The sequence below is a fragment of the Limnoraphis robusta BA-68 BA1 genome, from assembly GCF_034932365.1.
Classification (GTDB): Bacteria; Cyanobacteriota; Cyanobacteriia; order Cyanobacteriales; family Microcoleaceae; genus Capilliphycus; species Capilliphycus robustus.
The window spans coordinates 1-57,671 of the sequence record NZ_JAYGHR010000012.1 but is presented as its reverse complement, the minus strand read 5'-3'; the positions used below and the strand labels follow the sequence as shown (position 1 = coordinate 57,671).

Genomic DNA, 57,671 nt, shown 5'->3' with positions numbered 1-57,671 from the left:
CCGCCACAGAGTTCCGCACAGACGATCGCATAGGTTCCCACTTTCGTTGTAGTAAACCGGAGTTCGGTGTTCATACCTGGGATCGCATCTTGCTTGAGACGCAGTTCCGGTAGCCAGAAAGCGTGAATCACATCTTGGGCGGCGATGTTAAGCTGGACATCTTGACCCACAGGAACGTGCAGTTCACCCGCCATCACCCCGCTATCAGCGTAGTTGAATAACCAAGCATATTGAATGCCGGAAACATCAACGACAACATCGGCGGTTTGACCCATGTCATCGGGACGCGCCCCAATGCCTAAAGCAATTTGATTGGCTTGGGGGGTTGAATTTTCCTCTCCGGGTAGGGGAGCGGCGATCGCTGATCCGTGCATTCTAGCGTGAGCAGCCATCGAATGTTGACCGGATACCATTGGATCGAGTCCACCCATTGAGTTATAGATCTCGAAGCTGTAAATGCCGACGGCTAACACCGTAAAAGCAGGAATGGCAGTCCAGAGAATTTCTAACGACAGGTTGCCATGAATCGGCGGCCCATCGCTGTTATCGCCAGGACGACGACGAAATCTAAAAAATGCAATGACCAGAACCCCCTGTACCAGCAAGGTGAGGCCGAAAGATATCGTTAGCATGAGTTGAAATAAGCTATCGACATCTGTGGCTTCTGCGGATGCCGCTACAGGCATCAGACCGTTATTTTGACCGTACCAGAGGCTGAGGAGCGTTATGACGATCCCAAACAGCATGGTTAAAATTGAACCGGGAATGTTCACTTTGATACCTCCTGAGTTTCGCACTCCCAATGTTTGGTGAACCAGAGATCTGCGATGCAATTGTGCTGACTGTGAATAATGATTTTAGATGAGGGCGCGATCGGGGAAATCGGAATGACAAGAATGCAATCAATAGCAAAATCTGTTCAATTTTTAACCCTAAACCTCACTTCATAAGGTATCGCAGATAACCAAGACAAGCTGTCTTTTTAACGGATTCTTCGACTTTTCTTTAGGATTCCGCCTCACCTGAATCACGAGGCTCGGTGATAATACAAACCCAATTGGTTTTCTGAATTCAAATTAACATTTTCCTGAAAAACTTTTAGAGGACACTTCATATAACTTAACAAGCCAATGAAATCCGAAAACTTTGTAAAACTTTGTTCATCTGCCGATAGTGTCGCTATGGTAGATCAGTAGAATCGTGAATCAAGACTCGAGATTGGATTTGGATCGGTGAATCGATGGGGAACAAGAACAGAAAAATAGCAAAATCAATTCGTTAACCTAAAAAGTCCTCAGAGGAGTTTTGTCAGCAACAAAACCGATTTTGTTGCTCAACCCAAAACATTCATTGTTAATTCAAGCATAGACAGAATTCATGGCTAATACGGTCTTTCAGAACACAAGTATTTCGAGCGAAATTCAGCCCCCAGATCGAATCCGTCGTTTAGTATGGAAACTCAGTATTGCCACTTTAATTTTAATGGCAATTGGCAGTGCAACACGGGTAATGAACGCAGGGCTAGCTTGCCCGGACTGGCCCTTATGTTACGGTAAATTAGTGCCGACTGCTCAAATGAACCTGCAAGTGTTTCTAGAATGGTTTCATCGTCTAGATGCTGCATTAATTGGCTTCGGAGCGCTCGCCCTGAGTGGTTTATCCTGGTGGTATCGACGAGAACTCCCTAAATGGCTGCCGATCGCGGCAACCTTTGCTTTGGGCTTAATTGTCTTTCAAGGGATTTTGGGTGGCTTAACGGTTACTCAACTGTTGCGGTTTGATATTGTCACCGCTCACTTAGGAACCGCCCTGTTATTCTTCACCACTTTGTTAGTGATCGGCTGTTCGATGATGCCCTACAAAGGCACAGGCAATGTCGGAAAACTCCCTTGGGTTGGCTTAACCGCAGCAATATTAGTTTATCTTCAAAGTTTGATTGGCGGCTTAGTAGCATCTCAATGGGCATTACACCAATGTTTCGGCGGCGCCCAACTTTGTACGGTAATGAATAGCCATATTGCAGGCGTTGTTCCTCCCACTTTAGCAACAGTAATTTTGGTGATTTTAGCGTGGCGAACTTCCGCTTTGCATCCCATGCTACGAAACTTAGCGAACTGGGCTGGTATTTGTGTAATAGCTCAGATCGCTGTGGGAGTTGCAACCTTCCGCTTGCACTTGCAAGTTGAACCTTTAACAGTAACTCATCAAGCCATTGCAGCTACATTGCTGGGAATACTGATTGCTTTTACTGTTCTGGCATTTCGCGATCGCCATAGTCAAAAAACAACCCATACCCTAATCCCTTCTAGCAATTTGTAAATCTAAATTCCTAATTGTTACTCAGACCTCATTTCTCAATTCTGATGTACAGATGTTGTTGGCAACCTCTCTACAAATGATTGAGTGACTCCCCATCGAAAAACATTTCACCCGAGAAAATCAATGCAAGAAATTATCAGTAACAGTGCAACTCGACGCCATGAAAATTTCATACAGGTTGTTCAGAGTTACTATCAACTCACAAAGCCCAGAATCATTCTCTTACTTCTGATTACAACATCCGCCGGAATGTGGTTAGCCGCTAAAGGAGAAGTTGATCCCCTCTTACTCGTCATTACCCTCCTAAGCGGAGCCTTGGCTTCAGGTTCAGCAAACACGATTAACTGTATCTATGACAGCGACATCGACTATATCATGGAACGGACGCGCTGGCGGCCTATTCCCTCTGGACGAGTCAAACCCCGTCATGCTTTATTCTTTGCGATCGCTCTAGCGGTTATCTCTTTCTCCTTACTGACTGTATTTGCCAACCTATTGGCAGCCGTATTAGCAATGTTGGGTATTGCTTTCTATGTCGTCATCTACACCCATTGGTTAAAGCGCAATAGTGTTCAAAATATCGTCATTGGCGGTGCTGCGGGTGCTATTCCTCCTTTAGTCGGTTGGGCGGCTGTCACAGGCGATCTGAGTTGGGCGGCTTGGTTACTGTTTCTGATCATCTTTTTGTGGACTCCCCCTCACTTCTGGGCGTTGGCAATTATGATCCGGGATGAATACAAAGAAGTCGGCGTTCCCATGTTACCTGTCATTGCAGGAGATGAACCCACTGCCAAACAAATCTGGGTTTACAGTTTGATCATGGTTCCCTTTACCTTAATGCTCGTTTATCCCTTACACACCAGTGGCATCGTTTACGCGGCGATCGCAGTCGGTTTAGGAGCAATTTTCATTAAAAAAGCTTGGCAGTTGTTGCAGTCACCCGAAGATCAAAAAGTGGCTCGTTCCCTGTTTAAATATTCCATTCTGTACATGATGATGCTCTGTACAGGAATGGTAATTGATAGCTTACCTGTTACCCATCAGGTTGTTACAGCTTTGGGTGATAATCTACACAGTTTGATGAATAATGCTGTTGTGATTGTATCATCCATCTATAATGGGTAACGCTTAAAAACACAATTGGATACGGTTAGGTTCAGGTAGGCAGTTTGTCTACCTGTTTGTTTGAAAACTGATAGAGCAGTGATCGCTGGTATCTTGAGCAGGAGCAAGCCTAATTTAACCACAAAGAACACCAAGAACACCAAGAAAAAGAAGTTGTAAACACGCTCCCTGCTGATTGCTATAACTGAAAAAAACGGGTGAGTTGTCACGATCAACTGCTCACGCTAAACTGTAAAAACCCACCCCGACAAGACTGTTCCCTATTCCCGATTATCAAAAGTTGAGGACTTAACATGAAAGCTGTTATTTTCAATCAATATGGTTCGGCGAATGTTTTGGAATATCGAGAGATCGACACACCCAAAATTAAACCGGATGAATTATTAGTAAAAATCTCCGCCACCAGTATTAACCCCGTTGACTGGAAAATACGACAGGGAAGCGTACAACTGATTTCCGGTTACAATTTCCCCAAAAAAATTGGTGCTGACTTGTCAGGCGTTGTGGTAGAAGTCGGAGAAGGAGTAACCCGCTTTCAGCCAGGAGATGAAGTCTACACCTTTCTTAACCCTGTTTCTGGCGGTGCTTGCGCCCAATATGCAGCCGTTCCCGCTTCTTCCGCCGCCCTCAAACCTTCAACGATGACTCACGAAGAAGCCGCAGCCGTTCCCATTGCGGGTTTAACTGCGCTACAATCTTTATTTGATTTAGGTCAAATTAGACCCGGACAAAAAGTATTAATAAACGGCGCTTCGGGCGGTGTGGGAACCTACGCCGTACAAATAGCCAAAGCAATGGAAACGGAAGTCACGGGAGTCTGTAGCGCCGCCAATTTAGAACGAGTTAAAGAGTTAGGCGCCGATATTGTAATAGACTACACTCAAGTTGATTTTACCCAACAAAGTACCAAATACGACATTATTTTAGATGCTGTTGGAAAACAAATTTTTTCTAACTGTGAAAACGTTTTACAACCGGATGGAATTTATATTTCTACGCTTCCCACGCCTGAAAATATTCTCGCCTCCGTTCAAACTTGGTTATTTTCGGGTAAAAAATCCGCTAAATTAGTGTTAGCACAACCCAGTCGTCGAGATTTAGATGCGTTGCGAGATTGGATAGAAGCAGGTAAAATTCGGTCAGTGATTGATCGGGTTTATGCGCTGTCTGATATTATTGAAGCGCATAATTACAGCGAAACTGGACGAGCGGTTGGTAAGATTGTTTGTGTGGTTGAAAGCGATTAAAAATAAAAACCCGGTTTCTTGAAAGTTACCGGGTTTTTGGGTGGTAAAACCGAGAGATTAATTATCTGATGCACCCTACTATGGGTTAAATTTTAGGGAGTTGAAAAAAACCCGGTTTCGCAAGAGTTACCGGGTTTTTGAGTCTAATTCGGGTTAAATTTTAGGGAGTTGAAACCCTGTACAACCGTTAACCTGTAAATCTTGATTAATGCTATCAACAGCTTGATTATAAGTGCCAATATTGGCTTCTACTGCGTCTTTCTCCTTTTTAATTTTTATCAGTTTAGCGTGAGCATCCTTTTCTATGTTATGTTCTAGCAAAGCATGAGCATGGTGAAATTGAGCAATAATGACTCCAACTTGTTGATCTGCACCGGGTAAAAGATGAGAGTTAATGGTGTCATTGATAGTAGTCCGAAATCGGTGCATAATGGTGTGATGAACTTTTTTGCGAAAATCAATCTCCAAAAGTTGTCGAACAGCAGGTTCAGCAGTTAACATTCCTTGAAAATCTGTGCTTTGACAAGCTTCATATAGCGTTTGTCGGAGTTGAAAAGCTGGAACGGTTCCTTCTGCGTAAAATAAAGCAGTTTCTCGGATATAGGGTTCGCATTCGGTTCGAGCTTCGTTTGTAATTGCATGAATGACTTTTTCACGCAAATCTTTATCGAGATTTTGACGAATTCCCGCATCATTCCCCAACAATTTTTCTAGCTGTTTGTAATATTCAGCACTGGAGACATTGTGAGTTAATTGATTGAAGAAATTATTCACCAATTGTTGAGAAGATTCAGTTAACACTTTCTTCAGTCCATTGGTGACATAGTAAAACGCTTCTGACAAAATCGCCATCACCGGAACAACGACATTTTCTTCGTGGCTTCTCCTCGCCAATTGATGCGTTTCTTCAACAGAAAAGTTAGCGATCAAACGGTCAAGCTCATCCAGCATATTTCTCTGAATTTGACGATAATCTCGTTCTAAACGATTGTTATTGTTCGTCGCAAAAGCTTCATTGAGTTGTTCCCGAATATGTTCAGAAAAATCTAGACTAATTCGATATAAGTCTTGGCTGAGTTGTTCTAAAGCTTCCTTTTTAATTGTATCAACATCAACGGGTTTACCTGCTAACGCATTCTTCGAGTTAAAGTAATGTTTTATCAATTCATCACAGATGGGTTTAAGATCCTCTGCTAATGCTTGAAAGAGTTCGGGTTTACGTTTGTTAATCAAATAATCCTTGAGTTGCTTTTTAAACTCTTCAACTCCACTTTCTTGAATTAACTTATTCAGCAAATTATCACCATGATCATCGATAATTGCTTTAAACTTTTCGTCGTCAGTGTCAGCAGCAGCAATAGCTGGAGTTATGGGAAAATCAACGCGAGAAACCTTTAGAAAAAAGTATCGATTAAACTCGCTCTTAAATTCATCTGGTACTTGAAATTCAGATTTTTTTAGACGCAAAGAACCATAAAACCCTAACATTGCACTGGTTTTATAAACTCGTTCTTTGTGAAACTCGGAATGAATTACACTTTCTAGTAGTCGATGAAGTTCTGGGTTGTACCATGTCGCATCAATATGATTGAATACATAGAAAATGCGATCGCGTACTCCGGGACTATTGCGAATGTGTTCAATCAGTTTAATTTCCTCTCCTGTTAGCGTTCCATTGATAGCGGCTTTCAATACACAAACCACTGCGGAAGTATCGGGATGAGTGATTTTCTTCTTGGCAATTTCAGCATGAATTAATAGAGGCGAATCTATCCCCGGAGTGTCTACGATAACAATTCCATTTTCTAGTAAGGAATTGTGACAGTAATATTTGATTTGCTTGAAAACGGCTGCATTTTCAAATTTTACATGATGCTTTGCTTCTTCTAAAGTTATATGCTCGATAGGAGGATTACTTTGAATTTTATCTTTGTTCGCTACAAAGCCATCAAGCAACTGTAGAAGTAATTTTGCTTGTTGTTCTTGTTTTAAATCTTTATTGTCCTTTGCTTCTTTCAGTTTTTTTTCGGCTTTGTCTCGTAGGTTTTGAATGCTAGCGGGTTCATCCAAGTCTACACCGTCTGCTAATCCTAAAATCTTGCAAAGTTCGGAAATTTGTTGTCGAATTTCGGTTTTGCTAAAGAAGTGAAGAACTGCTTTTTCGTCATCTTGCTTTTTAGCATATTCAACGTAACATACAGTTCCGGTAGCAACTCCTGGAGAACTGTAGAGCAATTTCCGCTCTAACAACGTATTAATTAAGGTAGATTTACCCGCACTAAAGGTTCCTGCAAAAACGATTTCAAATCGGGGAGAAGTGGCTTTGTGTAGAGAACGTTGAACTGCTGCTGTATCTACAACGATATTTGCTTGAGAGATTAATTTTAGCAGAGCATCAACCTGATTTTCCAGAGTCATTGTGTAACCTGTTGGGGTAGAGTTTTGTTTGAATTTTTCTATAATCAAGCTACAGAATGCGTCGGGATTATTTCGGAAAATATTGAAATTTTTTTAGATAAAAAAGATTAGTATTGTTTAATATAATGAACCATATATTGATATTTATATTGCTCGGTACATGGTGTTAAAAAATGTAGGGGCGCTCTTGCTTGCGCCCAAAATAAACTTGCTTGCGCCCAAAATAAACCTGTTTTTGAAAAAAACCCGGTTTCTTTGAGAAACCGGGTTTTTAAGTGTTATCGTAAGTTTTGCGATCGCTAAATTCTCCCGAACTTGTGAAACGAGTTCACCCAATGAGGGGTCAATGCGGTACATTAGCATCATGGGAACCCCCGATGAGATTGAGGATATAGAACTCGTGGTAGCGAACAAGCCGACAACGGTTAGTGATCCATTAGAAAACGCGCTTTTGCTGAAGGTAAAACGACTCACATCAGCCAAAGGACAGCTCGTTTTACCCTGTGTACCGGCACTATTAGATGAGTATGTAGAACAGTTTCACCGCTTGCTGGTGGCGTTAGGGCAAAATTTCACACCTAGCGAAATACAGGCTTTGCGTCAGCTTGTACAGAAGAAACTCACAGAAGGATACAACGCTTCACCTCATGCTCGTCTAGTCTTTAAATATGAGCCACCAGAGCCAACGCATGGACTCACCCAAGGGCTAAAATTAACGGTAACAACAGAAATTCTAACGATTGAAAACAAATATCAACGTTGGCTGACGAGTCGTGAGGGGCCGTTGTTTGGTTCTCATCCCGATGCTAAACTGATGGCGATCGCTTCTCAATTGGGATCTGCGGCTCAGGCTCCAATTTTAGACGTAGGAGCAGGAGTAGGGCGTAATACTTTACCCTTGGCTCGACTGGGACATCCGGTTGATGCGGTGGAACTCACCCCCGAATTTGCTCAAATTATCGCCAATGGGGTAAAAGCTGAAAATCTACCTGTGCGGGTGGTTCAAAGCAATATTCTCAATCCGGCTCTGAGATTACCTCAAAAATATTATAAATTAGCAGTTGTAGCAGAAGTCATTTCCCATTTCCGCGCACTGGAAGAGGTACGAACCCTACTGAAATTGATGTGCGAAGCTATTCAACCTGGAGGGCTGCTACTATTTAGTACGTTTGTCGCGGCTGAGGGCTTTGAACCTGATGAAAAGGTGCGAGAAATGTCTCAAGTGCAATGGTCTTATCTGCTGACTCGCTCAGAGTTGAATTGGGGAATGCAGGGTTTGCCCCTAGAGATTTTATCGGATGAGTCGGTGTATGAATATGAACGAACTCATTTAAGTGCCGAAGCATGGCCGCCGACTCCCTGGTTTGAACATTGGGCGTTGGGACGTGATGTTTTTCCCATTCCTAACCCGCCGATGTCTTTACGATGGATACTCTGTCGAGTCAATTAATCCCGTTTAGGCTATTTTAGACGGTAAAAGTATTAAATTTTGCATGGCTGTACAGAAAACTGACGATAACGTTTTGACCCCAAATCTTTAATAAATCCTCACCTATTCCTGAACATTGACCCCAGAGCAAATTGTATTATGGTTAAGCAACGGATCACTCAATTCGCCCTACTTCTTGGTGCTGCGTCTGTCGCTTTGGCGATTGGCATCTTTTTTCCGATCACGCAGTTACAACGATTTCTACCGTCTCGTGAGGTGTCTGTTCAAGAGTCGAATGACTCTGAGCGGGTGATTATGTTAGCCTCTTTATCTGCGGAAAAACGCCAAGTTGAACTTAAAGAAATTGCTGCTAGTTCAAAGCCCTCAACTGAACGTAGTCGGGCGCGTTTTTTGCTGGCGAGTGATCTGATCCAACAAAAACAAGCCGAAGAAGCGATCGCGCTTTTAGCAGGACTTGAACAAGATTATCCCCTTTTGGGCGCTCAGATCGTAATGAAGCGGGCGCAAGCTTATGAACAAATGGGCGATACCGCAAACGCGAAGCAAGCTTGGGAAGATTTGCTGCAAGGTTATCCTAAAGATCCGACTGCGGCTGAGGCGTTGTATGTTTTGGGGAAAGAAAACCCGGAATATTGGGATAGGGCGATCGCAGAATTTCCGGCTCATCCTCGTAGTGTCGAAATTGCTCAAACTCGTCTAAAAGAAAATCCCAATCAACTGCCGCTTTTATTAATTATCGCTGAACATGGCATTTACTTAAAGGACTATGGGACTTATTTAGAAAAGCTGGCTCAGAACTACACTGGCCAACTGAAGCCGGAAGACTGGGAAAAGATCGCGTTTGGCTATTGGGAAAAACAGGATTATGGGAAAGGCGCATTAGCTTATGCAAAGGCTCCTCGCACGCCTCGCAACCTCTACCGTCATGCACGGGGGTTGTGGCTGGATGATAAAATTCCCGAGTCGCGCAAAGCCTATGAACAACTGATCCAAGCGTTTCCTGATCAACAAGATCCAGGCGGTGAAGATGCGGGTTTTGGGTTAATTCGTTTGGCTCGGTTGAGCGATCGCCTAGATGCGGTGAAATATCTCGATCAAGCGATCGCTCGTTTTCCGGCTCATCGTGCCGAAGCGCTCTATGATAAGGCAGAATTGCTCGATCAACTGGAATCAAAACAGTCGGCGTCTCAAGCTCGACAAATGTTGTTAAAGGATCATAGTGAGTCGGAACCTGCGGCGCAGTTGCGCTGGAAACTCGCGGAAGACTATGCAAAAGCGGGAAACATCAAAGAGGCTTCTAAATGGGCGAAGGAACTTTCAACGAAAAATCCCGATAGTGAGTTAGCCCCAGAAGCAACATTTTGGATCGGGAAATGGGCGCAACAAATTGGCAATTCTCAGGACACCAAAAAAGCGTTTGAATATTTGTTGGCGCGTTATCCTGATTCTTATTATGCTTGGCGATCGGCTGTACATTTAGGTTGGCCTGTGGGAGATTTTACCACTGTTCGTCCGCTCAATCCTCATGTTGAATATCCGGAAACTCATCCGGTTTTGATGGCGGGTTCTGATGGGTTGAAAGAACTTTATCAACTCGGAAAACATCAAGAGGCTTGGAAACTTTGGCAGGTTGAATTTGCCAACCGAATGCAGCCTTCTATTGAAGAACAGTATACGGATGGTTTGGTGCGTTTGGGTGTGGGGGATAATTTAGAGGCGCTTTGGATGTTGTCGAGTTTGAGTCAGCGCGATGAACCTGAAGAACGTCAGAAGTATTTGAAGTTAAAGAAAACGCCGGAATATTGGCAAGCGTTGTATCCTTTTCCTTATCTCGAAACGATTGTTAATTGGTCACAGGAACGTCAATTAAATACGGTTTTGGTAACGGCTTTAATTCGTCAAGAATCTCGGTTTATGCCGGGGATAAAATCGGTAGTGGGGGCAACGGGTTTAATGCAAGTGATGCCGGAAACGGGCGAAGAAGTTGCAAAACAGATTCAACTCACCAATTATTCCTTGGAAAATATCGAGGATAATGTTAATTTGGGAACTTATTATCTGGATTTTACCCATCGAGAATACAATAATAATTCGTTACTGGCGGTGGCGAGTTATAATGCTGGCCCGAATGCGGTTTCGGGTTGGTTAGAGCGATTTGGTTTTCAAGATGCGGATGCTTTTGCTGAAAAAATTCCCTATCCTGAAACCTATGGTTATGTGAAGTCTGTGTTTGGCAATTATTGGAATTATTTGCGGATTTATAATCCTGATATTGCGGCGATGATGGAAAAACACGCGGCTGACTATAAGCCGAATTAAGGGTTGATCGATGTTTGATCTTAATTGTCGGGTGCATCAGAGAAAAAGGTTAAAGGTAGAACTGTTAGATGTTGTATCTGATGTACCCGACTACTGAGAGAGGGTTTAAAAGCAGATCGGTTCCGATCTGTTTGATTTTGTGCCAAACTGCGGTACACTGTCCGATAGAATAAAATCGATTTAATTAATATCTGGGTAAGCCTTGCTAAATTTATCTTTAGAAAAATCTTCGAGTCGTCAAGTCAGGCTATACTTTTGTCTGAGTTTAATTGTAGCGATCGCTTGTGGAATTGGGGCATTTGCTAAAGCTTGGGATCAAGAATATCTTATACAAGATGATGCGCGATCGCACGTGGTTTGGATGCTTAGATTTCTCGATCCTGAACTGTTTCCTAATGATCAAATTATCGATTATTTTCAGTCGGTTGCGCCTCGGGGATACGCAAATTTTTATAAAGTTTTTTCGCTGTTAGGAGTCAGTCCTCTTTTACTCAATCAAATTTTACCGACTATTTTAGGCGTGATTACAACGGGTTTTTGTTTTGGGGTGTGTTGGCAAATTTTACCGGTTCCGATGGCGGGTTTTCTCAGTACATTACTCCTCAATCAAAATCTTTGGTTAAAAGATGATTTAATTACAGCAACACCGAGAGCCTTTTTTTATCCCTTATTTCTGGCGTTTTTATACTTTCTATTACGACGATCTGTGATTGGTGTGGGAATTGCGATCGCACTGTTAGGCGGGTTTTATCCGCAAGGGGTTTTAATTGCAGTCGGGGTTGTCATTGTACATTTATTTTTGGGAAGAAAACAGGCAGATTCTATAAGAAATACAAACGACTCGATTTTAATAACGGCTTTGGTGATTGGTAGCTTTGTTTTATTTCCTTATGTTATCAATAATTCTCAATGGGGAGATGTGATCAACCTGACTCAAGCCAAAACATTACCCGAATTTTATCCGGGAGGGCGGGCTTCTTTTTTTACGGATAAACCGTTGGATTTTTGGTTAACAGGGGATCGTTCGGGTTTTTTCCCTCAAGAATGGTTTAGAAAGTCTTTTATTCCGCCTCAAGTTTTTGCGGGAATCTTGTTACCTGTGTTGTTAAAATATCCGGCAAGATTTCCCTTAGCTCAGAAAATTTCTCGTTCCGTTCTGATTTTACCTGAATTATTGTTGGTTTCAACGGGATTATTTTTTCTGGCTCATCTTTTGGCTTTTAAGTTACATCATCCCAGTCGCTATAGTCAGCATAGCTTGAGAATGATCATGGCGATCGCGGGGGGAATTGCGGTAACATTAATTCTGGATGCAATTTTCCGCAAAATTAACGAAAAACAGCACAAGATTTTTTTCAAAAGTGCTTTGGTTGTGTTAGTATTTTTAGGCTTATGTTATCCGAGCTTAACCAACCGCTTCCCCATTACTAATAATGTTGTGGGTGAAATTCCGTTGTTGTATGAATTCTTTGCGATTCAACCCAAAGATACGCTGATTGCGTCTTTAACTGATGAAGTCAATAATATTCCTGCCTTTTCTCAGCGTTCAATTTTAGTCGGTTCTGAATATATTTTACCTTATCATCAAGACTATTATACAGGGATGAAGCAACGAACTGAAGCCTTAATAAAAGCACAGTATAGCCCAAATTTAGCTGAGGTTAAGCGTTTTATTCAAGATTACAAAGTCGATTTTTGGATGATAGAAGAAAATGCACTGACTTTAGAGTTTGTTCAACAAGATGATTCTCTCAAAAAACTGAGTTCAACTGCGACTGCAAAAGTCGAAGAAAATCTCAAAAATGGACAAAAGCCGATTCTGGAAAGTTTAACGGATCGTTGTACGGTTCTCCAGTTTCAAAATTATATTATTCTCGATGCTAACTGTCTTCTAAATTCTTAATTTTTACTGATCCAATCAAAGTTTATGTCGATGACTCGTTTACACGCATTTTTAACGTCTCCGCTTGAGAAAACCCCTCGTTCGAGAGTGATTTTTTGGTTTAGTCTCAGCATGGTATTTGCTGTTGTTTATGCAGGGATGGCATTACATCGCGCCTTTGAGAGTTCGGGTGTGATTCAAGATGATGCTCGTCAGCATATTTTCTGGATGCAAAGATTTATTGATCCCGAGTTATTTCCCAATGATTTAATTGCCGATTATTTTCAAGCGGTGGCTCCTTTGGGATATACAATTCTCTATCAAATTGCGAATTTTTTGGGAATTCATCCGTTAGTTTTTTGTCGGATTGTTCCTTCAATTTTAGGGATTATTAGCACGCCCTTCGCCTTTGGAATTAGTATCGAAATTTTACCTGTTCCTGTGGCGGGTTTTGTGGGGGCGTTGTTGATGAACCAAATTATTTGGTTAAAAGATGATGTCGCATCAGGAACGCCTAGAGCTTTTATCTATCCCATTTTTCTGGCATTCATCTATTATGTACTGAGAAGTAATATTTGGGGAATTGCGATTTCAATTGGTTTAACGGGGTTATTTTATCCGCAATATGTGTTTGTGGGATTAAGCATTTTAATTCTGCGTTTATTCACTTGGAAAGAAGGGCGGCTTCGTTTTTCAGCTCACCCAAGAGACTTAAAAATATTTGGGATTAGTTTCGCCCTCGCGTTTGTTGTAATGGTGATTTATGCCTTACAAAGCATAGAATTTGGGCCGGCAATGAATCGAGCAGAAGCCCTACAATCTGTAGAATTCTTTGAGAATGGACGGAACCCGTTTTTTAGCGAGAATATTTTTGATTTTTGGTTTAATAGTAGACGAAGTGGGATGTTTCCCAAGTCGTTGTTTACACCTGCAACTCAATGTTTAGCCTTACTTTTTCCGGTTTTATTCCTATTTCGTCCTGCTTTTCCTTTACTTGATAGAATCAAGCCGGGAATTTGGGTGATGTTTCAATTGTTCGTTTCCTCGGTGATGATGTTTTTATTAGCTCATGCTTTTCTATTTAAACTGCATCTTCCTAACCGATATACGGGAATCAGTTTGAGAATTGTTGTGGCTGTTATTACGATTGTTGCGTTTACGGTGATTCTGGATGCGTTGTTGAATTGGATTGAAGTTAAAGGTCAGGTAAAATCAGAAAAAAAGGAAGTTATACCCCGAAAGGTTCAGAAGATTGTTGCAGGTGGATTAATAGGAGTTATGACGATTTCTCTGTTATTTTATCCGAGTTTTGTTCCCTTCTTTCCTCTGGTAAAATACGAACAAGCCGACCGACCTGAACTTTATGAATTCTTTCAACAGCAACCCAAAGATGCTTTAACGGCATCTCTATCTGGAGAGATTAATCAACTACCAACTTTTGCTCAACGTTCGATTTTAATGGGTCGAGAATATGCCATTTCTTATCATACTGGATATTATCAACAGGTGAATCAACGAACAACAGATTTAATTAAAGCTCACTACAGTCCGAATTTGGAAGAACTCAAAACCTTTATTCAAAAGTATGGGATTGATTTGTTTTTAATTGAATTGTATGCTTTTGTTCCTGAATATTTTTATTTTAATGATTGGATGAATGAATTTGAAGAAGGAAAACAAGCGTATCAGTTTTTGAAAACAGGAGAATTTCCGGCCTTAGCTAAAACCATTAGTAAATGTTCTATCTACACAGCCGAAGAGTGGTTTATTCTGGATACAAACTGTATTTTAAAACTGTAAAAACGTGGATATCTTCATCAGATATTTGAGCGAATCAATCGGATAAACTGACAAATTGAACCCGAAACAGGACTTTCAAAGTGGCTGTTTTCTTGAAATCCTTCTTGGGCATAAAAACGTCTGGCTCGATGATTGTCTGCAATAACAACCGTCCAAGCCGGACTTCCAATAATATTCAGAGCTTGTCTTAACAAACGTTTTCCAACGCCTAGATTTTGGTAATCGGGATCAACATAAAGTAGGCTAATGTGGTTTTCATAAAAAGCGACAAAACCTACTACTTTGTCACCCTCACAAGCCACAAATTTTTGACAAGGATGAAAGATTTTATTCAGGTAAGGATTTTCAGCCAGAGGGATCAAGTCACGAGGAACACAAACCCCTGCAAATTCGCCAGGTTGCGCTCGGTCGTGAACTTGACAAACGGCTTCCCAATCTGTTTCAAAATAGGGACGAATTGCAATCATTTAGAGAGCTAAAAAACCCTATTCTAATTTTAACTCGGGAATGGTAACAGAGGGAAGAGAAGCCGCAATAATTTCTGGTCGTTCAATTGTACTGGGGAATAAAGCTTGGAAAGTCGTTTTACCTTCTTCTGTTTCCGCCAATGACTTAAAGCTTTCATAGAAGAAGAAAGACACCCCGGAAAATTTCCGCTTGCGACTTTCTGCCACTTGTTCTTTAACCGTTGAAAGATCAACAGATTTGGCTTTGAGTCCGGTTAAAATTCCCACCGCAACCGGAATATTCACTTTAGCATCAAGCACTTCAGAAGCTTCTAAATCTGCTTTAAAACCTTTCGGATCATCCCGATAAACTTGCAGCACTAATTCCTCTACATATCCATTCCGTTCCCAAGTCGGCCAGTCTTGTAAATAATTGTCGTAAGCGTAGGATTTGGGATTTGGTGAAAGGGAAATTGTGCAATTGGGTTTGTAATCTTTGACAACCCAAAAGAGGCGCATCATAAAGTCAGTCAATTTATTCGCACGCCAGCGCACCCAGTCAGCATCTTTAGGGTCAGTTGGAGGTTTTTTACCATTATTTTCTCGTTGGTAAAGTCGAGTCGTAAATTCATCATAACCTAATTCAACAGGTAAGCCAAAATGATCATCAAATTGAATTCCATCAACATCATATTTGCTGACTACTTCGACGACTAAATCAAGGACAAACTGTTGAACTTGAGGGTTAAAGGGATTGAGCCAAACGTGATATTTATTTTCTTCTTTCGTAAACGGAACTCCCTCTTGATTAGTCGTAATCCAACTGGAGCGACTTTGTAAGAATTTGGAATCTTGGGGAACCATAAACCCAAACTCAAACCAAGGCATAACACTCATGTTTTTAGCTTTGGCTAGAGTGATGATTTCTTGCAGAACATCTCGCCCTTGTAAACCCGTTGCTGGATCGAGTTCAACCCCAATAATTCGCTTCATTACTTGACTGGGATATTGGGTATAACCCCGATTCCAAACAACAGGATAAAGGGTATTAAATTTGAACTCGGATAAGGAATTAATGGCATTCGTAACAGAGGAAGCAGAAAACAAAACATCACTGTCAATATTCGTGAGCCAAACGCCTCGTATTTCTCCTTTAGGAGCTTCAATTTCTACGGCTTTGACTAAATATTCATCGGGAACAGAAGATTCTTCGTTCGCTTTCAATAAAGCTTGAGATAAAAAGGTTGCAATTTCAGCCCGAGTTGCAAATTCATTGGGTTTTAGAAATTTGAGATTTGGGTAATTCACAACTAAACGATTTTCAGTTGCCGCCGCGATCATTCGTTTGGCATAATCGGGAATTTTATCCGCATCACTATAGGTTTTTTCTAAGGTGAAAGCAACAGGTTGAATCATATCGAGTTTCAAGCCACTAGACAATGCAACTAAGGCTTGAACCCGAGGAATTTTTTCTGTAGCTTTAAAAGTTTTGTCTTGATAACCACTTAAAAATCCTGTCCGATAGGCTTTCTGAATGACTTCATAAGCCCAGTATTTTTTGTCAACATCTGCAAATTCAAATCCTTCTCGAATGGGCGATTGATTCGGAAAGGCTTTGTTCAGCATGGCGGCAAATTCTGCCCGCGTTACAGAAGCATCGGGTTTGAATGTTTTATCTTCATAACCACTAATAATCCCATCATCTGCTAATTTTTCAATACAGTCTTTTGCCCAATGATCTTTGATATCACTAAAATCTGCCATGATTTCTACCGTGTTGGTTAAATTCTAAACGCTGGGTTGTCGATTTATACAAGTTTCTGATAATTCAACCCTTTGAGTTCTTTCGATGCCTCTGTTAAGCATTCAGGGAAAAATGATAAATTAATTTTGTCTAAGCGATCGCCAAAGTTCATTTGATTTGCTTCTATAATAGGATTGGGGAGATTTTGTAAAGAAAGTTTTAAGTATTTTTTTCCTGAAAGATTCAATCGATGACAACAAGTTGAACTCCATCAGCTCCAAGTCCCGAGGCGGATTCAGGTCGCGGAGTCGGAGCATTTGATCTCACTTCTGTTTAATTGTTAATAGATAATGATGACATTAAGCTACTCAGTTGAGGTTAACAAACGATGAGATTTATCAATCCTAAAACCGATTTTGCCTTTAAAAAAATTTTTGGTTCAACAGAAAGCAAAGATATTCTGATTAGTTTTTTAAATGCCTTGATTTACAATGCTGAAGCTGTTATCGAAGATTTAGAGATTATTGATCCCTATCTTTCGCCTCGGATTCAAGGTTTAAAAGATTCCTATCTGGATGTGAAAGCTAAACTGAATGATGGGTCTATTGTCATCATCGAAATGCAGGTTTTAAATGTGGAGTCGTTTGGTAAACGAGTGTTGTACAATGCAGCTAAAACCTATTCTCTACAACTCGAATCTGGACAAGGTTATCGGTTCCTTAAACCTGTGATTGCTCTAACGATTACAGATTTTATCATGTTTGAAGAATCGCAACGGTTAATTTCTCGTTTTGTTTTTAAAGAAGAAAGTGAAAATTTCAAATACAAAGGGAATGAAATTGATTTGATTTTTATTGAACTCCCGAAGTTTAATAAAACATTAGAACAGTTGGAAACCTTAACAGATAAGTGGATTTATTTCTTAAAGAGTGCTATGGTGTTAGAATCAGTTCCGCAAAATATGGAAAATATACCTGCTATTCAACGGGCTTTTCAAATCGCTAACCAAGCCAATTTAAGCCGTGAAGAACTTGAAGAACAAGAAAAAAAAGAAATGTTTATTCAAGATCAACAGGGTATGATTCTGTTAGCAGAAAGAGAAGGATTAGAAAGAGGTCTAGAAAGAGGTTTGGCAGAAGGTCTCGAACAAGGACTTGAACAAGGACTCGAACAAGGTCTAGCAGAAGGTTTAGAACAAGGACGTCAGGCAAAAGCGATTGAAATTGCCCGTCAACTGTTGAATGTTTTGGATGATGAAACCATTAGTCAAACGACGGGACTGACTCTTGAGGAAATTCAAAACTTGCGCTAACTTTATCTCAGGTAATTTCAGGAATATCTCCCATATTTTGCGACAGATTTCTGTTCAGTTTCTTGCTGATTGTTCAACCAAGCCCACATCTGATCCCCATAGGAAAAATGCCACCATTCATTCGGGTGCTGTTGAAATCCGGCTGAAATCATTACTGCTGCTAAAATTAGGCGATTTTGATGATATTTTTGCTCAACTAAATGAGAACTTTCAGCAAAATGATTGGGATAGGAACGAGGGGAAATTTCATCAATCGGAGAACCCATATCAACGATTTTTCCTGTATTATTAACTAACGTAATATCGATAGCGGCGCCTGTACTATGAGGAGGCGGTGTTGCAGGATCAAGACTCGGAACAGCCCAAAATTGATAGACTTCTTCTAAGATAGCTTTGCGTTCTTCTGCTGATATTAAATCAGGTTTTAATTCTCTAGCTTTTATGATTTCTGCAAAGGTATAATCAACCATAAATTGTTGGACTTCTAGAGGACGATAAGCATCAAAAATCAAGATTTTCCAACCAGGATAATCAGATTGTAATTGCGTTTGAGCAGTGATTAAACGTTCGAGAACTTCCTGACGTAAATAATAGGGAGAATCCACACCTGAAAGATGATAAGGTGCGCCAAGTTTTTCATAAGGATGAGGAGATTCAACTGCAAATTGTTCGAGCGGAATGGGTAATAACGGTTCACCACAGTCTTGAACGGGTACTTTTTGGTAAGGTTTGATCATATTTTTAGTATTGTTAAATAAAGTAACAACAACTGACTGTTATCAACCTTATAATTGTATTATAAAATACAGAAATTAAGAGATTGTTTCTATATCGTCATGTTAACTCTAGATGTTTTTAACATATTTCTTTACCTTTGAGGCAATTTGTTTAAATGTCATGTATGATTTATTACAATAATTTTAGGAGAATAGCAAGTGTTAGCTTTTCTGAATGATTTAATCTGGGGTAAGATACTCATCTTTGTACTGATTGCGGTGGGGTTGCTTTTAACAATCTCCTCTCGATTTGTGCAGTTTCGATATTTTGGGCGAATGTTCACGATTTTAGGAGAATCATTTCACCGAGAAGAAGGGCATTTAAGTTCGTTTCAAGCCTTAGCTTTAAGCGTTGCCGGACGAGTGGGAGCGGGTAATATTGCGGGTGTTGCAGTTGCCATTACTCTTGGAGGGGCGGGCGCTATTTTTTGGATGTGGGTTATCGGTTTAATTGGCATGGCAACCAGTTTTTTTGAATGCACTTTAGCCCAACTTTTTAAAAATGCTGAACCCGATGGAACTTATCGCGGTGGCCCTGCTTATTATATTGAACGTGGACTCGGTAAACGCTGGTTAGCCTCGCTATTTTCTGCGCTTTTATTGATTACATTTGGCTTGGGATTTAACGCTCTCCAATCTTACACCGTTGCAACTTCTATTCAAGACACTTTTGGAGTACCAACTTCGATTACAGGTGTGATTCTACTGATTGTTTTAGGGTTAATTATATTTGGTGGAATTAAACGGATTGCTGATGTTGCAGAATTTGTAGTTCCGATTATGGCAATCGGATATTTTGCCATGTCTTTGTTTGTACTTGTCACCAATATTGCTGAGATTCCGAATGTCTTTAGTCTGATTTTTAAAAGTGCTTTTGGCTTACAACAAGCCGTTAGCGGTGGAGTGGGAGCGGCGATATTATTTGGGGTAAAACGAGGCTTATTCTCTAACGAAGCAGGTTTAGGAAGTGCGCCAAATGTGGCTGCGGTTGCCTATGTTGAACACCCGGTAAATCAAGGGATAATTCAATCTTTTAGTGTGTTTATTGACACGATTATTTTATGTACTTGCACAGCCGCAATTATTCTTCTGTCTTCGGTTTATCAACCGGATAGTGATGTGAGTGGAATTGTATTAACTCAAGCGGCAATGGCTGAACACGTTGGGGGTTGGGGGCGAGCTTTTGTCACCATTGCCTTAGTGTTATTTGCCTTTACCTCAATGATTTATAATTACTACTTAGGTGAAAATAGTCTCAACTTTTTTAGTCCAGAAAATAAGCTGCTGTTTAATATTTTTCGCGGTTTGACTCTAGCATTAGTTGTCTGGGGATCGGCACAAGATTTAAGTACCGTATTTGCTTTTGCAGATTTGACAATGGGACTCTTAGCCTTAGTTAATCTTGTAGCCGTTTTTCTACTCTTTAAAGTGGGTTTACGAGTGATGAAAGATTTTGATCGGCAAGTTCAAGCGGGAGATCAACAACCTATTTTTGATGCGAGTCGATTTTCTGATCTGAATATTGATCGTCAAGCTTGGACTGAAAAAGGTGATAATATGCCGGAGTTAATCACAACTAAAGTTTCAAATTAACCGATGTAGGGGCGGGTTAAAATAGGTTTATAATTTCCCAAAGATAACTTTTATAAACCCGCCCCTCTTTCAATATTTTTGTCTCAAAACTGGTTAATTGGAGGTAAATTTACGTTCTCCAAAATCTGATATTCTCTAGTTTTGACGATAGGCAATTACCGCATAAAACGGATCACCACCCCCTAAACCAAACATCTGTAAAATCGAGGGTACTGAAGACTGTTCAGCAATCACTTCAGGAAGACTAAATCCCGGTAAACTTTGCCCTTTAACAGAGTTAAAATACCCCTTCACCAGTTCCACTCGACTGGCTTCTGTTCCGTCTCGCCAAGCGGTAATTGCTTTTTGAGGAAACATTCGGTTAGAAAAGCTAACAATTGCTATTCCACCCGGTTTTAGAATGCGATACATCTCATAAAAAATAGCTTCAGGATACTGCAAATACTGCACCGAAACGCAATTTAAAACCGCATCAAAATCACAATCATCTAACGGTAATTTTGGGTTTTCATTCAAATTCTGCAAAAAATAATGATCAAGTTGCGGATTTTTTTTCAATTCTTCCTCATTCATCCCATGTCCCTCAACATGAGCGAAATCTATCTCAGGAAGATGAGACACCCAACTACTCATCATGTCGAGAATGCGAGTATTCGGTTTGAGACGTTCCCGGTAAAGATTTGTTAAGCGGTCAATAAACCCCTCATCTACGTGAGTCACCAGGCGAGGATAGGAGTAAAACAGCGAATCATCCGTCTGATCAAGTTTTTGGCGGTCTTGAGCCTGTAGCAACATCGTGGCAATATGGTATAAACTACTCTATATAGTTTAAAGAAAATTTTCAAGAATATTACGGAGTGTAAAGCAAGTCATTGGAATCAGGGGACAATCGGGCTTGATCTCCAATTCATTATTCTACACATTTATTTCCAAGTTTCATGTCACCATTGCTTGAAGTTCAAAACCTAGAAACTCGCTTTTTTACAACCGATGGTGTTGTCTGTGCAGTCAATGGGATTTCCTATACATTAAATTCCGGTGAAACCCTTGGAATTGTTGGGGAGTCAGGTTCGGGGAAAAGTATTAGTGTGTTGTCAATTTTACGCCTCATTCCTTCTCCTCCAGGGAAAATAACAGGCGGAAAAGTTTTATTTGAAGGGGAAAATTTACTCAATCTTTCTGCTGAAAAACTCCGTCAAATTCGCGGAAATCAAATCTCGATTATTTTTCAAGATCCGATGACTTCTCTCAATCCAGTTTTAACGATTGAAAAGCAAATTACGGAGTCAATTCAACTTCATCTCGGACTCAATAAAAATGATGCAAAATTAAGAGCAGTTCAACTGTTAAAACAAGTCGGAATTTCTGATGCTGAACGCCGAATCAAAAACTATCCCTTTCAATTTTCGGGAGGAATGCGTCAACGAGTAATGATTGCGATGGGGTTAGCTTGTCGTCCAAAATTATTAATCGCAGATGAACCGACAACGGCTTTAGATGTCACCGTTCAAGCCCAAGTCGTAGAGTTAGTGAAACAGTTAAAAAAAGAACTGGGAATGGCGGTGATTTGGATTACCCATGATTTAGCTTTATTAGCGGGATTAGCAGATAGAATTTTAGTGTTATATGCAGGTCAAATTGTTGAACACGCTGAGGTTTATCAACTGTATAAAAATCCGCGTCATCCTTATACAATAGGATTACTGGAAAGTTTACCTCGTTTAGATGGAAATATTAACGAAAAATTACAAGCAATTGAAGGTGTTCCTCCCGACTTAACGAATTATCCAAAAGGTTGTCCGTTTGCCCCTCGATGTCGTTTTGCAATAGAACATTGTTTTAAAGAAGATCCGCCGTTAGAATTAGTAGATACAGGACATGAAGTGGCTTGTTGGGTGAAGCCCAAAATCGGATAAGTTTGATTCAATTATTAATATAATTCTAACATAAAATGATAGAATCTACATCTAATATACCTAAATTTTTTCCACAGCAAGACACGTTAATTAAGATTCACAACTTACAGGTACATTTCCCCGTTTTCAAAGGAATTTTAATTCAAAAAACAGTTGGTGCAATTAAAGCCGTTGATGGTTTAACGTTTGACATCAAACGGGGTGAAACCTTAAGTTTAGTCGGAGAATCTGGCTGTGGAAAAAGTACAACCGGACGGGCTATTTTACAGCTTGTGCGTCCAACCGCAGGAAAGATTGACTTTGAAGATACAGATTTAACAACGTTAGAAGCCGAAGAATTACGGGCGATGCGTCGGCGAATGCAGATGATTTTTCAAGACCCTTATGCGTCTTTAAATCCTCGAATGACCGTAGGTAAAATTATCGCTGAACCTTTAATTATTCATCACTTAACAACAAATATAATAAAAGATCGCGTTCAAGAATTGTTAGAATTAGTGGGCTTAAATCCTCAATTTATTAACCGTTATCCCCATGAATTTTCAGGAGGTCAACGACAACGCATTGGAATTGCGAGGGCTTTAGCAGTTAATCCTGATTTTATTGTCTGTGATGAACCGATTGCTTCACTTGATGTTTCGATTCAAGCCCAAGTGATTAATTTAATGCAATCTTTACAGCAAAAATTAGGATTAACTTATCTATTTATTGCCCATGATTTGAGTGTCGTTCGACATATTTCTAACCGAGTTGCTGTGATGTATTTAGGTAAAATTGTTGAACTTGCTGATAGAATAACCCTGTATAAAAAGCCCTTACATCCTTATACTCAAGCTTTACTTTCTGCGGTGCCGATTCCCGATCCTGAACTCGAAGCTAAACGCGAAAGAATCATTCTAAGAGATGATATTCCTAGCCCGATTAATCCCCCGAATGGCTGTCGATTTCACACTCGTTGTCCGCTAGCAATTGATCGCTGTCGTCTAGAAGAACCGGAATTTAGAGAGGTTGAACAAGGACATTTTGTGGCTTGTCACTTAGTTGATAAATCTGCAAATCTGAATTCAAATCAGGCTTGAAAATCTGGAACCATTGACCCTGATTTAATTGGAAATTACAAATCGTTTCTTTCTCACTTAATTCACAGTAACCTGTGGCTTCATATTCATCCCAATAATCTCGCATCGCTTCCGGAAAATTATATTGCTGTTCAGTCACTATAAACTGAGATTTAGAATTCTGATTTCCGACCATTGCTGTTGTATCAAAAGTTGTTTTAAACAGAATTTTATTCTCAGTTACTTCTAGCCAACATTCTCTCCAGGTTAAATTAGAAGTGTCGATTTTTTCCCCTGTTGAAGCAAATTCACTCGAACATTGACCTTTAATCCCCGAAGGATCAGGAGGAACCGTTGCATTTGCACAATCTTCTGCGGTAATTTCTTGCCACATTTGATAATTATTTTGGGCTTCCTCCCCATATTCCCCCAACACTTGATTTAAGGCTTCCTCGTGAGAGAGAGTTTGACAGGCTTTGAGAATTTGGTTGTAAATGACTTCCTCCATTGTTGGCCAAGCGAACACCGGAACAGATAAACTAAAAAAGGAGCTAGTTGCTAACAGACAAACCATCCATTTTTTCATCAGAATATTTACACCTTATGTTTGTTAGTGTTAGAACCTATAATAGCTGTAACACTTTTTATTCCCGACTTGGATTATGACAAAAGATAATACTGACACATCCGTTCAAACCGAGACACCCACAACAACTGATACTTCTCAAACTCGTACACCCCCTTGGGGTCAGGTGACAGTTTTAGAAGAGGGCGATCGCTATCGTATTAATCGGATTGTTGTGAATCCGGGATATCATATTAGTACCCAAATGCACTATCATCGGAGTGAACATTGGATTGTTGTTGCGGGTACTGCTAAAGTGATTTGTGGGGGTCAAGAAACAGTTCTGATCCCTAAACAATCCACCTATGTTCCGATGAATACTCCCCATCGAGTTGAAAACCCGGGAGTAATTCCATTAGTAATGATTGAAGTTCAAAATGGAGAATATTTAGGAGAAGATGATATTACTCGTTTTCCCGAAGAAGGAGGTTATGCAGAAAAAACTCAAAAGTAGTTCATCTGTAAAACTGACTCGGAAAACTGACCTAATATTGTATTGACAGAAACACTTCTCAGAACAATTTAGGGATTTTTATGAGGTGCTAAAACCTGTAATTTTAGGGGCAAACTGTTCTGCCCCTCTTCTAAAAACATCTCTGTTTATCTAGTAATATCAGTTGATTTTTGATTCAATAGCCTTCTAAAATTATCCTAAAAATACCTTGTATTAATGTCTGATTTATTACTGATTAATTTATCGGTTCTCATTCCTGAACCGACAGGTATTTCTGTCTATGCTAGCCAGATTTTACCTCAACTCAAACCGCTCAATCCAACTTTATTAGTCGCCGAATCTAAACCCGATTATTCCTGTTATCCCGTTCCCAATAATATGACGCCCGCTCAGGGGACAAAAGGGCATTTTCGCCGTTTAGTTTGGACTCAATTTAAACTCCCCTCCATTTATCACAAACTGCGAGGAAATCTGCTCTTTTCTCCACTCCCAGAAGCCCCGTTATATTCTCCCTGTCGTTCGATTGTCATGGCACATGATTTAATCCCTCTACGCTTTCCGAGACGGGGTTCTCGCCTAACTGCTTACTTTAAACATTATGTGCCAACGGTGTTATCCCAAGCCGAACATATTGTGTGTAATTCTCAAGCAACGGCTCAAGATTTAGTGCAGTTTTTTCAACTTCCCGAAACAAAAATAACACCGATTCCGTTAGGTTATAATCCCGAAAAATTTCAGTTTTTAAACTTACCAACCCGCAATTATTTTCTGTATATTGGTCGCCATGATGCTTATAAGAATTTACCTCGATTAATTACAGCATTTTCTCAACTCTCAAATCGTTCAGATTATGAACTTTGGTTCGCAGGGCCAACTGATACAACTTACACCCCAAATCTCAAAGCCCAAGTTGCAGAATTAGGATTAAATCAACAGGTGAAATTTTTAGATTATGTTTCACCCCAAGAATTTACAAGAATCATTAATCAAGCTATTGCACTGGTTTTTCCCAGTCTTTGGGAAGGGTTTGGTTTTCCGGTTCTAGAAGCGATGGCTTGTGGAACTCCTGTGATTACCTCTAACCTCGCTTCTTTACCGGAAGTAGCAGGAGATGCGGCGTTATATATTAATCCTTTAGATGTGAATGAACTCACAGAAGCGATGGAAACTTTAGCCAATGATAGTCAAATGCGATCGCATCTTCGGAATTTAGGATTAGCGAGAGCGAAAGAGTTTAAATGGGAAAAAACTGGGAAAAAAACAGCTCAAATTCTTGAATATTATCTCTAAGCAAAAATCGAGTAGGGTGGGTGACACAAAAAAATTTAACTTGAGCAGTTGAGTTATCGGTTGTCACCCACCTTACTAAGCAAAAATCGAGTAGGGTGGGTGACACAAAAAAATTTAACTTGAGCAATTGAGTTATCGGTTGTCACCCACCCTACAAGTAAAAACTAAAAACCCTCAAAAACCCGGTAACTTTCTCGAAACTGGGTTTTTTAACTATCGAGTGACTTCTACCGGAATTTCTGAGCCGATTTGTGTTAATTTATCAGTTTCTCCATCATACGCCCAAACTTTTAACACCGTATTTCCTAAAGGTAAAGCTGTTATCGGAACTCGAATCAACCAACCAGAATTACTATAGTTAATAACAGACAAAACCTTAGCCACATCTGAGCGATTTTGATTCACTTTTCCCACAGCAATTAACTGATTTTGATCACCATAACTGAGATAAACAGCATCTGCGGGTTTTTGCTTTTCTGGTAAAACCGCCCATCCACTCAATTCTACAATATCATTTCTAGAAATCACTTGATTCGGTAGAACTTCTACAAATCCATTTAGGGTGTTAATGTTAGGATTCGTTTCAATCAAAGTCAAAGGGCGATCACTCCGTTTCCAAAACCAATGAGATTGAATGAGTTTATCAGGTCGATATTTTTGTAAAATATTCTGATAAATCAGAGCAGAAGAATCTGATTTTAACACGCCATCCCAAGGATTTTGATACCACATCGCATTGGTGAGTAAGATAATATCCGGTTGAGTTTCTTCTAACTCTTGAATCACTTCTTTTTGAGCTTCAATCGGTTTTGAATAAAGAGTATATCCATATTTTGAACAAGAGGGCTTATCAAATAAATAATACCATAATCCCTCTGACGTTAAGGTATAAAAACACGATTGTTGCTGAATTTCAGGCTGCATTACCGTTAAAGCTTCGAGATAATCAGGCTGAAGAATTTGTTCATCAGAAAAAGCTAATCGACTCGGTAACTTAACAGTTTTATTAACAGCAGTCTTGAAATTAAATCCCGGTTCCGAAGAAATTAAACCTAATAGGATAATTATAATTATAATTTGATGAATAGAATTGAGCTTCAGTTCATCTAACTGAGGTTGTAAGTATTGACGATAGCCAATACAGATTAAATAAGCTAATAAAAATACAGTCGGAATTGCACCCTGATAAGCATGACCTAAATCACTGCGATCAAGAGTAATTCTCATATAAACAACAGACGCCGACAGTAATAAAAGAATCCAAATATTTTTCTGAAAAAACAGGCGAAACTTGAGGTTTTCAGTTATGAAATCCAGCAATAAATAAACGATAACTAAAGCTTGAATTAACATCGCTAACCAAAAGTTTTGTGAGATGAACGTCATCTCTATCGGAGGTAACGGAATAAAAGAAATGTATCGACCATATTTTCCCCAGTAAAGAACCTGTGAAATGATAGCGTTAATTTGTTCAATACCTAACAATACTGTCATTAAGATTAGAGAAGAAATCGCACCAACCCCCGAACTAAAAAACCAAGTTTTAGCCGTTTTTTTCTCTAAAAATAAGCTCAAACCCAAACTAAAAAGATCAACCGCTACAAAATAAATAGCGCGATCATAAACATATAAAAAACTCGCTGGAATTGATGCACCTAAAACAAATCCTAAAATTTGCGCCTGTTTAGGCTGAATGTCAATAACTCTAAAAAATCGCAGTGTTAAAGCCAACTGAAGAATGAAAAAAGTTCCGCGTCGCCCATCATATTTAAAGAAAATGCCATCAAGAATACAAAATAACAAACAAGAAGCTAAAAAGAGGGGTAAACGGGATTTTTTCAGTTTCGCGACTGCGGTGAGTTCCCAAAAAATCCAGAAATATCCCAAACTGGTAATGACATTCTCTAGATTAGCAAATAAGCGAGTGAGAGCAATACCATTGTTATTAAAAATAAACTGAGTGGCTAACCAAGTCGGTAAAACATCCATTCCCCAACCATGAATTAAAACCGTGTTAACAAAAGGCTTTTCTAACTGCATAAAGTTGGGAAGAAACCCTAAATATTCTCCTTCGTGAAAAGAATCAATTAAGGTTTCTTTGACTTTAAACTGATCAAAGGGAACATTAATCACCCAAGCCGTTAATAATAGTCCTGTTGTAATCACCCAAACTCGTCTATTTTTGGCAATGGATAAAATACCCTGAAAAAATGACTCAATTGTTTTCCCCTTTATCCTTAAAGCGAGAACCGCTATCATCGGCGGAACCAGCAATAGAATCAAATATTTCAAATAGTCTGTATAAGGGCTAATATTTTCTAGGTAAGCCAGTGAGATCACTTCGGTTTTATTTCCTAATGGAATCTGAATGGAATTCACAATCGGAACCAAAACGATCCAACTGACTAGCGTAATACAAACTACCCAGGCTAAAGGAGGTTTAGAGTCATTTTTACGGTCAAACATTACAGTTAAAGTTACAGGTTAAGACTCAAGTTCTGAGAGTTTAGAAGGGGAATGAGGTTGAGAAAAAGAATACAGTTTGTGACCTGTAAAACTAATCATCGCTACACAAGCCGAACTGACTAAACGAGCGAGAGTTGGATGGAAATCAGCTTCATTGATTAACAGTTGTAACAGTCCTAAATTTGCTAACAAACTATTCAACGCAACGGAAGCAAAAACCGTGTATTGAAGCCACCAATTATTCCAATAAATTCCAAAGACAAAACGACGACTTAACCAAAAGTTGGTACTCAAGCCAAAAAACCAACTCATTACTAAAGCATAAACATACCACAAACCTGCTTGAGTTAAAATCGAAAATACTAAAACATCAACTACAGTTGCAGTTCCTCCTGTAAATAGATAGCCTCCGAATTGTTGAAGTAACTGAGGTAATTTTCGAGGAGAATGAACTTTTTTAGCGACGGTTGTTGTGGCGTCTGCGTCCGCTTCTTCCACGTATTCACTATCGCTATTCACCGCCCAAAGATCATGTTTATTCGGTGTCATAATATTTTCAGCCGCGAGAATTCCCATTAATAAACTATGGTCTTGGTTGTTGTATTTAAACGATCCATAACGACCAATCACTTGCAGATTTTGGAAAGACTGAAGATAAGCTTTGATTTCTTCTAAAGCCTCTTTGTAATTTCCTGCATAAACCGGATAAGTTCGCGGTAAACGAATCACAAACCCCTCAACAACTTTTTCCTGTTTTAAGAGTCCAACTTGTCGCAGTTCTTGTTCAGCTTTGATCCGCAGTTCATCTTCTGGACATTGCCATAAATCATCCTCAAAATTGCACCAATATTCACAACAAAGCGGCGTTTGCTGAGAGTTTGGGAGCATACTAGGCGACCAGTTAGCAAAGTTAGTGACTCGTCCTAACTGAACTTTGGGGTCATTGATATAGAGCCAATTATCGGGGAATAAATCACCGGATTCTACCATCAAATAGACTAAAATTGTATTGCGGAACTTGAGAGATTTGGCAGCATTGATCACTTGTAAAGGGGGAGGGGATTCTATTTGCTGCATCAAGTGAGTGATCGGAATTGAAGAAATAATACTGCGACAAGGAACGGTTTTATGTTCTTGAGTGTGACGATTTTTTAGAGTAACGTGAGTCACTTTAAAGTTATCGTGATGAACTCGAACGACTTCAGTATTTAATAAAACGATTTGATGATTTTCCTGGAGATAATCAACGATTTTTTCATAAAGTTGACCCGAACCTAAACGGGGAAATTGAAACTGTTCAATCAGGGTTTTAACTTTACCATCATTGCCAAAAATTGCCTGACGAGCCGCTTTAAATAGTGATAACCCTTTAATCCGTTGAGCCGCCCAATCTGCACTAATATCCTCACAAGGAATTCCCCAAATTTTCTCGGTATATCCTTGGAAGAAAATCTCAAACAGTCGCCGTCCAAACTGATCTGTTACCCATTCTGCAAAGTTATTCGGGTTGCGTTTCGGAAACAAACGAGCGGCGAAATAAGAAATAATAATTCGCAGATTTTCTAACCAACCGAGGGCGAATAAAACCTGTTTTGCTTTGAGAGGATAACTGAAATATTTACCACCGTAATAAATGCGAGTCAGGCGATTAACGGTGACTTGTTCCTCTTTTAAAACCTGATTCCAAAGCTTTAAAACTGGAGCCAATTTGGTATAAAATCGATGTGGCCCATAGTCAAGAATAAATCCTTTATATTCAAAGCTTTTCGCTAGTCCGCCCACTTGAGAGTCTCGCTCAATTACAACGACTCGTTGACCTTGCTGGGTCAAGAGATAAGCTGCCGCAAGTCCCGCAGGCCCCGCACCTAAAATATAAATCGGCTCCATCACACCAAACTGAGTTACGTCAAATTGTCATAATGATACCTCATTCGTTCTAATTGTGGTGGAACCCGAGAAATTGAGATGAAATTTAGTCAAGGCGGGAAAACCGAGTTCGATAATATCATCAAGTTGATGAAGACTGGGTTCAAAGTTGGTCAACTAATTTACCTGATGAATAAAACACTAAATCTTTGGCTCTGGTTAAATCACTAAACCGCAGTTCATATTGATGATAGTCTAAATTTGTGACTTGGTAATCTTCTGTTTCTAAGTCATTTTTCTTCCAAGCATAGAATGAGGCTTGCGGGTTAGACAGTTTAAATTGATAAACACCTGTTTCTGGATTACTCATCAATATACTATCACTCGGTTCAACTAAACTATGATTCATCACAATCTGAATATTATCTGTTGAGAAATTGACATTTTCAAAAGCACGATTAATTTTTGTGCGGTTGAATTCAATCTGAAACTTGTTACTCTCATCAAATAGATAAAGACCTTGAATCAGTCCTGTTCTATAAATATAAGCTCCACGATAATTATCAGGTAAACTATTAATAATCACCCGATCTTTAGGTATTTGCTGTAAACTGACTAAAATATTTTTGGAAATTTCAGCCGCAGTATTCCAGTTTTGATTGAGATCATAAACCGATGTACCCCAAAACATTAATATTACCGTTGAAACGATTAGAATCAAAGCTATATTTTGCAAAATAACAGTGAGAATAATCGCCATAAAAATCGCCGCAAATCCTGAAGCAAAATATAAATATCGTTCTCCTTGAGTATCAACCGTAGACACAGAAACATTAATTGCAGGTAAAACAACCGTTAGAAAAGCAGCAACCAAAAACACTAAAAGAGCGGGAACCTCAGAAAACTTTGGGCGACATCGCCAGCAAACCCCCAGACACCCTAAAAATAATAAAACTAAACCTAGAAAAGCAAATAACCAGAATAGAAAATTTGATTCGAGTCGGGGAGCAAAAAAAACTCGCGTCGGATAAATGACAAGATTTTGGACAATTCGATAAAGATCAAAACTCAAGTGAACATCTTCCCCATATCCACCCACCAATTCACCCAGTTTAATAAATCGAGTTCCAAAATAAATAATTAAAGTCCAAATATAGAGTGAACAAATTGAAAAACGAGCCGCCATACTATTGCGATAATTTTGTTGGATAAAATATTCATAAAACTCAAATAATATAATTAAGCCCGGATAAGTTACGACCGATTCTTTTGACAATAAAGCCGCTAAAAAAAAGACAGAAGAAATCATCAAAAATCGAGGCTTGAAATAACATTTATAAGCGAGATAAAGAGCAAATGAAAATAAACCAAAAAAGGTCGCAACCCCATCGGTTCGAGCGGAAATCCAAGAAACCACTTCAGTATGACAGGGAAGCAATAGAAAAATAAACGCCGCTAAATAGGGTAAAAAGTTCTGATAAATTCGTTCAAATTTTAGATACTTAGCTAAAAAAAAGGCAATCCAGCCCACCGCTAAACTATTCATCAAATGAAAGAATAAGTTCGTCAGATGATAACCCAAAGGATTCAACCCCCAGAGTTGATAATCCAGAAAACTAATTAAACTCAAAACGGGTCTAAAAAATAAAGACTGACCATGTTGTTGATTCACCCACAACCCCCAAGCACCTAACTTAGAAAACAGAGCAATTAACACAAAATCATCCGAGAGAAAAAAGTTATCTAAAACCGGAGAATAAGCTAATATACCACAGCTAACCATTAAAGCCACAAACAAGAAAGAATAAATCCGGTAGGGAAACTTCCACAACTGTTTTTCGGGTCGTGACAGCGAGCTAAAATCGGGTTGAGAATTCATTATTTAAACCTGGATTAAAAACGATCATTAAACAGAAGCGATAACGGTTGAGGACGAGCATTCACGATCAATTTTTATTTTATCTCTTGGATAGCAAACCGAATAAATTGACGCAGTTGCCGATACAATAGAGAGAAGCTTGACCAATCCACCATCCTTGCACAACACCTTCACCCTACCCCCCTAAAAAAATCCATTTAGTGTTGACCTCACTTCCGGACATGGTATCCTCCACAATGAATGTGTGAGTAACTTGAGGAGTGAACGTTTATGGTCGCAGCATCCGCCCGAACTCAAGATGGAGGACGACATCAGCCCGTTAACCCAACACAATCTATGAGACATTCTCCCGTTAGCTTTTTTGGAAGTATCACCGAACTCCCGTCTACACCCCTATTCGGCACCGATGGGATTCGAGGACGAGTCGGCGAACTTCTCAGCGCTCCCCTGGCTTTACAAGTCGGTTTCTGGGCAGGACAAGTTCTCCGCCAACAAACCCATAATCCAGGCCCGGTACTTCTCGGTCAGGATACCAGAAACTCTGGCAATATGTTAGCAATGGCCTTATCCGCAGGTCTAACTGCTGCCGGACTAGAGGTTTGGTATTTGGGCTTATGTCCGACTCCAGGCGTTGCTTATCTCACCAGTACCAACGAAGCCGTCGGTGGCGTGATGATTTCCGCCAGTCACAACCCTCCAGAAGACAACGGAATTAAATTTTTTGGTTCAGACGGCACGAAACTCTCCTCAGCCCTACAACAGCAAATAGAAGCCGCTCTGCGAGGACAAGCCGATTTTCCCGTCAGTTTCGGCAACTGTGGACAACATCACTACCGCAGTGAACTGGTCGAGGACTACGCCCAATCTTTACATCGTCCCCTGCTTCCGACTTTAAACCTAGAAGGAATGCGAATTGTTTTAGATTTGGCTTGGGGTGCTGCTGTTCATCTCGCACCGAAAGTTTTTCGCCAAATGGGGGCTGAGGTGATTTGTCTCCACGACCAACCCGACGGTCATCAGATTAACGTTAACTGCGGTTCAACCCACCTCGGACGCCTACAACAAGCCGTTTTAGAAACAAAAGCCGATATGGGTTTTGCCTTTGATGGCGATGCAGACCGAGTGTTAGCCGTTGATAGTCAGGGTCGAGCGGTTGATGGGGACTACATTCTCTATTTCTGGGGCCAAACACTCAGCCAAGCCGGACAACTTCCCGAAAATTTGATTATTTCCACCGTCATGGCTAACTTAGGCTTTGAACGGGCTTGGAAACAACAAGGCGGTCAACTGACTCGAACTGCGGTTGGCGATCAACACGTTCACGCTGAAATGAAACGTACTGGCGCCATGTTAGGCGGTGAACAATCCGGTCACATTCTCTGCCATCATTATGGTGTTACCGGAGATGGTTTATTAACCGCTCTGCACATTGCCGCATTAGTCAAGCGTTCAGGAGTCACCCTGACTACATTAGTAGACCAGAGTTTCCAAACCTATCCCCAACTGCTGCGAAATATTCGGGTCGAAGATGTTAACCGTCGTCGGAATTGGGAACAGTGTGAACCCGTGATCAATGCTATTCAAGAAGCCGAAGCCGCAATGGGCGACGAGGGACGAATATTAGTGCGGGCGTCTGGGACTGAACCTGTCATTCGCGTCATGGTTGAAGCCATCCGCAATGAACTCGCTAATCTTTGGGCCGATCGCTTGGTTTCCGTCGTTCAGCAACATCTAGCTGTCTAACCCACTCACATTACTTTAAAATTCATATTTTTTCATCAGGTCATTGAAAGCGATCGCATCATTCCTAAAACCCCGGTTTCTTTGAGGAACTAGGGGTTTTTTGTCTCGGTTGCTATAATGGCTGCTTAGGGCTAAATTTTAACATCAGGGATTGCGCGTTCAAAATCATTAAAGCATCAGTTGGGTTGAAATTTTAATTCAATTAATATCAGCACTATAGCAGAGAAAGAGTTGATTAGGACACGGTTTTTCTGTCAAATCCTTTTCTGATAAAGGTTTCAATTCTGTCTCCTGTCTCCTGTCTCCTGATTTCTGCTATATTCCTCTTTTTTATACGCTAGGGTCAGCAAAGTTATGGCTGTCAAACTGAAATCTAAACGTAAAAAAAACAAGAACAAAAAAGCCGGGGCTAAACCCGCTATCAGTAGAAAAGAACTAAAAATTCGCAAACAGAAAACCGCCAAAGAGATTAAAAAACTAATTTCCTTAGTTTCCTCCGTTGGGGTTTTAGCTGTATTGGTTGGCGTTGCTTTGTTTTTTGTCAAAGATGAAAAACTCGCGATCGCAGGCGGGGGCGGTATCTTAGTTTTAGCACTGTCCTATCAATACCCCATGCAAGGACTGTGGGCATTCCTGATCTATATGCCGTTTTCGGGAACTATCACCTACTGGATCGGGGGTGGAAATGCCCTCTTTCAACTGGCAAAAGACGGCTTTTATTTTCCCGCTCTTTATGCACTGACGCAAAAATTAAAACGTCAACACCAGCCCTTTCTCGTTCACAAAGCTATAAAAACCCCTCTCTACATTTTATTAGGGTTTTGTCTACTTACACTCCTATTAGTCAACGGTTTACAACAACTTGATCCGCCCTCCCCTGGAGATAAACCCATTTTAATGGGACTTCTCGGACTCAAAGTTTTTCTAGGATATGTACCCTTAATTCCCTGTGCTTACTATCAAATAAAAGACAAAAAAGACTTACTCTTTCTCACCCGAATGACCTTGGTTTTAGCGATTATTTGTTGTGTTTTAGGTGTCGTGCAGTATCAATTTTTGGTTTCCGGGCGTTGTAAAGGGACAGACCATTTAAGCGGGGATGATTTATTTAAAGCCACCCTTGAGGCGAAATGTTTAGTCGGCGGTTCATTAGTGTTTAGTCCCTCACAAAATATGATCCGTTTACCGGGTACTTTTGTAGCCCCTTGGCAGTGGGCTTGGTTCCTCATTTCTAACGCCTTTTTTACCTTTGCAACCGCCTTTAGCGATCCTTCTCCCTTGTGGCGGATGGTGGGTTTAGGCGGAATGGCTTTAGTGTTTGTTAACTCCGCAATTTCCGGTCAACGAATTGCCCTCGCTTTAGTTCCTTTAGTAACAGTAATTCTTCTCGTTTTAACAGGTCAAGTCACCAACTTAAAACGTTTTCTTCCCATTGCAGCAGGACTCGGTTTAGTCTTAGGAATTGCTGTCATTGCTAACCCGCAAATTATTCAAGAACGGATCGATAGTTTTGTCTCTCGCTGGAATGCCTCCCCCCCAACTGCTTTTATCGCTGAACAGTTTGAACATACTACAGGCGGACAACAAGGAATTTTTGGAAAAGGCATAGGACGGGCTACAAATTCCACCCGAATTTTTGGCAACACCAAGCTGGTTGAAACCTATTATCCTAAACTGATTTATGAAATTGGGCCTATCGGAACAATAGCCTTTTTAGGATTAGTAACGACCCTCACTGTCACGACCTTTAAAACCTATCGTTCCCTCAAAGAGAAAAATATCCGCAGCTTTGGTGCCTCGTTTTGGGTGTTTGTATTAATCATGAGTTACAACACTTATTATTATCCCCTTGATGTTGATCCCGTTGCCGTTTATTATTGGTATTTTGTCGGTGTCATTTACAAACTTCCCGACATCGATAAAGAAGAACTCAAACGACTGAAAGAAGAAGAAGAAGAAGGTGGATAATTTAGGGAACCCGGAAGGTCTGGGAGTCGGGAACGTTCATATATTAATATCAAAAAATCACCACTAAGGCACAAAGACACAAAGATTTTGGAAACAGATAAGATTATTTTGGGAAGCATAGGTTCATTTCTCTGAAAACCCATTTTTTTAATAGATATCCGTTTTCAAACTCTCTTTTTGTCTCTGTGTCGAGCATGGTTTTTCTGACTCCTCAAAAAATTCTGTTCCGGAAATCCTCAGCGATAGTAATCCGACTGTCCATCAGTAATTATCCCATCACTAAATTCCTGATTTAAACGAATAGCTGGGCATTCCGTGGACAGTCGTTGAAACACAAAATAAATCCCCTGCGTAGAAGCCTTGTTGAATTTCTTTCTGATTTAGCCCTACTGAGGCCGAGGTAATATAAAGATCGCTTAAGTCAGAACCGCCAAAGGTTGGGCAAGTTGGACGCTGTACAGGCATCTCAACCCGCAAAATTTCCTCGCCATTGGGGTTAAAACACACCACCGCCCAACCATCCCACAAAGCTGACCAAATATTCCCTGCGGTGTCGATGGTGAGTCCATCGGGTTCTACGTTTTCATCTTCCAGGTTAACAAAAACGCGGCGATCGCTAATTGTTCCGGTTTTCCCGTCAAACGGGTAAGCATAAATAGTCCGTTTGGCAGAGTCCGTCAAGTAAAACGTTTGTCCGTCTGGACTCCAACCCAAGCCGTTAGAATTGGTTAACCCCGTTTCCATCAGATTTAGGGAACCATCAGGATCATAGCGATACAGGGCGGCTTCTCCGGGGACTTGGCTAATAGAACCGATCCAAAATCGTCCTTGGGGGTCACATTTGCCATCATTAAAACGGGTGTCAGGATGGGAAAATTTGACGGATTTTAGGGTTTCAATCTTCTTGGTTTTTAGGTCGAGAAATGCCAAGCGATCGCGTAGGGCTAATAATAATTGATCCGGTTTAGCGATCGCAATAGCGCTGACCAGATCCCCCACATCAAAATAACGATCCTTCCCCGTTGTCGGATCAAACTGATGAACCCGATAATTATAGATATCAACCCAATAAAGTTTTTGCTGATCCGCGTCCCAGACGGGGCCTTCTCCCAAACGCGCACGGGCAGTCAAAACATTTTGAACCGAAGACTGAACTAAATTCATTTTGGCTGTTTTTGTGTTGTTTTATCTATCTTAATCTGTTTAGCGATTAAAACTTAACAATGATCTTTAAAGCGTTTAAAAAAACCAAAAATCATCTTTTACCTCATGTATTCATTGCCAGTTGGTGTGTGGCATGGGGAAGATTAAATACACCGTCAACAGATGCCATTTGGCAAGATGAACAGTTTGCCGTTATTTCTTTACCCCATTCAGAACTCTTGGCAATTAGTTCTAGCGAACAATTTGTGATTGTCGGGGATATTTGGTTAACGAATCAAGCTGAATTATACCACAAATTAGGAGTATCTGCACAAAACTTTTTAGGAAATGATCAACAATTAGTAGCTGAACTCTGGACAAAATGGGGATGGGAATGCTTGCCTTTTTTAGTGGGAATGTATGCCTTTGTCGTTTGGGATAGACAAAAACAAACCCTCTGGATCATCCGCGATCGCGTTGGTTATCGAACTCTTTATTATACAAATACAGGTTCAGTTCGTTGGATTTCTCCCCAATTAAAAACTCTTTCTCCCTATCGTTCATCAGACTTAGATTTAGTGGCTTTGCGGGATTATTTATGTTGTGCATTTGTTCCCGGTAAAAGAACCCTTTGGCAAGATATTCAAGAAGTTCGTCCAGCAACAGCAATCCAATTTCCATCGGAGAATCAATATAGTTATTGGCAACTACAAGAAGATATTACCGCCTCCGATGAATCTCTAGCTTGGCATGGAGAATCTTTGCGTGTTCTTCTTAATCAAGTAGTTCAAGACTTTTTACCTCAAAATCAAGCTGTTGGGGTGTTTTTATCAGGAGGTTTAGATTCGAGTTGTATTACCGCTTTAGCAGCAAAATTGCATAATCAAACCGTTCATACTTACTCCATTCATTTTGGTTCAGAATCTCCCAATGAGTTAGAATTTTCATCGATGGTTGCCGAACATTGTCAAACCAATCATCACATTTTAGAAATCACATTTTCTCAGATGTGGGAATACCTTCCTGAAGCCATGTTTTATCTAGATGATCCCATTGGCGATCCTTTAACCGTTCCCAATTTATTATTAGGAAAATTAGCCTCAAAAGATGTACAGGTTATCCTCAATGGTGAGGGAGGAGATCCTTGTTTTGGAGGGCCAAAAAATCAACCGATGTTGATTAATTCTTTATATGGTTCTGTCACAAAACAAGATTCTCTAACAGCCTATTTAAGTTCTTTTAAAAAATGTTCGGAGGATTTACCACAACTCTTTAAACCAGAAATTTATACAGCTATTCAGGCAGAAAATTCAGTTTTTTATGAAGATTTGAACTCAAATGTAAGTTACTTAAATCGATTAATGGCTTTAAATATTAAGTTTAAGGGAGCCGATCAAATTTTAACCAAAGTGAATAATTTAACTTCCTCCTTAAACTTACAAGGGAGATCTCCTTTATTTGATCAGCGTATTGTAGACTTGAGTATGCAGATTCCCCCAGAATATAAACTCTCAGGAGTTGAAGAAAAAGCCGTTTTAAAACAAGCTGTGAAAGATCTTTTACCCGATGCAATTATTCATCGTCCAAAAAGTGGAATGATGGTTCCTGTACAGCTAGGGTTTCGGAAATATTGGCAAAAAGAAGCGAAAAGTTTGCTGTTAAATAAAAAGAGTCTAATTTCACCTTACTTGAATCAGTCTATGATTAAGGATTGGTTGAATTATCGAGGAGATACTTGGGGAAGATACGGGGTTAAATTGTGGTTACTGGCAAGTTTGGAGATGTGGTTACAGGTTCATAAAAAATAATAGGCTTAACCAAATGTATCAGAGGATTGATAGCGGATGTTGTTTTTCCGATCTGTTTCTTCTGAAAGGGAATAATCTGTTTCTTCTAAAATCGAATCATCTGTTTCTCTTAAACTCGGAGCATCAAAATTCAATGCTTGGTTAGCCAGACTTTGACTGAGAATGTGAATCAATTTTTGAGGATGAATAGATTCTAACTCGACAAAATTTACCTCTGTTAGCCATTTTAATTCATCTTCTCCTAAACTTTGCTGAATTTCTAATGGTAATTGTTCAGCTTGTTGTGCTGATTTTTCGGTCATTTTTACCCAAATACTTTTACCTTTAACTGCTAGAATTTTACGAGGTAATATTCCGATATCAATCATCATAACATTACTATCTCTAAACCATTGATCGCTGGTTCGTAATTGATAGACAATACTCACCCCTTTAGGAGTACAATCATGCACTGCATAAACCCATAAATTCGGGTTGCGGCGTAGCATTTGCATCACAGTATTAAAAATATTTTGAGGATAGCCATCAATACTGAGAATCGCACAATTTTTTTCAAAGTGAAAGTTGTTAGCAATTAAAAATTGAGCAATATCAGCACTCTCACAAACAATTAATCGATCAAAGCTATAAGTGCTAACATCTGAGTTAATACTGACTTCTATTTTATCTTGAGGAGGAGGAAGTAATTTAACTATTTTACCATTAATTCTTTCCCATTCTTGTATCCAGATATAAAAATAGTTTTGAACAGCAGTATTTTCATAATTATTGATTTGACGAATCGTGCGAACTTCACCCCGTTTACCTTCTTTGAGATCCGCTAAGTATACTGAAAAATTGGTTAGCATTGTTCGAGCTAAGAATAAAGGCGCAGCCAATAATAATATAATAATCCAAGGAAAAATACTTTTTTCTTCAAAACTTAACAACAAATTATAAATAGGAGCTTGATAATACAAATATCCACGAATCATCAAAGTTCCTATCGTTAAAATGGTTAAATTGCTAAAAAATACTGTTCTTTTCTTGCGAAGCTGGCGATGATATCGATGTTCTTTTGGTGTGTTTAGGAAATCTGAATGAAATATGGGGAGTATAATTGCGTTGCTGATTAAAAATATTAACCAAAAGCTACCACTTTTCCAGTCATTTATAAAGAGAGAAGTCAAGGTCAATTTTTTAAAAACAGTCCATAAAATGACTTCAGCTAGAAGATTTAACCCAAGATAAACCCCAATCGCATTTTTTTTAGCAAGATAGGGATTGATATTTTCTATTGTGAATACCTTAATATATTTGACGGTTGGTTGAGGTTGAATCCCGCCAACAAAAGGTAATGCTAATAATCTTCTAGATAAAAAATACTTAAACTGTTTAGCTGTAAAGTAAAGCGTCTTATTTGCAGAAATTCGATCAATAGCATTCAAGAAAAAGGTATCGGTTAATTTTTGAGGACATTTACTATGTCTCCGGTAGTCAAACACAAATTGATGACGGCATTTCTTACAGCGACTCAATCCACTGGTCGTTCTTTCTCGGTATGTATTGTTAGTATTACAGTTAATACACTTCATAATTCAATTGCTCCTTTTTTAGTATTTAAACTGAATATCGAATTAACCAAAACTTTGAAAAACGTACAATGAATTATCTGAGTCTTCTACAAAAATAGAATCGCTATCCGCACTATCCAAACTTAAATCCCTTGTAATTCCTCGCTGAATAATTTGGATTAACTGTTGAGGATTAAAAGATTCCAACTCGACAAAGTTTCCCGCATCTAACCATTGTAATTCTTCTGGGGATAAACTCCCACGAACTTCTCTCGGGAGTTCAATTCCGTCTTTAGCTGAATTTGGGGAAGATTGAATCAAAATTCCACGTTTAGTTTCTAAGACTTGACGGGGTGTAATTCCTAAGTCTATAATCACTTGATTGGTATCTAAAAACCAATTTTGGCTTGTGCGGAGATGATGCACTAAAGTCATCCCTCTCGGAGTACAATTATGCAACGCATAGACTTGTAAATCGGGATTTCGGCGTAACATTTGCATGGTGGTTTTGAAAATATTTTGAGGATATCCCGTAATACTAAAAATCGCACAGTTATGTTCAAAGTGGAAGTTATTTGCGATTAAAAATTGGGCAATTTCAGCCGTATCACAAACAATTAATCGATCAAAACTATAGTTTATAATATCAGGATTAACGGTTGCAGGTTGAAGACTTTGTAGGGGAGAGGGTAAAAGTTTAGGATAAGTTCCGTTAACTTGTTCCCAACGATATAACCATTGTTGAAATTCATTTGGATTGATTATCAATTCTTGAGAAAATTCAGGTTTATTAGCTTGTTTAAAACCTAGATATATTGAGAATAATCCAAGTAAAAGAATGGTACAGAATAGGGTAAAAGAATTAACAATAAATAAACTAACCCAAATTCCAGCAAATAATATAATAAAACCAACCATTTTTAAGTTTTTAGTAGCAGAGTTTCTACTTCTATTATTTAAAAATTTTCCTTTTGAGCAACTAAATAAATAGAAAATAATTCCCATTTGATAAATGCTATTAACAATAGTGACTGACAAAGCCATACCTACTGAGTCAACGATAAACCCTCCCAATAGAGTGACAAAGATAACATTCAAAAATAAGTACATGATCAAAAAATAAAAATTGGATTTCATCGTAAATTTTTTTCGTTTATAGCGTTTTTCTAATAAATAAAATAGTTGTTTTTTGGTGAAAAATAAGGTGTCATTAATCGAAATATCTTTTAAGGCGTTAGCAAAAAAAGCATCTGTAATTTTTACGGTTTTCATCGTAGTCGGTTCAAAGGCAAAGGGAGAATTACACTCTTTACATCTGCCTTGATTAGAAATTCTCTCTTTTAAGTTGTTGTCAGTCCCACAGTGAATACATTTCATAATGAAAATTCCTCCAATAGAAAGATAATGAACTAAAACAATTGATTCGTGAGTAAAACGCTATAATCTTCTCGCTGACGAATTAACCGATGCTGTTTATTTTCGAGTAACACTTCCGCAGGTTTAGGACGATGTAAAAAATGAGAAGACATGGCGTAACCATAAGCACCTACATCTAAAATCGCCATGATATCTCCGATTTCTAAGGCGGGAAGTTGACAGTTTTTACCTAAATAATCTCTAGAATAGGTGGTATTTCCGCAGACATCAGTTATGTATTTTTGATCGGGTTTTTCCTCCTTAAATGTAACAATTTCACGATAACCGCCATGAACAGAAGGGACGGAAAGATTAGCAACGGTTGTATCGACTCCGACAATCTGTTTTTCTCCTTGCCATTTAACTGCAACAACTTTCGCTAATAAAGTCGCACATCCCGCAATTGCAGCCCTTCCAGGTTCAATGATTAACTCAATTTTTCGGTTTAATTTTGTGATGGAATTCGTAATTTCTCGCCCAAATAACTCCCAGTCAAAAGCGACTCCATTATGTTGATAGGGATAACCAAAACCCCCACCAAAGTCTAAATATTGCCAGTCGGGTAACTGTTGAGAACAGGTAATGATGGCATCAATAACTTGAGTAAAGGCTTTTGTGGCATTGGTTCCTGTTCCTCGATAAAAGTGTAAACCGCTTAATTTTAATCCCACTTTATGACAGATTTCAATTGCTATGGTAAATTCTTTAGGATTCACTCCAATTCGACTTTCTCCAGTTATTTCTGGTAAATTTAAGCGTAAACCTAGTTTAAAATAATCGGGGTTTTCTGTTGTATTCTCTAACACTTCACAACATAATTTTAATTGATCCAAACTATCTAAGTTTAAGGTTTTTACACCCCAGTGAATCACTTGCTGCATTTCCTCCTGGTTTAAATTACTTCCTGAATAAACAATTTTTTGGGGAGAAAAACCTGCTTTTAATCCTAAATAAATATCTCCGGGGGTGTTGGCGTGTAGTCCCCATCCTTCCGCTTGAAATATTTTCAGTAATGCAAGATTTCCATTCGTTACACTCGCAAAGTGAAATTGAGTATTAGGATAGGGAAAAGCTTGACTAATCTGTTGAATAGTTTGGCGTAAATCATCCCCATTATAAACATACAACGGAGAACCATAAATCGTTAATAATTCTTGGGTTAGTTCCTGAGAAAAAGGCAGAGTTAATATTGAACCGATCATCGTTATTTTCTCCTTTGTTTTCACTCAACATTCAATCTCATTAACTTTTCAACTTTTGATAATAGTTCCAAAGTGGACGCGGAAATAAAAACGGATGATTAAAGGATTTTTTCTCGGCTTTTTCTCCTAAAATATGGACTCGCCAGAGTTGCCACATCATCAACAACCATAACGTTTCACCGATACGTCTTCCTTGAATATTTGCCCCTAATTCTCCGCTAACAATTTGAACAGAAATTTGGGGATTAAAACAATGTTGTTCCTCCAATAAACCGGGATTTAACCAATTTCCTATTTGAAACCAAAAATCATTTAAACACCAAGAGGTTAAGGGAACACCCATTCCTCGTTTTTGTCGCCAAACAATTTCTGAAGGTAGCCAATTTTCAACCGCCCGTTTGAGAATATATTTTTCACAACTTCCTTGTAAACAAAGTTCTCCTGAGAGTTTAAACGTCCATTCTGTTAGGGCTAAATCACAAAAAGGCGATCGCACATTTAAACCATGATATAATGCTAAATGAGTTGCACGAGGATGGATATTTTGCGCCCCTTTTAACATTAATGTTGCCCGACGTAATCGATGTAAAAACGAGGGACAAAACGTTGGATCAAGTGCGTCTTTTATCCAGAGTTCAGGCTGTAAATTTTTGATTTTTTCATAAATTTTGGGTTGATAAACTTGGGCTTCATAGCCCCAGAGTCGATGAAAAGTGCGTAAATAGTTTTCAATAAAATCATCCTGTCCATAAACACTGGCTGCAATTAACGGTTTATTAGTCCAACCTGCAAAGAGTTGATCTCCTCCTTCCCCATTAAAAATAATTTGGGTGTCTTGACTGGCGGCTTGATTGAGTAAATATAAAGGAACAGTTACCCCATCCCCAAAGGGTAAATCTAAGGCTTTTATAGTGGGAATAATTGCTTTTTTAATCGAATTAGGTGTTGCTTTGACTTTGACTAAAGGAATATTCAAAAATTCCGCAACTTTTTCAGCATAGGGATATTCAGAGATACCGACTGAACCAAAATCTAAAGTATAGGCGCGGACTTTTACCCCAGCTTGTACTAATAAAGCCGCAACAATAGAAGAATCAATCCCCCCAGATAAAAAAACTCCAACAGGTTCATCTTTTAAGTCTGAAATTTGCTGTTCAATAGCATTTTTGAGTAACGTTTGCAGTTGAGAAACTGCCAGTGTTTCATCATTAATTTGTTCTGGATTTTCTTTCCATTGGTGAAGGGAATGAGATTGAGGTAAATCAATCATTTGATGATGTTTGTCTGCTTTCCAACTCAACTCGCTTCCCGCAGAAATAGCATGAATCTTTGTGATAGGAGTTAAGGGAGTTGGAACATAGGAAAAGCAACTATAACCATACAACCCAGATAGATTAATTTCAGGATTTTCTAACAGAGATAAAAGCAGTTTAAACTGAGAAGAAAACCAAATAACCTCATTCAATTTTAGCCAATATAATGGCACTCGCCCAAAGGGTTCTCGTCCTAAAATTAAACGATAATTTCCCTCCAAATTCACCCAAACATCGGCAGAATGACTCAAACCGGATGCTGACAAACTTGCAATTTTTTCATCTATTTTGTTGGAACTTGATAAATGAACCACATTCCAAATAGGATAGCGATCATTTTGTTCGGGAAACCTTTGATGATGAAATTGAGGGCTAATTTTTTCTAACAACACTTCTAATTCCTGGCGATTTCCATAGCCCCAATATCCTACAAAATGACTCATATTGCTTATTTACCTCACTTCAAAGGTTTCCTCACTCAGTAAACGATCTTCTAAAAACATCTGCACAGTCCAAGTACCGGGTGTTGCCGTAGAACTAATATTATAACGACAGCGAGTTTCCCAAATTGAAGTTGTAATTTCTTGCGTTTGATATCGATTTTCTTTCACGATTTTACCATCAGGATCAATCCAATTACAAGAAAGATTGAGTTTTTTTCCAATCGGTGCATCCTGCAAGGTAACACGATAAACAATTTCTGAATTGGTTTGTCGAGAAATAGAACTGAACGGATTATTATCTAGTGCTAAAGTGATCTGATCTTGTTGGGCTTGAATTCTGGCAATGATGGAATTTTGATGCTGAAAAAATAGGATTGTTGATGCGATCGCTAACACAACAACTCCCGCCCCAGCAATTGCTATTCTTAGATTTCTCCTTTTTTCTACAGCGAGGGCTTGACGACGACGTAACTGAATCATCGCTTCATCTAGCAATTCTGGCGGTAAATTTAACTCCTGTAAAATTTCTTGGATTTGTTGGCGATCAAACTCAGCTTCCCGACGATTAGAAAGCTCTCCCACTTCAGCAATAACTTGCTGTAATTGTTCTTCTTTAAGTCGCTGGTTCATAGGATATCTTGAGCAAAATCTGCAACCATCTTAAATCTAGATTTTCAGAGGGGCTACTATCTATATCTTCAATATACCTAAATTTTATGAAATTATCCCGGCTCATTAACTGCTTTTAACCTAATTTTAATAGAACTTAACTCAAATCACTTGGGTATCTGCGATAAAGAGGTTACAATATTGATGAAATCGATTGTAAATATCAAGTCGGCTTTTCCCCTCATCATCCGTTAAAATCTGCGCTAAAATTACCTATGGACTGGCCTAAAATTTCTGTCGTTATTCCCACCTACAACCGTGAGGAAGCCCTACGCGAAACCTTAGTTGATGTTCTCAAACAAGACTATCCCCAGTTTGAAGTCTTAGTGGTTGATCAAACCCGTTCCCATCAAACCGAAACTCAAACCTATTTAGAAGAACTCGCAAATACAGCTAAAATTCAATGGTATCGTCTCGAATGGGCGAGTCTTCCTGGCGCCCGAAACTACGCAGTTCGACGTTCAACCGGAGACATTATTCTCTTTTTAGATGATGATGTTCAACTTCCAGAAAACTTTCTCAAAGCTCATGCTCGTAATTATATCGAAGCAGGAAACTCTACCCCTAAAAATATTGGTGCTGTCGCTGGACGAGTTTTTGATCGCATGAAATTAGGAGATTCTGGTGGAGATTTAACCATTGAAATCTTACCCCCTCAAGCCTCTGATCCGGGAATTGCTTGGTATTATATTGACTTAGTTCATACCATTAAACCGCAACAAGTCATTTCCGCACGAGGTTGTAATATGTCTTTTCGGCGAGAAATTTTTGATCAACATGGTTTACATTTTGATGAACGGTTTAAAGGAAGTGCTGTTCGTGAAGAATCGGATTTTTGTTTGCGACTGCGAAAAACAGGCTATATTATTTGGTACGATCCTGAAGCACATTTAGTTCATTTAGGCGAAGAAGTGGGCGGTTGTCACGATATTAGTACCCGTTCCATGCAATATCAAATTACCTTCTATCACAATCACTTTTTTATGGGGTTAAAAAACCTGACAATTCCTGAATGTTTGCGTTTTTTTTCCAAGCTATTTGATTGTCACGTTCTCGGACATCCTCCCTGTAATAAAAGCGGTTCTCCGATTAAAGTTGTGACTCGATTTGGATTTTACACAATGGGATTTTTAAAAGCGGTTGGAACTCAAATTCAATCCCTGTGGAATCAAGGTCAAGTTTACACCCAACAAGATGAATTAGCCAAAAACTAAACGGTTGATTTTCAGCTTTTTTTTTCTCTTGAATCTCCTATGAAAATTCTAGTTGCTAGTCATACTTATATCGTTGATCTCAACCGGGAAAAATGGCGTGCTTTGGCGCATCTCACACCGGAAATAGAAGTAACAGTCGTAGTACCTCGTCGCTGGAAGCCGGGAGGTGTTCAAAACAAAATTATTGATTCAGAATATGTAGATGAAGGAGCGTTTAAAGTCGTTCCCATTTCTAACTTCAGTCAAAATAATCAAGGCTTACTAACCTTTGGCTTAGATTTAATTCCGCTTCTCAAAACCTTTAAACCGAATATTATTCAAGTTGAACAAGGTTCAAAAGCGATTACCTATTCCCAGTTTATTACCTGCAATAAACTTTTAGGCTTAAAGGCTAAAAATGTCTTCTTTACTTGGTGGAATCTTCCCTATGAATTAAAATTTCCGATTTCTCTCCTAGAAGCTTATAACCTCAACAATACAGATGGAATTGTCGTCGGAAATCAAGACGGTGCAGACATTTTGCGACAACGAGGTTACAAAGGCGAGATGGAAGTCATGCCCCAACTGGGCGTAGATGAAAGTCTATTTAAACCCCATCCTCAACCCGAATTAAAAGCCGAATTAGGAATAAAACCTGATGAATTTGTAGTTGGGTTTGTCGGGCGGTTTGTCGAAGAAAAAGGACTGTTAACCTTAGTTGATGCTTTGTCAAAATTGCCAGAACTACCCTGGAAAGCGTTATTATTGGGGCGGGGAGAATTAAAACCACAAATTCTCGAAAAAGCCGCAGAATTAGGAATCAAAGAAAGACTCATCTTTGTAGAAAGTGTACCTCACGATGAAGTACAACGCTATATTAACGCGATGAACCTGTTAGTTTTACCCTCCGAAACCACCTACAAATTTAAAACCCTCACCGCAGTCGGATGGAAAGAACAATTTGGTCATGTATTAATCGAAGCAATGGCCTGTAAAGTTCCAGTTATTGGTTCAGACTCCGGTGAAATTCCTCATGTAATTGGAGAAGCGGGGTTAGTATTTCCCGAGGGAAAAGCAGAAGCATTAGGCGACTGTATACGTCAGTTAATGGAAAATCCTCAACAAGCGGAAAAATTAGCGCTCCGAGGCTATGAACGCGCTTTGAGAAGTTATACCAATCAAGCCTTAGCTCAACAGTTACTCAGATTTTACCAAAAATTGCTCTCCAACACCCGATAAATTCTTTTCTTCGTGTCTTGGTGTCTTTGTGGTGACTTGATTTGTGAAAATTAAAAGTGTCTCGTTTTTCGATACAATACAAACTATGTACCCCATGCGATCAAAACTCTGAGTGTGGCAAGTCCAAACCGCAAAACCATCCTACTTGACTTTGAAAAGCCTCTAGCCGAGCTAGAATCTCGCATAAACCAGATTCGCCAGTTAGCAGAGGAAAACGGCGTTGATGTCTCCGATCAAATCCATCAGTTAGAAGCCCGTGCGACTCAACTGCGACACGAGATATTTAGCACCCTGTCTCCCTCACAGCGACTGCAATTGGCTCGTCATCCTCGTCGTCCCAGTACCCTAGATTACATTCAAGCCATGAGCGAGGAGTGGGTCGAACTGCATGGCGATCGCTCCGGTTCCGATGATCCAGCCTTGGTGGGAGGAATTGGACGGTTAGCCGGACAACCTGTAGTCATGCTCGGTCATCAAAAAGGCCGCGATACCAAAGATAATGTGGCGCGTAACTTTGGCATGGCCGCACCAGGGGGCTACCGTAAAGCGATGCGGTTGATGGAACACGCTAACCGTTTTGGAATGCCAATTATTACCTTTATTGATACGCCAGGGGCTTGGGCCGGTGTAGATGCCGAAAAACTCGGTCAAGGAGAAGCGATCGCTTACAACTTGCGAGAAATGTTTCGCCTCGATGTGCCGATCATCTGCACTGTCATCGGAGAAGGGGGTTCAGGGGGTGCATTAGGGATTGGCGTCGGAGAACGCTTGTTAATGTTGGAGCATTCGGTGTATACAGTGGCTTCTCCAGAAGCCTGTGCCGCGATTTTGTGGAAAGATGCCTCCAAAGCCCCACAAGCCGCCCAAGCCCTCAAAATTACCGCTCCAGATTTAAAGGATTTGGGGATTATTGATCGGATTGTACCCGAACCCGACGGAGGCGCCCATGCCAACCCCATCGAAGCCGCCGAACACCTCAAGCAAGCCTTGTTGGAATGTTTAGAGGAATTAATCAGTCTAAGCAGCCAGCAACGCCGAGAAATGCGCTATCAGAAATTCCGCCATATGGGGATTTTTGCCGAAGAACCTGTCTAACACCATCACCAGAATTTTGGGGCGATCGCTCCAGAAGATGGAATAGATAGACTCTCATACTCCTAATAGTCAACGAGTCACCGCTTCTATATTCACAAAAGTTAGACCGATCTTGCTGATCCCTTCTGCTTAATCCTTCACCGTATCTTCTGGAAGAGATCGATTTAATCGGTATTCGGGAAAAACCTGAAGATGGTATACTATAAAAGTAACAAATCTTTACAACGTTCTCAGATTTGCCATTAACAGATTTGCTACAACATCCTCGACGTGAGGGCTACTGTATTCCAACAGTGGGTCAAACGTAGCGGCAGGCTAAACCCTTGCCAGTCGCCTAATACAGTTGCAGGAGTGGGGATCTAAAAACATGGTGAATAACCTAAACCAACAAATGTTTCAGATCTTAGCGAATGTAACAAAAGTTAGGGATACAGCTCAGTTCAAACTGAGCCAAGGTCTTTAGGGCATGATGACAGTGCCAAACGGCAATCCGTGAGTCATACGTTTTTGAACGTCAGCTCAAAATCTCCACGTTTTTGAACTGGAGAAATGTCAAATCCGTTCAGTCCAATCAGAGACTACTCAAACCGTCAATGACTTCTCCCATAGAACGACGTGCCTTAATTACAGGGGCAAGTAGTGGGATCGGTAAGGCAACAGCTCTTGCCTTTGCCAAAGCCGGAATTCATGTCGCCTTAGTCAGTCGATCTGAGGAACAATTGGAAACCATTGCTGAACTTGCACGGCAAGCCGGAGTAGAAGCCAATGGCTATGCTCTCGATCTAGCCAAAGTTGAGCAAGTACATGAGCAGATCGACACTATTGCTGCTGCTTTTGGCCCTATAAGTATCCTCGTTAACAGTGCGGGTATGGGCTACACTAGCCCCTTGGTTAGTACACCCCTAACCGAGTGGCAAAGAGTGTTAGACCTCAACCTCACCAGTGTCTTTCAGTGTATTCAAGGGGTTTTGCCAGGAATGCGCGAAAGAGCCAATGGAACAATTGTCAACGTTGTTTCCATTGGAGGACAACAAGTGTTTCCCAATTGGGGTGCTTACTGTGTTAGTAAGTTTGGCTTGATGGCCCTCTCCAAAGCTCTAGCGGCAGAAGAACGCCAAAACGGAATTCGGGTCACAGCAATTTGTCCAGGTGCCGTGAATACTCCCCTTTGGGATACCGAAACCGTTCAGGCTGACTTTGAGCGCTCGGCGATGTTGACTCCAGAAATTGTCGCTGAGTCGATTTTACAGATTGTGATGTTGCCTCAACAAGCGGTGATCGAAGAATTAACCCTGATGCCGCATGGGGGAGCATTTTGATCAACTTGAAATCCCTGGCTGTGCATGAATTTGCGAAACGGATATCACCTGCAAAAACGGATTGAGTTGATTTTACAAAGCTGTGAAACGCTCGTCTGCTTAATCTCTGAATTGCTCTGTTGATCTGTTTCTGTCTGGCAATTGCTCAATACCCTCACGAGAGGGTGATCTCTATAGACCGCTTGTGCTATCAGGCTTCGATGTCTCATAGCCTCACTGTTCCTGTTTCTTTCTGTCGTTTACGGACTTGTTATGACTATTGCTTCCAATGGAAATGGTTCTAAATCTGCAAATGCTTCGAGTGGCATCTTAAGCCGACCTGATCGCACTTCTTCTCCCTCAAATGCTCATCCTGTTGAATACCCACCCCTCACGGAAGTCTCGGATGAACAAATGATGGAAGCCGTGCGAACCATGTTACTTGGGGTAGGAGAAGATCCCGAACGCGAAGGTTTGTTGAAAACACCCAAACGAGTTGCTGAAGCCATGCGCTTCTTGACCAGTGGCTACAGTCAATCTCTAGAAGACCTTGTAAACGGAGCGATCTTTGATGAAGGTCACTCAGAAATGGTGTTAGTTCGAGACATCACGGTATTCAGTATGTGCGAACACCATATGCTCCCGTTTATGGGCAAAGCCCACGTTGCCTATATCCCCAACCAAAAAGTCATCGGACTCAGTAAATTGGCTCGCATTGTGGAAATGTATGCTCGTCGCTTACAAGTTCAAGAACGCCTGACTCGTCAAATTGCAGAAGCAGTACAAGCAGTTCTCGAACCTCAAGGGGTAGCCGTTGTGATCGAAGCCAGCCATATGTGTATGGTGATGCGAGGCGTACAAAAACCCGGGTCTTGGACGGTGACCAGTGCGATGCTCGGAGTCTTCCAAGATGAACAAAAAACCCGTGAAGAATTCCTCAACTTAATTCGTCACCAACCCAGTTTCTAAATTTCTAAAACTCGGAAAATAGAGAAAATCAATTCTCAATTCCATCTTCTGTAGAGACGTGCAATGCGCGTCTCTTGTTTTATTTGATGATCGCGAGCGCTCCCGACTCAAGCGATAGGAAAAGCTCAACTTCCCGTTTCCTTGCTCCGGGCTGGAGATGTGAGATAATCGAAAAAAGCTGATGATTTCTAGAATCGGCTGGCAGCAGATCTAAATTCCATTTCCCCTGTTCAAAATATTAGGGGCGTGAGTTTAATCTGAGGGGGTGCGGGTTGTTATCCACTCACATTCCGCGATCGCTGAAACACATTCCATTGTACCCTGAAAAAATTTCAATCCTGAGATATGTCTAAACCGATTAAGTTTGGCACGGATGGCTGGCGAGGTGTCATTGCTGATGATTTTACCTTTGAACGGGTCGCTTTAGTTGCTCCTCTGGCTGCTCAAGTCTTAGAAGAAATCTATGGTCATAACGCTGCTAGTCGCACGGTATTTGTAGGATATGATCGACGCTTTTTGGCTGAAGAATTTGCTCTAGTTGCAGCTCAAGCTATTCAAGCGGCCGGATATGATGTTAAACTCAGTCAAGGCTACGCGCCGACTCCGGCTTACAGTCTCGTTGCTCACCAACAACAGGCTTTAGGGGCGGTGGTTCTGACAGCTAGCCATAATCCCGGTAAATATTTAGGTTTAAAAGTTAAGGGTGCATTTGGAGGGTCGGTTGGCCCAGACGTAACGCAAGAAATAGAAGCAAGACTCGATCTACCTCAACTCAAAGCAGAAATTCCCGGAACATTAGAGTCTTTTGATCCTTGGCCTGCTTATTGTGAAACGTTACAATCAAAGGTTGATATTGAGGCGATTAAAACAGCGATTAATCAGGGTAAATTGACCGTTTTTGTTGATGTCATGCACGGCGCCGCTACGGGGGGTTTAGCTCGAATTTTAGGCGATTCCGTTAGAGAAATTAACAGCAATCGTGATCCGTTATTTGATGGCGGTGCGCCGGAACCATTACCTAAATATATTCCTGAATTGTTCCGTCAAATTAAAAGCCATCAACGTTCTCAAGACAGTTTAGCGGTGGGGTTTGTATTTGATGGCGATAGCGATCGCGTCGCTGCGGTGGATGGGGAAGGAAATTTCTTGAGTTCTCAAATTTTGATTCCCATTTTAATCGAACATTTAGCCACTCGTCGAGGTTTTGGTGGAGAAATTGTCAAAACCGTAAGCGGATCGGATTTGATTCCTCGGATTGCCAAATTGTACGATTTATCCTTGTATGAAACACCGATTGGTTATAAATATATTGCTGATCGGATGTTGTCTTCTCAAGTGTTAGTCGGGGGTGAAGAATCTGGTGGGGTTGGTTATGGCGTTCATATACCGGAACGAGATGCTTTACTATCGGCTTTGTTCCTGTTAGAAGCTATCGTTCAGTCGGGAGAAGATCTCAGCCAAATTTATCGCCGTCTTCAAGACAAAGTAGGATTTTCTTCGGTGTATGATCGGATTGATTTACCTTTGGCGAGTATGGAGGTGCGATCGCGTTTAGTCGAACAATTAGAAAATAATCCTCCCAAAGAAATCGCTGGACAAGCAGTGACAGATTGTTTAACAGTGGATGGTTATAAGTTCCGTTTGGCTGATGATCGTTGGCTATTAATTCGCTTTAGTGGAACTGAACCTGTTTTACGTTTATATTGTGAAGCAGCCGATCAAAAACAGGTGAATCAAACCCTTTCTTGGGCGAAAGATTGGGCGAGTAGCTGTTAGGAAGTTGGGCGTTCGTTGTTGCGATGCACGCGCATTCTGTTAGTAAATCAGGGCGCATCACCCATCAATTAGGGCGCATCCCCATGCGCCCCTACAAAAGTAAATTCTGTATGATCGAAGACCAATTTACTTGGGATTTTTGGTATCTCTACGAACCGGAAAAAAAACGCTATCATGTTTATTTGCTTTCGGCTGATTGGCAATATAAACAAATAGAAACTCATCATCTTTATTCTCAGCTAACCTACGCCATAACTTTTGATTTTCAAAGCTTTAAAATACAAAATCAAAATATCATTGACTGTCACGAAAATCAATCGATTTGGACAGGTTGCACCCTGCAAAATTATCCCAGAAATTACTTGATGTTCTATACCGAACGTCAAACCGAAGGAGATTATTTCGCCGTTCAAACAATTAAATTAGCTCAATCAAATGATTTGAATAATTGGATGATTGATCGGAATTTTAGCCTTTCTCCTCAAGAGATAGATCCAGAGTTTCGCTATTTTATTAGAACCCAAAACCCGTCAGATAGAACCGCTCATGCTTGGCGCGATCCTTATATTTTTAAGGTTGAAAATTGTTATTATATGTTAGTAGCGGCTAAACATATCATTAATGAAAACCATCCTCAACATAAAAATGCTTGTATTGCGTTACTCAAAGCCGATGAGAAGAATTTAAAACAATGGGAGTTAGTTCATCCGAGTTTAATAACGGGATATGAAGAATTAGAACTTCCTCAACTTTATCGCCATGAACCGACAAACGAAGTAATACTATTAGTCTCAACTTGGGATGAACGAGATTATCAACGGAGTCTAGAACAGGGTAAAATTTATCGAGAACAAGGTCAACTGTTAGCGTTTTCAGCAGCAAGTCTAGAAGCCGCTTTAGCCGGAAAGTTTAATCAAACCCCTCAAATCATTCTCGGAGAAAGTGGAAGTATTCAAGCCTCTATTTATGGCGGTGTTTGGATATCGGAACTGAAAGCAATTGTGGGTTTTGACTTGAAACAGGGGGGTTATCAAGTGATAAACTCAGAGTTACCAAGTCTTTGTCAAGATCTCGTTTATCTCAACTCAGAAACTCGTCAATTGAGAGAACTTCGTTAAATCACAACAAGATTAAACCGATGATTAAAACTTTAGTGGTAGCCACAGGTAATCCGGGAAAACTGGAAGAAATCAAAGCTTATTTATCTGAGTTGGATATAGAATTACAACTCAAACCCGATGAAATAGAAGTCGAAGAAACAGGGGAAAGCTTTATCGAAAATGCTTGCTTAAAAGCCTCAGAAGTCGCTAAAGCCACCAAACAATGGGCGATCGCAGATGACTCGGGTTTAACGGTGGATGCGCTTAATGGTGCGCCTGGAGTCTATTCTGCCCGTTATGGGGCGACAGATAGCGATCGCATCCAACGAGTTTTGCGGGAACTCGGCGACTCAACCCACCGCAAAGCCGCCTTTGTTTGTGCCATTGCGATCGCCCGTCCCGATGGTTCGATCGTGTTAAACCTAGAAGGCATCTGTCCCGGAGAAATTTTGGAGACTCCCCAAGGTGATGGGGGGTTTGGATACGATCCCATTTTTTATGTTCCGACAGAACAAAAAACCTTTGCCCAAATGTCACCGGAACAGAAGCAGTTGATCTCTCATCGGGGCCAAGCTTTCAAAGTGTTGCTTCCCCAACTGCAAGAACTCCTCAAACAACCTTTACAGTGAACAGTTTACAGTTTTCAGCAGTAGGGGTAATTGATCAATTACCCCTAGCAGTTTACAGTTTTTTTCACTGTTCACTCTTCCTGGGTGACTGGTGACAGGTTCCCCGAAAGTCACCGGACTACCGTTGGCGCAGCATATCCGCAGGAGATACCCGTAAGGGTGACTGAAAAAACGGGTCAGTCTCTTACGAACTTTGCTCTCTTGCGAACTAAGTCTCGCCGGAAACCGCGCCCGCCGCAAGGAAAGCGCTGTTCACGGGTCAGCGATCACTGTTAGATGGCTTCTTGGTTCTTTTCTCCAGTCCGAATGCGGATAATTTGCTCAACAGGAGAGATAAAGATTTTACCATCCCCAATTTCACCTGTACGGGAGGCGGCGATGATTTTATCAACGACTATATCGACTTGATCGTTTTCGACGACGATCTCAACCTTGAGTTTTTGCAGGAACTCAACCGTATACTCAGAACCCCGATAGCGTTCGGTCTGGCCTTTTTGTCGTCCAAACCCTCTAACTTCTGAAACCGTCATCCCGACGATACCCGCATTGACGAGGGCAATTTTAACTTCATCGAGTTTGAATGGCCGGATAATCGCTTCTATCTTTTTCAATGTACTTCACTCCTAATGTTTTCTACTTGATTTAGCGTGACATATGCTTGATATCACCGCCCGATCAAAAATATTCGTAACATATGATACACTATGTGCTATAATCCAGTATCAATAGTACGACACCTTGAAAGATTTTGAGGGAACTCGTCTAAACAGTACAACAAATCGACACAGGTAAGATACTACCTTCAGATAAGGTAACTCAGACTGACACCGAATGAAAGCTGAGAAGCTGAAAATAACCTAAACAAATTCACCAAACGATCCAAAAACTTCTAGAATTAATAGAAGCTTGAGCTTTTGTTTGTTTTCATAGAAAATACCGAAGATTTGTGTAAAATCTTGTTAAAAATAGCACAATAAAAAATACAGAAGGATTATTACTATTATTAGAATAGTAGCTTTATCTCAAAATTGGAACAAATAGAGAGGAAAACCTGTGCAACTGAGAACTCAAGTAGCAGCAAAACGCGCAACGGGTGCCTTTGCTCTGATGGACAGCCTAAAACGTCACGGAGTAGAGCATATATTTGGTTATCCCGGTGGAGCCATTCTGCCGATTTATGATGAACTCTATCGTTTTGAAGCCGGAGGCGATCTCAAGCATATTCTCGTCAGACATGAGCAAGGGGCAGCTCATGCGGCGGATGCTTACGCTCGGGCGACAGGTCGAGTTGGAGTTTGCTTTGGAACATCAGGTCCTGGGGCGACTAATTTAGTCACAGGAATTGCCACCGCTCATATGGACTCCATTCCATTAGTCGTGGTCACCGGACAAGTCTCTCGCAAAGCCATTGGGACAGATGCCTTTCAAGAAACAGATATTTTTGGGATTACCCTACCGATTGTCAAACATTCCTACTTAGTGCGTGACCCGAAAAAAATGGCGGCGATTGTTGCTGAAGCCTTCCATATTGCCAGTACAGGAAGACCTGGCCCTGTGTTAATTGATGTTCCCAAAGATGTCGGTTTAGAGGAATTTGATTATATTCCCGTTAATCCTGGGGAAGTTTCTCTGACGGGATACCGACCAACGGTTAAAGGCAATATGCGCCAAATTAACCAAGCGATCGCCCTAATTCGCAAAGCCGAACGTCCCTTATTGTATATTGGCGGAGGCGGGATTTCTGCCAACGCTCACGCCGAAATTCACGAACTTGCCGAACTGTTCCAAATTCCGGTGACAACGACGTTAATGGGGAAAGGCGCGTTTGATGAAAATCACCCCCTGTCTGTGGGAATGTTGGGGATGCACGGCACCGCTTATGCTAATTTTGCCGTCAGTGAATGTGATTTGTTGATTGCTGTCGGGGCGAGATTTGATGATCGCGTCACAGGGAAACTGGAAGAATTTGCCTCTCGCGCCGAAGTGATTCATATTGATATTGATCCGGCGGAAGTCGGGAAAAACCGCGCCCCCGAAGTTCCGATCGTTGGAGATGTCAGACAGGTTTTAGTGGATTTGTTGCGTCGATGTCGGGAAACGGGAGAACCTGCACCCCAGACTCAAACTCAAGCTTGGTTAAACCGCATTAACCGTTGGCGCGAAGATTATCCCCTAGAAGTTCCTCTGTATCCTGATAGTCTTTCTCCCCAAGAGGTGATTTCTGAACTGGGGAAAATGGCGCCTGATGCCTACTACACGACGGATGTGGGTCAGCATCAAATGTGGGCTGCTCAATACTTGAAAAATGGGCCGCGTCAGTGGATTTCTAGCGCAGGTTTAGGAACAATGGGTTATGGACTGCCGGCGGCGATGGGTGCAAAAGTTGCTCTACCGGATCACGAAGTAATTTGTATTGCTGGAGATGCCAGTATACAGATGAATATTCAAGAGTTGGGAACCCTGATGCAGTACGGGATTCATGCCAAAACCGTGATTATTAACAATGGTTGGCAGGGAATGGTACGCCAGTGGCAGCAAACGTTTTATGGGGAGCGCTATTCTTCCTCAAATATGGAATTGGGAATGCCCAATTTTGTCAAGCTAGCCGAGGCTTATGGGGTTAAGGGAATGTCAGTCACTCATCGTGATCAACTGCATGAGGCGCTGGCGGAAATGCTGGCTTATGATGGCCCTGTGTTGATGGATGTGCGAGTGCGTCGAGATGAAAACTGTTATCCGATGGTGGCACCCGGAAAGAGTAATGCTCAAATGTTGGGACTACCCGAACGCAAAAAGTTAGAACAAGCCGCAGAATTGGTTTATTGCAGCAATTGTGGTACCAAGAATGTTGCTAGCAATCATTTTTGTCCAGAATGTGGCACCAAATTATAGGGCGACTCTCAAGCAAGAGGCAGTTTACAGTTTACAGTTTACAGTGACCCGTTATCAGGAACTGTCAGGTGTCAGGTGTAGGGGCGGGTTCCGAGTAAATTTCTGTCTTCTCTTGACACTCCCCGCCATAAATGACGGGGATTCTTGGTTCACAGATCGCACTTTCCAACGCAGGAATCATCCAACATTAAAAGAGGTGCAAACTCCCCAAGCTTTAAAGATCCGGTCTGCCCGACC

At 40.5% G+C, this 57,671-nt stretch carries 42 protein-coding genes (1 of these 42 running past the window's edge); 25 read left to right on the top strand and 17 right to left on the bottom strand.

From position 1 onward, the window contains the following. Window positions 1–746 carry the 5' portion of a cytochrome c oxidase subunit II gene (locus VB836_RS07775; protein ID WP_200906284.1) on the bottom strand. 223 nt of this gene lie to the left of the window's left edge, so only the first 746 of its 969 coding nucleotides appear in the window; the start codon lies at window positions 744–746; its stop codon lies off the left edge, out of view. Window positions 747–1,377: 631 nt separating this feature from the next. Between VB836_RS07775 and VB836_RS07770 the strand changes: the two genes are divergently transcribed. From VB836_RS07770 to VB836_RS07760, 3 genes are all read left to right on the top strand, one after another. Then, window positions 1,378–2,319, top strand: coding sequence for a COX15/CtaA family protein (locus VB836_RS07770; RefSeq protein WP_046278570.1), 942 nt, complete (start codon window positions 1,378–1,380; stop codon window positions 2,317–2,319). 123 nt (window positions 2,320–2,442) lie between these two features. Beyond that, window positions 2,443–3,444: a heme o synthase gene (locus VB836_RS07765; protein WP_323218794.1), complete on the top strand. Its 1,002-nt coding sequence runs from the start codon at window positions 2,443–2,445 to the stop codon at window positions 3,442–3,444. A gap of 293 nt (window positions 3,445–3,737) precedes the next feature. Next, on the top strand, window positions 3,738–4,691 hold the full coding sequence (locus tag VB836_RS07760) for an NAD(P)-dependent alcohol dehydrogenase (protein ID WP_323218793.1): 954 nt from the start codon (window positions 3,738–3,740) through the stop codon (window positions 4,689–4,691). 153 nt (window positions 4,692–4,844) lie between these two features. Here VB836_RS07760 and VB836_RS07755 read toward each other — a convergent pair whose 3' ends face one another. Then, window positions 4,845–7,109: a dynamin family protein gene (locus tag VB836_RS07755; RefSeq protein WP_323218792.1), complete on the bottom strand. Its 2,265-nt coding sequence runs from the start codon at window positions 7,107–7,109 to the stop codon at window positions 4,845–4,847. Window positions 7,110–7,455: 346 nt separating this feature from the next. Between VB836_RS07755 and VB836_RS07750 the strand changes: the two genes are divergently transcribed. The 4 genes from VB836_RS07750 to VB836_RS07735 all read left to right on the top strand — a co-directional run bounded on the left by VB836_RS07750 (window position 7,456) and on the right by VB836_RS07735 (window position 14,560). Continuing rightward, window positions 7,456–8,559 (top strand): class I SAM-dependent methyltransferase, encoded by a 1,104-nt coding sequence (locus VB836_RS07750; RefSeq protein WP_323218791.1) that lies wholly within the window; start codon window positions 7,456–7,458, stop codon window positions 8,557–8,559. A 138-nt stretch (window positions 8,560–8,697) separates the two neighbouring features. After that, complete coding sequence (locus VB836_RS07745) at window positions 8,698–10,878, top strand: lytic transglycosylase domain-containing protein (protein ID WP_323218790.1); 2,181 nt, start codon at window positions 8,698–8,700, stop codon at window positions 10,876–10,878. Between the two features lie 202 nt (window positions 10,879–11,080). Further along, window positions 11,081–12,781: a hypothetical protein gene (locus VB836_RS07740; protein WP_323218789.1), complete on the top strand. Its 1,701-nt coding sequence runs from the start codon at window positions 11,081–11,083 to the stop codon at window positions 12,779–12,781. A gap of 24 nt (window positions 12,782–12,805) precedes the next feature. Then, window positions 12,806–14,560: a hypothetical protein gene (locus VB836_RS07735; RefSeq protein WP_323218788.1), complete on the top strand. Its 1,755-nt coding sequence runs from the start codon at window positions 12,806–12,808 to the stop codon at window positions 14,558–14,560. A gap of 17 nt (window positions 14,561–14,577) precedes the next feature. Here the strand turns inward: VB836_RS07735 and VB836_RS07730 are convergent, their stop codons facing one another. After that, entirely contained in the window at window positions 14,578–15,027 is a 450-nt protein-coding gene (locus VB836_RS07730; RefSeq protein WP_049558130.1) for a GNAT family N-acetyltransferase, read from the bottom strand. Between the two features lie 18 nt (window positions 15,028–15,045). Further along, the gene (locus VB836_RS07725; protein ID WP_323218786.1) at window positions 15,046–16,770 is read right to left on the bottom strand and encodes a glycoside hydrolase family 10 protein; all 1,725 of its coding nucleotides are present in this window, start codon (window positions 16,768–16,770) and stop codon (window positions 15,046–15,048) included. A 368-nt stretch (window positions 16,771–17,138) separates the two neighbouring features. On the opposite strand from VB836_RS07725, the gene VB836_RS07720 reads away from it, so the two are divergent. Next, complete coding sequence (locus tag VB836_RS07720; RefSeq protein ID WP_323218785.1) at window positions 17,139–18,062, top strand: Rpn family recombination-promoting nuclease/putative transposase; 924 nt, start codon at window positions 17,139–17,141, stop codon at window positions 18,060–18,062. 17 nt (window positions 18,063–18,079) lie between these two features. Here the strand turns inward: VB836_RS07720 and VB836_RS07715 are convergent, their stop codons facing one another. Continuing rightward, window positions 18,080–18,799 carry a M15 family metallopeptidase gene (locus VB836_RS07715; protein ID WP_323218784.1) on the bottom strand — a complete coding sequence of 240 codons (720 nt, stop codon included), beginning with the start codon at window positions 18,797–18,799 and terminating at the stop codon, window positions 18,080–18,082. 198 nt (window positions 18,800–18,997) lie between these two features. Here VB836_RS07715 and VB836_RS07710 point away from each other — a divergent pair, with 198 nt between their 5' ends. Continuing rightward, window positions 18,998–20,431 carry an alanine/glycine:cation symporter family protein gene (locus VB836_RS07710; protein ID WP_323218783.1) on the top strand — a complete coding sequence of 478 codons (1,434 nt, stop codon included), beginning with the start codon at window positions 18,998–19,000 and terminating at the stop codon, window positions 20,429–20,431. Window positions 20,432–20,566: 135 nt separating this feature from the next. Here VB836_RS07710 and VB836_RS07705 read toward each other — a convergent pair whose 3' ends face one another. Then, window positions 20,567–21,226 (bottom strand): class I SAM-dependent methyltransferase, encoded by a 660-nt coding sequence (locus tag VB836_RS07705; RefSeq protein WP_323218782.1) that lies wholly within the window; start codon window positions 21,224–21,226, stop codon window positions 20,567–20,569. Between the two features lie 143 nt (window positions 21,227–21,369). On the opposite strand from VB836_RS07705, the gene VB836_RS07700 reads away from it, so the two are divergent. Together VB836_RS07700 and VB836_RS07695 are read left to right on the top strand one after the other, a co-directional pair. Continuing rightward, window positions 21,370–22,347, top strand: coding sequence for an ABC transporter ATP-binding protein (locus VB836_RS07700; RefSeq protein ID WP_323218781.1), 978 nt, complete (start codon window positions 21,370–21,372; stop codon window positions 22,345–22,347). A gap of 35 nt (window positions 22,348–22,382) precedes the next feature. Then, window positions 22,383–23,426 carry an ABC transporter ATP-binding protein gene (locus VB836_RS07695; RefSeq protein ID WP_323218780.1) on the top strand — a complete coding sequence of 348 codons (1,044 nt, stop codon included), beginning with the start codon at window positions 22,383–22,385 and terminating at the stop codon, window positions 23,424–23,426. On the opposite strand, the gene VB836_RS07690 is transcribed toward VB836_RS07695, so the two are convergent. Beyond that, window positions 23,347–23,991: a hypothetical protein gene (locus VB836_RS07690; RefSeq protein WP_323218779.1), complete on the bottom strand. Its 645-nt coding sequence runs from the start codon at window positions 23,989–23,991 to the stop codon at window positions 23,347–23,349. The genes VB836_RS07695 and VB836_RS07690 overlap by 80 nt on opposite strands. Before the next feature lie 76 nt (window positions 23,992–24,067). On the opposite strand from VB836_RS07690, the gene VB836_RS07685 reads away from it, so the two are divergent. Both VB836_RS07685 and VB836_RS07680 read left to right on the top strand, forming a co-directional pair. Then, window positions 24,068–24,484 (top strand): phosphomannose isomerase type II C-terminal cupin domain, encoded by a 417-nt coding sequence (locus VB836_RS07685; protein WP_323218778.1) that lies wholly within the window; start codon window positions 24,068–24,070, stop codon window positions 24,482–24,484. Between the two features lie 216 nt (window positions 24,485–24,700). Continuing rightward, on the top strand, window positions 24,701–25,774 hold the full coding sequence (locus tag VB836_RS07680; protein ID WP_323218777.1) for a glycosyltransferase family 4 protein: 1,074 nt from the start codon (window positions 24,701–24,703) through the stop codon (window positions 25,772–25,774). Between the two features lie 213 nt (window positions 25,775–25,987). On the opposite strand, the gene VB836_RS07675 is transcribed toward VB836_RS07680, so the two are convergent. The 3 genes from VB836_RS07675 to VB836_RS07665 all read right to left on the bottom strand — a co-directional run bounded on the left by VB836_RS07675 (window position 25,988) and on the right by VB836_RS07665 (window position 31,985). Further along, the gene (locus tag VB836_RS07675; RefSeq protein WP_323218776.1) at window positions 25,988–28,240 is read right to left on the bottom strand and encodes a hypothetical protein; all 2,253 of its coding nucleotides are present in this window, start codon (window positions 28,238–28,240) and stop codon (window positions 25,988–25,990) included. 18 nt (window positions 28,241–28,258) lie between these two features. Continuing rightward, window positions 28,259–30,127: a GtrA family protein gene (locus tag VB836_RS07670; protein ID WP_323218775.1), complete on the bottom strand. Its 1,869-nt coding sequence runs from the start codon at window positions 30,125–30,127 to the stop codon at window positions 28,259–28,261. 142 nt (window positions 30,128–30,269) lie between these two features. Then, window positions 30,270–31,985, bottom strand: a complete 1,716-nt coding sequence (locus VB836_RS07665) for a hypothetical protein (RefSeq protein ID WP_323218774.1) — start codon at window positions 31,983–31,985, stop codon at window positions 30,270–30,272. Window positions 31,986–32,255: 270 nt separating this feature from the next. Here VB836_RS07665 and glmM point away from each other — a divergent pair, with 270 nt between their 5' ends. Both glmM and hpsL read left to right on the top strand, forming a co-directional pair. Beyond that, on the top strand, window positions 32,256–33,728 hold the full coding sequence (gene glmM, locus VB836_RS07660) for a phosphoglucosamine mutase (RefSeq protein WP_407659594.1): 1,473 nt from the start codon (window positions 32,256–32,258) through the stop codon (window positions 33,726–33,728). A 354-nt stretch (window positions 33,729–34,082) separates the two neighbouring features. Further along, window positions 34,083–35,696, top strand: coding sequence for a hormogonium polysaccharide biosynthesis protein HpsL (hpsL, locus tag VB836_RS07655; RefSeq protein WP_049558092.1), 1,614 nt, complete (start codon window positions 34,083–34,085; stop codon window positions 35,694–35,696). Window positions 35,697–35,975: 279 nt separating this feature from the next. On the opposite strand, the gene VB836_RS07650 is transcribed toward hpsL, so the two are convergent. Continuing rightward, window positions 35,976–36,860, bottom strand: coding sequence for an SMP-30/gluconolactonase/LRE family protein (locus VB836_RS07650; protein ID WP_323218773.1), 885 nt, complete (start codon window positions 36,858–36,860; stop codon window positions 35,976–35,978). Window positions 36,861–36,919: 59 nt separating this feature from the next. On the opposite strand from VB836_RS07650, the gene VB836_RS07645 reads away from it, so the two are divergent. After that, window positions 36,920–38,647: an asparagine synthetase B family protein gene (locus tag VB836_RS07645; protein WP_323218772.1), complete on the top strand. Its 1,728-nt coding sequence runs from the start codon at window positions 36,920–36,922 to the stop codon at window positions 38,645–38,647. A 5-nt stretch (window positions 38,648–38,652) separates the two neighbouring features. Here the strand turns inward: VB836_RS07645 and VB836_RS07640 are convergent, their stop codons facing one another. The 5 genes from VB836_RS07640 to VB836_RS07620 are packed head-to-tail and all read right to left on the bottom strand — an operon-like array spanning window position 38,653 to window position 45,204. After that, complete coding sequence (locus VB836_RS07640) at window positions 38,653–40,221, bottom strand: hypothetical protein (RefSeq protein WP_323218771.1); 1,569 nt, start codon at window positions 40,219–40,221, stop codon at window positions 38,653–38,655. 42 nt (window positions 40,222–40,263) lie between these two features. Next, window positions 40,264–41,577 (bottom strand): toprim domain-containing protein, encoded by a 1,314-nt coding sequence (locus VB836_RS07635; protein ID WP_323218770.1) that lies wholly within the window; start codon window positions 41,575–41,577, stop codon window positions 40,264–40,266. 32 nt (window positions 41,578–41,609) lie between these two features. Beyond that, entirely contained in the window at window positions 41,610–42,818 is a 1,209-nt protein-coding gene (locus VB836_RS07630; protein WP_323218769.1) for a diaminopimelate decarboxylase family protein, read from the bottom strand. 40 nt (window positions 42,819–42,858) lie between these two features. Then, window positions 42,859–44,574, bottom strand: a complete 1,716-nt coding sequence (locus VB836_RS07625; RefSeq protein ID WP_323218768.1) for an asparagine synthetase B family protein — start codon at window positions 44,572–44,574, stop codon at window positions 42,859–42,861. A 9-nt stretch (window positions 44,575–44,583) separates the two neighbouring features. Continuing rightward, the gene (locus tag VB836_RS07620) at window positions 44,584–45,204 is read right to left on the bottom strand and encodes a DUF3859 domain-containing protein (protein WP_323218766.1); all 621 of its coding nucleotides are present in this window, start codon (window positions 45,202–45,204) and stop codon (window positions 44,584–44,586) included. A gap of 254 nt (window positions 45,205–45,458) precedes the next feature. Here VB836_RS07620 and hpsN point away from each other — a divergent pair, with 254 nt between their 5' ends. From hpsN to rdgB, 8 genes are all read left to right on the top strand, one after another. After that, complete coding sequence (hpsN, locus tag VB836_RS07615; protein WP_323218765.1) at window positions 45,459–46,457, top strand: hormogonium polysaccharide biosynthesis glycosyltransferase HpsN; 999 nt, start codon at window positions 45,459–45,461, stop codon at window positions 46,455–46,457. 39 nt (window positions 46,458–46,496) lie between these two features. After that, window positions 46,497–47,675 carry a hormogonium polysaccharide biosynthesis glycosyltransferase HpsO gene (hpsO, locus tag VB836_RS07610; protein ID WP_323218764.1) on the top strand — a complete coding sequence of 393 codons (1,179 nt, stop codon included), beginning with the start codon at window positions 46,497–46,499 and terminating at the stop codon, window positions 47,673–47,675. A gap of 114 nt (window positions 47,676–47,789) precedes the next feature. After that, on the top strand, window positions 47,790–48,770 hold the full coding sequence (accA, locus tag VB836_RS07605) for an acetyl-CoA carboxylase carboxyl transferase subunit alpha (RefSeq protein ID WP_046276684.1): 981 nt from the start codon (window positions 47,790–47,792) through the stop codon (window positions 48,768–48,770). A 593-nt stretch (window positions 48,771–49,363) separates the two neighbouring features. Next, the gene (locus VB836_RS07600) at window positions 49,364–50,089 is read left to right on the top strand and encodes an SDR family oxidoreductase (protein WP_323218763.1); all 726 of its coding nucleotides are present in this window, start codon (window positions 49,364–49,366) and stop codon (window positions 50,087–50,089) included. A 252-nt stretch (window positions 50,090–50,341) separates the two neighbouring features. Beyond that, window positions 50,342–51,037, top strand: a complete 696-nt coding sequence (folE, locus tag VB836_RS07595; RefSeq protein ID WP_323218762.1) for a GTP cyclohydrolase I FolE — start codon at window positions 50,342–50,344, stop codon at window positions 51,035–51,037. Between the two features lie 345 nt (window positions 51,038–51,382). Next, entirely contained in the window at window positions 51,383–52,813 is a 1,431-nt protein-coding gene (locus tag VB836_RS07590; protein WP_323218761.1) for a phosphoglucomutase/phosphomannomutase family protein, read from the top strand. A 110-nt stretch (window positions 52,814–52,923) separates the two neighbouring features. Next, a complete protein-coding gene (locus VB836_RS07585; RefSeq protein ID WP_323218760.1) occupies window positions 52,924–53,931 on the top strand; it encodes a glycoside hydrolase family protein in 1,008 nt (335 codons plus the stop codon). Window positions 53,932–53,951: 20 nt separating this feature from the next. Continuing rightward, window positions 53,952–54,542, top strand: a complete 591-nt coding sequence (gene rdgB, locus VB836_RS07580) for an RdgB/HAM1 family non-canonical purine NTP pyrophosphatase (RefSeq protein ID WP_323218759.1) — start codon at window positions 53,952–53,954, stop codon at window positions 54,540–54,542. Window positions 54,543–54,814: 272 nt separating this feature from the next. Here the strand turns inward: rdgB and VB836_RS07575 are convergent, their stop codons facing one another. After that, window positions 54,815–55,153, bottom strand: coding sequence for a P-II family nitrogen regulator (locus VB836_RS07575; protein ID WP_046280758.1), 339 nt, complete (start codon window positions 55,151–55,153; stop codon window positions 54,815–54,817). 442 nt (window positions 55,154–55,595) lie between these two features. On the opposite strand from VB836_RS07575, the gene ilvB reads away from it, so the two are divergent. Beyond that, entirely contained in the window at window positions 55,596–57,434 is a 1,839-nt protein-coding gene (gene ilvB, locus VB836_RS07570) for a biosynthetic-type acetolactate synthase large subunit (protein ID WP_323218758.1), read from the top strand. Window positions 57,435–57,671 lie beyond the last annotated feature (237 nt).

Bases quoted from the DNA above. Each gene is read 5' to 3' on its own strand.
- VB836_RS07770 (WP_046278570.1), top strand. From the start codon at position 1,378: ATGGCTAATACGGTCTTTCAGAACACAAGTATTTCGAGCGAAATTCAG.
- VB836_RS07765 (WP_323218794.1), top strand. From the start codon at position 2,443: ATGCAAGAAATTATCAGTAACAGTGCAACTCGACGCCATGAAAATTTC.
- VB836_RS07760 (WP_323218793.1), top strand. From the start codon at position 3,738: ATGAAAGCTGTTATTTTCAATCAATATGGTTCGGCGAATGTTTTGGAA.
- VB836_RS07755 (WP_323218792.1), bottom strand. From the start codon at position 7,109: ATGACTCTGGAAAATCAGGTTGATGCTCTGCTAAAATTAATCTCTCAA.
- VB836_RS07750 (WP_323218791.1), top strand. From the start codon at position 7,456: ATGCGGTACATTAGCATCATGGGAACCCCCGATGAGATTGAGGATATA.
- VB836_RS07745 (WP_323218790.1), top strand. From the start codon at position 8,698: ATGGTTAAGCAACGGATCACTCAATTCGCCCTACTTCTTGGTGCTGCG.
- VB836_RS07735 (WP_323218788.1), top strand. From the start codon at position 12,806: ATGTCGATGACTCGTTTACACGCATTTTTAACGTCTCCGCTTGAGAAA.
- VB836_RS07730 (WP_049558130.1), bottom strand. From the start codon at position 15,027: ATGATTGCAATTCGTCCCTATTTTGAAACAGATTGGGAAGCCGTTTGT.
- VB836_RS07725 (WP_323218786.1), bottom strand. From the start codon at position 16,770: ATGGCAGATTTTAGTGATATCAAAGATCATTGGGCAAAAGACTGTATT.
- VB836_RS07720 (WP_323218785.1), top strand. From the start codon at position 17,139: ATGAGATTTATCAATCCTAAAACCGATTTTGCCTTTAAAAAAATTTTT.
- VB836_RS07715 (WP_323218784.1), bottom strand. From the start codon at position 18,799: ATGATCAAACCTTACCAAAAAGTACCCGTTCAAGACTGTGGTGAACCG.
- VB836_RS07705 (WP_323218782.1), bottom strand. From the start codon at position 21,226: ATGTTGCTACAGGCTCAAGACCGCCAAAAACTTGATCAGACGGATGAT.
- VB836_RS07700 (WP_323218781.1), top strand. From the start codon at position 21,370: ATGTCACCATTGCTTGAAGTTCAAAACCTAGAAACTCGCTTTTTTACA.
- VB836_RS07695 (WP_323218780.1), top strand. From the start codon at position 22,383: ATGATAGAATCTACATCTAATATACCTAAATTTTTTCCACAGCAAGAC.
- VB836_RS07690 (WP_323218779.1), bottom strand. From the start codon at position 23,991: ATGAAAAAATGGATGGTTTGTCTGTTAGCAACTAGCTCCTTTTTTAGT.
- VB836_RS07685 (WP_323218778.1), top strand. From the start codon at position 24,068: ATGACAAAAGATAATACTGACACATCCGTTCAAACCGAGACACCCACA.
- VB836_RS07680 (WP_323218777.1), top strand. From the start codon at position 24,701: ATGTCTGATTTATTACTGATTAATTTATCGGTTCTCATTCCTGAACCG.
- VB836_RS07675 (WP_323218776.1), bottom strand. From the start codon at position 28,240: ATGTTTGACCGTAAAAATGACTCTAAACCTCCTTTAGCCTGGGTAGTT.
- VB836_RS07670 (WP_323218775.1), bottom strand. From the start codon at position 30,127: ATGGAGCCGATTTATATTTTAGGTGCGGGGCCTGCGGGACTTGCGGCA.
- VB836_RS07665 (WP_323218774.1), bottom strand. From the start codon at position 31,985: ATGAATTCTCAACCCGATTTTAGCTCGCTGTCACGACCCGAAAAACAG.
- glmM (WP_407659594.1), top strand. From the start codon at position 32,256: ATGGTCGCAGCATCCGCCCGAACTCAAGATGGAGGACGACATCAGCCC.
- hpsL (WP_049558092.1), top strand. From the start codon at position 34,083: ATGGCTGTCAAACTGAAATCTAAACGTAAAAAAAACAAGAACAAAAAA.
- VB836_RS07650 (WP_323218773.1), bottom strand. From the start codon at position 36,860: ATGAATTTAGTTCAGTCTTCGGTTCAAAATGTTTTGACTGCCCGTGCG.
- VB836_RS07645 (WP_323218772.1), top strand. From the start codon at position 36,920: ATGATCTTTAAAGCGTTTAAAAAAACCAAAAATCATCTTTTACCTCAT.
- VB836_RS07640 (WP_323218771.1), bottom strand. From the start codon at position 40,221: ATGAAGTGTATTAACTGTAATACTAACAATACATACCGAGAAAGAACG.
- VB836_RS07635 (WP_323218770.1), bottom strand. From the start codon at position 41,577: ATGAAATGTATTCACTGTGGGACTGACAACAACTTAAAAGAGAGAATT.
- VB836_RS07630 (WP_323218769.1), bottom strand. From the start codon at position 42,818: ATGATCGGTTCAATATTAACTCTGCCTTTTTCTCAGGAACTAACCCAA.
- VB836_RS07625 (WP_323218768.1), bottom strand. From the start codon at position 44,574: ATGAGTCATTTTGTAGGATATTGGGGCTATGGAAATCGCCAGGAATTA.
- VB836_RS07620 (WP_323218766.1), bottom strand. From the start codon at position 45,204: ATGAACCAGCGACTTAAAGAAGAACAATTACAGCAAGTTATTGCTGAA.
- hpsN (WP_323218765.1), top strand. From the start codon at position 45,459: ATGGACTGGCCTAAAATTTCTGTCGTTATTCCCACCTACAACCGTGAG.
- hpsO (WP_323218764.1), top strand. From the start codon at position 46,497: ATGAAAATTCTAGTTGCTAGTCATACTTATATCGTTGATCTCAACCGG.
- VB836_RS07600 (WP_323218763.1), top strand. From the start codon at position 49,364: ATGACTTCTCCCATAGAACGACGTGCCTTAATTACAGGGGCAAGTAGT.
- folE (WP_323218762.1), top strand. From the start codon at position 50,342: ATGACTATTGCTTCCAATGGAAATGGTTCTAAATCTGCAAATGCTTCG.
- VB836_RS07590 (WP_323218761.1), top strand. From the start codon at position 51,383: ATGTCTAAACCGATTAAGTTTGGCACGGATGGCTGGCGAGGTGTCATT.
- VB836_RS07585 (WP_323218760.1), top strand. From the start codon at position 52,924: ATGATCGAAGACCAATTTACTTGGGATTTTTGGTATCTCTACGAACCG.
- rdgB (WP_323218759.1), top strand. From the start codon at position 53,952: ATGATTAAAACTTTAGTGGTAGCCACAGGTAATCCGGGAAAACTGGAA.